A 55,815-nucleotide genomic window follows, 5' to 3' on the forward strand; every position below is an offset into this window, starting at 1 on the left:
CTGCTGGCCCGGTCGAACGCGGGGGTGGTGTTCCTGCCGGGCGCGGCCGGTACCGTGCAGGAGATCTTCGACAACGCGACGCCCAACTACTACGAGTCGCGCGGCGAGCCGACGCCGATGGTGCTCGTGGACCGGGCGCACTGGACGGAACGGCTGCCCGCATGGCCGCTGCTGAAGTCGCTGGCCGGGGGACGGCCGATGGAGAGGCGGATCGCGCTGGTCGACCGGATCGAGGAGGCTCCCGGGGCGTTGAAACGTCTCGGCGGTTAATAAGACGGCAAAGCTAGTGCTTACGAGCCGTCCATACGTTGACACTACTTATGCGGCGCTTATAGACCTGTGAGCCTCCGGAAGTGCTGATGTTCCGTCAACGCTTCCTCCAACCCCCCGCATTACGCAATCCCGTAAAGGACAAACGTGGCAGTTCTGTCCGTATCCCGTCGTACGGCCCCGCGCCGTACGGTCGCTCGTTCCGTGCGGATCCTCGGCGTCGTCTCCGCCTCGGCCGCGCTCGCGCTCGGTGCCGCGGGCGACGCGCTCGCCTGCGACATCAACGACTTCTCGGCCGAGGCCAAGTGCGACGGCGGCAAGGGCGTCATCACCGTCACCGACGTGGACCCCGCCGGTGTCCCGGCCACGGTCTCCGTGTACCTGCAGAACAACGGCGCCGACGCCAAGAAGGTCGGCGAGCAGGTGGTCCGGGGCTCCCGCGAGGGCACCACCGTCACCTTCGCCGAGAAGTGGAAGCCGAACGCCGAGTACCGCATCCACGTCAAGGCCACCTCGTACGTCGACGAAGACATCACGCCCAACCTCGTCACCCCGGCCACGGCCTGCAAGAAGGAGAAGGACGAGAAGCCCCCGGCCTCGACCCCGCCCGCCAAGCCCGCCCCGTCGGCCCCGTCGGCCACCCCGTCGAAGCCGGCCGAGGAGATCGGCACCCCTGCTCCCGAGCCGTCGCGGAGCGAGGGCACCACGCCGGCCGGCAACGTGCCCGGCCCGGCCGGTGACTCGAACCTCGCCGAGACCGGCGCCGACTCCAACACCGGTGTCATCGCCGGCATCGCGGCGGCCCTGGTCGCCGTCGGCGGCGGCGCGGTGTTCTACGGCATGCGCCGCCGCGGGGCGAAGAGCGACAGCTGACGCCCCCGCGCACCGTGATGTGGCCCGCCCCTGATCTACGGGCGGGCCACGTCCGTCTCAGCCGAAGCTCGCCCGCCGCAGCCAGAACTCCAGCAGCTCCCGGTCGCCGAACACCTCCAGCTCACCGGCGTCCAGGGGCAGCCGGCGGTAGAACGCGAGCAGCACCGAGGTGAGGGGTCCGCGCAGCGCGACGGTGGCCTTCTCGTGGCCCCGGCGCCAGCGGACACCGTCCTCGGCGAGTTCGACGAGCCACTCGGCGTTCAGCCCGGGTCCGGTGTCGGTGGCGTGCAGATGGATGCTGCGGCCCTCGCCGCGCAGTTCCCGCACCGACTCGAGCGGAAGCGTCCGCTGCATGAACTCCACGATCTGCAGCCACTCGTCGATCGCGTCGGCGGCCACCTCGGGCGCGACCTCGTAGGGCAGTCCGGCGGCCAGGGTGGCGTCCGCGCGGTGCACGGTGATCTCGTGCGTCATCCGGCGGGCCCAGAATCCGCTGTCGTGTGTCCCCGCCCAGCTCCACACCTTCGTGTCCGGCCCGGCCTCCCGCAGCGACGCGACGACCTGCTCACCGCTCCGTGCCAGCCAGGCGTCGAGCGCGGCGGCGTCGCCCCGGGGTGCGGGACCGGCGACGTCCGGCACCCGCTCCTCGGGCACCTCCTCCCGGGCCCGGGTCCGCACGATGAAGTCCACCCAGCGCAGGGCACCGCCCATGTGCCGGACGAGATCCTCCAGCGACCAGTCCGGGCAGGTCGGCACGGTGCCGGACAGATCGGCGCCGGACGTCACCACGGTTCTCAGCCGTGTCACCTGGTCGGCGATTTCGTCGCAGTATCGGTCATGCGCGAGCGCGGTCATGCACCGCACCCTAGGCGGCGGACGGTCCGTCGAGCACCACGATTTCCGCCGCGTCGAACTCCACCCCGACCTCGTCCCCCACCTCGGGCGCCGCCCGCAGCGCGCACGCCGCCTCCAGGCGCGGGGCGTCCTCCGGCTGGAGGCGGACGGCGACATGGGTGCCCCTGAAGGTCCGCGCCGCCACCGTGCAGCGCAGCCCTTCGCCGGCGGCCACCAGGCGCACACCGCCGGGCCGGACGAGCAGGGAGCGCGTGCCCTGCGGCGCGCCCTCCGGCACCGGCACCTTGCCCCACGGCGTGTCCGCGGCCTCCGCCCCGACCGCGGCCTCGACGACGTTCTCGAAGCCGAGGAACCGCGCGACGAACGCGTCGGCCGGCCGCTGCCACACCTCCAGCGGCGTCCCGGACTGGGCGATCCGCCCGTCCCGCATCACCACGACCCGGTCGGCCAACGCGAAGGCCTCCCCCTGGTCGTGCGTCACGGCCAGCACCGTGGTGCCCAGCCGGCCGAACAGCTCCTTCAACTCGACGACCAGCCGCTCCCTGAGCGACCGGTCGAGCTGGCCCAGCGGCTCGTCCAGCATCAGCAGCCGGGGGCTCGGCGCCAGGGCCCGGGCCAGCGCCACCCGCTGCTGCTCCCCGCCGGACAGCGCGGCGACGGCCCGCCGCCCCGCACCGGGCAGCCCCACCAGGTCCAGCAACTCCGTCACGCGCTCGGCCTGTTGCCGCTTGGACGCCCCGTGCATCCGCAGCCCGAAGGCGACGTTGCCGCCCACGTCCCGCTGCGGGAACAGCTGGTGGTCCTGGAACATCAGCCCCACACCGCGCCGGTGCGCGGGCACGCCCGCCTGATCACGCCCGTCGAGCGTCACCTGCCCCGAGTCGAGGGGCTGCAGTCCGGCCACCACCCGCAGCAGGGTCGACTTGCCGCTGCCGCTCGGCCCGAGCACGCACACGATCTCGTGCTCGGCGACCGCCAGATCGACGGCGTCCAGCACGGCCCGCCCGCCGAAGCGGACCGTCGCTCCCCGCACGCCCAGCAGCATCTAGAACTCCCCGCTCCGGTCCGTGCGCAGCCGCTCCAGCACCAGCAGGGCCACGGCGCACACCACCATCAGAATCGTCGACAGGGCCATCGCCTGGCCGTAGTTCAGCTCCCCGGGCCGCCCCAGCAGCCGTGCCACGGCCACCGGCAGCGTCGGGTTGTCGGGACGCGCGATGAACACCGTCGCCCCGAACTCCCCCAGCGACACGGCGAAGGCGAACCCGGCCGCGACGAGCAGCGCCCGCCGCACCATCGGCAGGTCCACCTCGCGCCACACCCGCCACGGCGAGGCCCCCAGCACCGACGCCGCCTCCCGCAGCCGCGTGTCCACCGCCCGCAGCACGGGCAGCATGGTCCGCACCACGAACGGCACCCCGACCAGCGCCTGCGCGAGCGGGACGAGGATCCACGAGGCCCGCAGATCCAGCGGCGGCTCGTCGAGGGAGATCAGGAAGCCGAAGCCGACGGTCACCGCCGACACCCCGAGCGGCAGCATCAGCAGCGCGTCGAAACCGCGCACGAACCGCCCGGCGTCCCGGCGGGTCAGCGCGACGGCGGCGAGCCCGCCGATCACCACGGCGATGGCCGTCGCGGCGACGGCGTACGACAGGGAGTTGCCGATCGCCTCGATCGGCGGCACCAGGAACACTCCCCCGTCGTCCTCGGTGAGCGCCCGGTAGTAGCCGAGGCCGGGCGCGTCCAGGGAGCGCCGCACCAGCACGGCGAGCGGCAGCACCAGCAGCACGACGGCGGTGACGAGCACCCCGCCGAGCAGCGCCCACTGCCCGGGGCCGCGCGGCCGGCGCGCGGTCGTGGACGCGTCCACCAGGCGCAGCGCGGTCTCCCGCCGCCGTACGGTCCAGGCGTGCAGGGCGAGGATCGCGCCGACCGCGGCGAACTGGATCAGCGTCAGCACGGCCGCCGTGGACAGGTCGAAGATCTCCGACGTCTGCCGGTAGATCTCCACCTCCAGGGTCGAGAAGGTGGGTCCGCCGAGGATCTGGACGACGCCGAAGGAGGTGAAGGTGAACAGGAAGACCATGAGCGCGGCGGCGGCCACGGCAGGGGCGAGGGCCGGCAGGGTCACCTGCCGCCACGCCCTCAGCGGTGAGGCGCCGAGCATCCGCGCGGCCTCCTCCTGCCGCGGGTCGAGCTGCGCCCACAGGCCGCCGACCGTCCGGACGACGACCGCGTAGTTGAAGAAGACGTGCGCGAGCAGGATCGCCCAGACGGTGGTGTCCAGCCGTACGCCCCACAGCTCGTCGAGCAGCCCGCCGCGCCCGACCAGCGCCAGGAACGCCGTACCGACGACGACCGTCGGCAGCACGAACGGCACGGTCACCACCGCCCGCAGCACCTGCTTGCCCCGGAAGTCGAAGCGCGCGAACACGTACGCGCCGGGGAGCGCGATCAGCAGCGTGAGCGCGGTGGAGACGAGCGCCTGCCAGGTGGTGAACCACAGGACGTGCCGGACGCCGGACTGCGCCAGCACCTCCCCCAGCCGCCCGAGCTGCCACGCCCCGTCGGTCTTCAGCCCGCGCGCGACGATCGCGGCGACGGGGTAGGCGAAGAAGACCGCGAAGAACGCGACGGGCACGGCCAGCAGGCCGAACCGCGCCGCCGCGCCCCGCGCCCGGCCGGTCACTTGAGTACGAGCGACGTCCACGACTTGACCCACTCGTCCCGGTGCTCGGCGATCCTCGCCGGGGCCATGGTCTCGGGATCCTTCGCCTGCGGCCCGTACGTCACGAACTCCGGCGGCACCTGTGCGCCCTCGCGCACGGGGTAGACGAACATGTTGAGCGGCATGTCGTTCTGGAACTTCTCGCTGATCAGGAAGTCGAGGAGCGCCTTGCCGCCCTCGCTGTTCTTCGCGTTGCTCAGCAGCCCGGCGTACTCGACCTGCCGGAAGCAGGTGCCCTCGGCGACCCCGGTCGGGGCCGCGCTCGGCTTCGGGTCGGCGAAGACGACCTCGGCGGGCGGTGAGGAGGCGTACGACACGACGAGCGGCCGGTCGCCCTTGGCCTTCTTCCCGGCGGCCGAACCGGAGAACTCCTCGTTGTAGGCCTGCTCCCAGCCGTCGACGACCTTCACGCCGTTGGCCTTGAGCTTCTTCCAGTAGCCCTGCCAGCCGTCGTCGCCGTACCGCGCGGCGGTGCCGAGCAGGAAGCCGAGGCCGGGCGAGGACGAGGAGGCGTTCTCCGTGACGAGCAGGTTCCTGTACGCGGGCTTGACGAGGTCGTCGAAGCTCTTCGGCGGCTCGAGATCCCGGTCGGCGAAGTACTTCTTGTCGTAGTTGACGCAGATGTCGCCGGTGTCGACGGGCGTGACCCGGTGCTTGTCCTGGTCGGCCCGGTACTCGGCCTTGATCCGCTCCGAGCCCTTCGCCTCGTACGGCTGGAACAGGCCGTTGTCGAGGGCGCGGGAGAGCAGGGTGTTGTCGACGCCGAAGAGGACGTCGCCCTGCGGGTTGTCCTTGGTGAGGATGGCCTTGTTCACGGCCTGCCCGGCGTCGCCGTCCTTGAGGACGTCGACCTGGTAGCCGGACTGCTTCTCGAAGGCCGCGATGACGTCCTCGGACGCGGCCCACGAGTCGTGGCTGACGAGCGTGACGGTCTTGGAGCCGCCGGATTCCTGGCCGCTGCCGGACGAGCCGCACGCGGCGAGCGTGCCGGCCAGACCGAGCCCGGCGACCGCCGCCGTCAGCCGCGTTCTGTTGATGCTCACTTCATTCCTCCTGGGGTGACCAGGAGAAGACGCGGCCCCGCCCGGGACTTTCCGTGGTCCCGGGCAGGGCGCAACAGCTCGAGTGGTGACCGATCTCCCTACCCAGAATGACCTGGGCCAGGTTCGGAGGGTCTGCGGCCGTGTGCCGCACTCTCAGCGCTGTGGCGCTCCCCTGTCGGAATATGCAGATGTTCTTACGCCGGTCAGACTACCGTTCGGTGGCCGCGAGCTGACCACACGCCCCGTCGATCTCCTGACCACGGGTGTCCCGGATCGTCACCGGCACACCATGGGCGGCGATGGCCTCGACGAACGCCTTCTCGTCCTCGGGCCGGGAGGCGGTCCACTTCGAGCCGGGCGTCGGGTTCAGCGGGATGAGGTTGACGTGCACGGGCCTGCCCTTGAGCAGCCGCCCGAGCCGGTCACCGCGCCACGCCTGGTCGTTGATGTCGCGGATCAGCGCGTACTCGATCGACAGCCGCCGTCCGGACCTGGCGCTGTACTCGAAGCCGGCGTCGAGCACCTCGCGCACCTTCCACCGCGTGTTCACCGGGACGAGGGTGTCGCGCAGCTCGTCGTCGGGGGCGTGCAGCGAGATGGCGAGACGGCACTTGAAGCCCTCGTCTGAGAACCGGTGGATGGCCGGGACGAGCCCGACCGTCGAGACGGTGATCCCGCGCTGCGAGAGCCCCAGCCCGTCGGGCTCGGGGTCGGTGAGCCGCCGGATGGCGCCGACGACCCGGTTGTAGTTCGCCAGCGGCTCGCCCATGCCCATGAACACGATGTTGCTGAGCCGCGCGGGACCGCCGGGGACCTCCCCGTCCCTGAGGGCCCGCATCCCGTCCACGATCTGGTGCACGATCTCGGCGGTGGACAGGTTCCGGTCCAGTCCCGCCTGCCCGGTCGCGCAGAACGGGCAGTTCATCCCGCACCCGGCCTGCGAGCTGATGCACATGGTCACCCGGTCCGGGTAGCGCATCAGCACGGACTCCACGAGCGTCCCGTCGAACAGGCGCCACAGCGTCTTGCGCGTGGTGCCCTGGTCGGTCGACAGATGCCGCACGACGGTCATCAGCTCGGGCAGCAGCGCCTCCTGCAGCCGGCCGCGCGACTGGGCGGGGATGTCCGTCCACTGCTCCGGATCGTGCGCGTACCGCGCGAAGTAGTGCTGCGACAGCTGCTTGGCGCGAAACGGCTTCTCCCCGACCGCGGCAACGGCCTCCTTGCGCTCGGCAGGAGTGAGATCGGCGAGATGCCGCGGCGGCTTCTTGGCTCCGCGGGGGGCGACGAATGTGAGTTCTCCGGGCTTAGGCATGGCCGTACCAGTGTCGCAGATCGATTCAGGTGACCCGCGGCCCCGGCCGGCGGAACCCCTGAGGTACGCCCCGCCTACTTCCCCGCAGCCTCCAGCCGGTCCTTGAGGAGCCGCTCGTTGCGCGGGAGTTCCTTGCGGATCTGCGGGCGTACGACGAGGGGGACGAGGACCTTGCCCATGCCGTGGCCCTCGAAGTCGATGTCGATCGTGACGTGGGAGCGGCGGCCCTCGTCGAAGGGCTCGACCTCGCCGTGCACCAGTGCCCGGACCGGGCCGTCCACGCCGCGCATGCCCCAGCTGTGCGGCGGGTCGTACTCGGTGATCTCCATGGTCTGCGGCATGACCCGGCGTCCCATGTGCCGGGTGACGCGGACCCGGGTGCCGACGCCGACGGGCCCTTCGTCGAGGCGCTCCGCGGACACGGCGCTCAGCTGCCACTCCGGCATGCGCGAGGTGTCCGTGACGTACTCGTAGACGTCCTCGGGGCGGCAGTCGACATCGATGGTCTCTCTGATGCTGGACATGTTGACCCCCATGTGCCGGTTACACCAGAATCGTCCCACTTCGCACTCCGGGCGTCCTCCCGAGACGGCAACGAGCTCCCGTCCGGTCCGGACGGGAGCTCGCCGAGGGTGCCGGGCCGGCTCAGCCGGATCCGACGAAGAGCACGAACAGCAGCCACACCACCGGCGCGGTGGGCAGCAGCGAGTCGAGACGGTCCATGATGCCGCCGTGGCCGGGCAGCAGCGTGCCCATGTCCTTGATGCCGAGGTCCCGCTTGATCATGGACTCGCCGAGGTCGCCGAGCGTGGCGGTGACCGCGACCGCGAGACCCAGCAGCAGACCCTGCCACCAGGCACCGTCGTCGATCAGGAACTGCGTGCACAGCGCCCCCGCCGCCATCGCGAAGGCCACCGCGCCCAGCAGGCCCTCGCGGGTCTTGCCGGGGCTGATGCGCGGGGCGAGCTTGTGGCTGCCGAACCGCCAGCCGACCGCGTAGGCCCCCGTGTCGCTGACCACGGTGAGCAGCAGGAAGGTGAGCACCCGCTGCGGCCCGTCGTCCGCGGTGAGCATCATCGCGACGAACGTCGCGAGGAACGGCACGTAGAACACCGCGAAGACGCCCGCGGTGACGTCCCTGAGGTAGTTCTCGGGCGGTTCGGTCATGCGCCAGACGAGCACGGCCAGGGTCGTGAGCGCCATCGCCACCCAGGCGCCCTCGGGGCCCCTGACGTACCCGGCGACGACCATCGCGGCACCGCCGATCGCGAGCGGGACGAGCGGTGCCCTGATGCCCTTGCGCTCCTCCAGCCGCTTGGTCAGCTCCCACAGGCCCACGACGACGGCGACCGCGACGACACCGACGAACACGGCCTTGACGACGAACAGCGAGGCGACGATCACCGCTCCGAGACCGACGCCGACCCCTATCGCGGCACCGAGGTCGCGACCCGCGCTCTTTTTCTGCGGCGTGGGCGCCGGCTCTGAGGAGTCGGGCATGGGCTCCGGATTCGTCTCGCTTCGGACCGGGGGGCCGCTGCGCTGAGCGGCCCCCCGGTCGTCATCCTGGTTGCCGCCGTACGCGGCTGCGTCGGGCACGATGGGCATGGGCCGAGTCTGAGGCGCTTCATGCGCATCGTATGCGGGACCCGCCGGGGCGGCCCCCTGGACGTACCCGTGGCCTTGGCTCCGGATGTGCCCGTGGCCGTGGCTCTGGCCGTATGCCTGGCCATGCCCTTGGTCGGTGGGCCCCCAGTACCCGGCCTGTGGCGGCGCCCCCCAGGAAGAGTCGTTCATCAGACCTCGAGCAGCTCCGCTTCCTTGTGCTTCAGGAGCTCGTCCACCTGCGCGACGTACTTCGCGGTGGTGTCGTCGAGCTCCTTCTCCGCACGGCGGCCCTCGTCCTCGCCGACCTCGCCGTCCTTGATCAGCTTGTCGATGGCCTCCTTGGCCTTGCGGCGCACGGAGCGGATCGAGATCTTCGCGTCCTCGCCCTTGCCCTTGGCGACCTTGATGTACTCGCGGCGGCGCTCCTCGGTCAGTTCGGGGAACACCACACGGATGATGTTGCCGTCGTTGCTCGGGTTGACGCCCAGGTCGGAGTCGCGGATCGCCTGCTCGATGTTGCGCAGCGCGCTCTTGTCGAACGGGGTCACCACGGCCATACGCGGCTCGGGCACCGAGAACGAGGCCAGCTGGTTGATCGGGGTCGGCGCACCGTAGTAGTCGGCCACGATCTTGTTGAACATCGCCGGGTGCGCACGGCCGGTGCGGATCGCGGCGAAGTCCTCCTTGGCGACCACGACGGCCTTCTCCATCTTCTCCTCGGCCTCGAGGAGGGTCTCTTCGATCACCACTTGCTCCTGCGTGTCTTGAGTAGGCCCGGCTGCGGTTCCATGTGGGGCGGCGGCCGGCTGCGTCGCGTCTTCTTCCTGCACGGTTCCCGACCGGCGGGACATTGTCCATCCCCCGGCCCGGCTCCGACCCGTCCGTCCCCCGGACGGGGTGGTACTCGGGGTCTCAGTCCCGGCTGCCGGGGTCCCCCACCAGCGTGCCGATCTTCTCACCCTTGACGGCCCGTCCGATGTTGCCCTCCGCCAGCAGCTCGAAGACCACGATCGGGAGCTTGTTGTCGCGGCACAGGGTCACGGCCGTGGCGTCGGCGACCTTGAGGTCGCGGGTGATGACCTCGCCGTAGCCGAGGTGGTCGAACTTCACGGCGTCCGGGTTGGTCTTGGGGTCGGAGTCGTAGACCCCGTCCACTCCGTTCTTGCCCATCAGCAGCGCCTCGGCGTCGATCTCCAGGGCGCGCTGGGCGGCGGTGGTGTCGGTGGAGAAGTACGGCATGCCCATACCGGCACCGAAGATCACCACGCGGCCCTTCTCCAGGTGCCGTACGGCGCGCAGCGGGATGTACGGCTCGGCCACCTGGCCCATGGTGATGGCGGTCTGCACGCGGCAGTCCACGCCCACCTTCTCCAGGAAGTCCTGGAGGGCCAGGCAGTTCATGACCGTGCCGAGCATGCCCATGTAGTCGGAGCGCGCCCGGTCCATGCCGCGCTGCTGGAGTTCGGCGCCGCGGAAGAAGTTGCCGCCGCCGATGACGACCGCGATCTGCGCTCCGTCGCGCACGACGGCCGCGATCTCGCGGGCGATCTTGTGCACCACGTCGGGGTCGACGCCCAGGCCCCCACCGCCGGAGAAGGCCTCTCCGGACAGCTTCAGCAGAAACCGGCCGCGTACTTTGCCGTCGTCGCTCTTCTGGGCCTTGGTGGTCATGGGGTTCCCGCCTCTTTCACGTGTTGCACATACCAAGAAGGCCATTGCCGGTGGGGCGTGTTTCGCATCCCATACGGCAATGGCCTCCTCGTCAGATCTGCTGTCGTCCGTCACCGCTGTGACGGCGTACGCGGACGACTGCTGTCGACCCTATCGGGGTCGCGCGTCGATCGCGGTACGGACTCAGATGCCGACCTTGATGCGCGTGAAGCGCTTCAGGGTGACACCGGCCTCGTCCAGGACCTTCTGGACCGACTTCTTGTTGTCCAGCGCGTACGGCTGGCCGAGCAGCGTGGCGTCCTTGAAGAAGCCGTTGAGGCGACCCTCGACGATCTTCGGCAGGGCGGCCTCGGGCTTGCCCTCGGCGCGGGTGGTCTCCTCGGCGACGCGGCGCTCGGACTCGACGACCTCGGCCGGCACGTCCTCCTTGGAGAGGTACTTCGGCGCGAAGGCGGCGATGTGCTGGGCGACGCCCTTGGCGATCTCCGCGTTCGGCTTGTCCAGCTCGACGAGGACACCGATCTGCGGGGGCAGGTCGGGCATCGTGCGGTGCATGTACGCCGTCACGTAGCCGTCGGCGAACTGGGCGAAGCGGTCCAGGACGATCTTCTCGCCCAGGTTGGCGTTGGCCTCGTCCACGTACGCCTGGACGGTCTTGCCGGGCTCGATCTCGGAGGCGAGCAGGGCCTCGATGCCGGCCGGGGAGGTCTTGGCGACGTGCTCGGCGATGGTCTTGGCGACGCCCTGGAACTTGTCACCCTTGGCGACGAAGTCCGTCTCGCACTTCAGCTCGACGAGGACACCGGAGGAGTTGTCGTCGGCGATGATCGAGACCACGGCGCCGTTCTCGGCGGAGCGGCCCTCGCGCTTGGCGACGCCCTTCTGGCCCTTGATGCGGAGCGCCTCGACGGCCTTCTCGACGTTGCCCTCGGCCTCGTCCAGCGCCTTCTTGCAGTCCATCATGCCGGCGCCCGTGAGCTCACGAAGCTTCTTGACGTCGGCGGCGGTGTAGTTCGCCATGAGTCTGTGAATCTTTCTCGAAGTCTGGAAGATCGAAGATCTGCGGATGCGCCCCAGCAAGCCAGGGGGCGTGGTCCGTCCGCTGACCTACGGGTGAACGGCGGGAGCGGACTGGATGTCCCCGCTCCCGCCGTCACCTCGGACTGACGGGTCAGGCCTGCTCGGCCTCGGCCGGCTTCTCGTCCTCGGCCGGCTTCTCGGCCTCGGCCTCGGCGGGCTTCTCGGCCTCGGCGGCCGGGGCGGCCTCGTCGGCCTTCTTCTCGCCCTCGAGCAGGTCGCGCTCCCACTCGGCGAGCGGCTCGCCCGCGGCCTTCTCGCCCTTGTCACCGGTGGCGACGCCGGAACGGGCGATGAGGCCCTCGGCGACGGCGTCGGCGATCACACGGGTGAGCAGGGTGACGGAGCGGATCGCGTCGTCGTTGCCCGGGATCTTGTAGTCGACCTCGTCGGGGTCGCAGTTGGTGTCGAGGATGGCGACGACCGGGATGTTGAGCTTCCGGGCCTCACCGACCGCGATGTGCTCCTTCTTGGTGTCCACGATCCAGACGGCGCTGGGCACCTTCTGCATCTCGCGGATACCGCCGAGGGTCTTCTCCAGCTTGGCCTTCTCGCGGGAGAGGACCAGGAGCTCCTTCTTGGTCAGACCGGAGGACGCGACGTCCTCGAAGTCGATCTGCTCGAGCTCCTTCAGGCGCTGCAGGCGCTTGTAGACGGTCGAGAAGTTGGTGAGCATGCCGCCCAGCCAGCGCTGGTTGACGTAGGGCATGCCGACGCGGGTGGCCTGCTCGGCGATGGCCTCCTGCGCCTGCTTCTTCGTGCCGACGAACATGACCGTGCCGCCGTGGGCGACGGTCTCCTTGACGAACTCGTAGGCGCGGTCGATGTACGACAGCGACTGGAGCAGGTCGATGATGTAGATGCCGTTGCGCTCCGTGAAGATGAAGCGCTTCATCTTCGGGTTCCAACGACGGGTCTGGTGACCGAAGTGGACGCCGCTCTCCAGCAGCTCCCGCATCGTGACGACGGCCATGGCCGTATCTCCTTGAATGTTCTCGGTTGTGCCGCGGATGCCGGACGGCTTCCGCGCCTGACGCCCGCTGCGCGCCGTGCCACGAGGGACCGAGGGGCGCTGATACGACCCGTTGCCGGGGTTCGTATCGGGGCGTGCGAAGTCGACCCGGTGGCCCGGGTCGCCACCAGAAGTGTACGGGACCCACGGGGCCCCGGGTGACGCCGTTGTCCACAACCGGGCACCGGTCCACAGCCGCGGCCGGTGCCGGCCGGTGATCGGGGACGCTTCCGGCATGCGAGCGAACCGATGTGTGCGCGTGATCACGCGCCTGGCCCTGCTGCTGGTGCTGACGGCCGCGGTCCTGCTGGCCCCGCCGCCGCCCTTGTTCGCGGCGGACGGGGCGGACGGTGCGGGCGGGGCGGACGCCTCCGACGCCTCCGATGCGGCCGACGCGGCCGACGTGCCCGTCCCGGACGGCTCCGTGCCGGCCGTCGGGCGGGCGTGGCCGGTCGGCTCACGTCCTGTGGTCCTGCGCGGATGGGAGCCGCCCGCGACGGTCTACGGCCCGGGCCACCGCGGCGTGGACCTGGCCGCGGCAGCGGGGGCTCCGGTGCGGGCGGTGGCGGCGGGGACGGTGTCCTTCGCCGGCCGGGTGGCGGGCAAGGGGGTGGTCTCGGTGGAGCTGACGGGGACGGGCACCCCTGCCCTGCGTACGACGTACGAGCCGGTCACGCCGTCCGTCGAGGAGGGCGAGGCGGTGGAAGCCGGCCAGGTGGTCGGCACGGTGGACGCGAAGGGCTCGCACTGCGCGGCGACCTGTGTCCACTGGGGCCTCAGGAGGGCCGGGGCCTATCTGAACCCGCTGTCGCTGCTGCCGCCCTGGCTCCTGTCCAGAGGCCCGTCGCGCCTGCTGCCGCTCGGGTGAACGGCGGGCGGCGCCTCCTCGTGCGCTCCCGGGCGGCGGACTCAGCCGCGCACGCCCCGCAGAGCCATGGAGACGGCCGCGTCCGTGATCGCCCCGGGTTCCTCCGCCGCCCCCAGCTCCAGCCGCCGCACGGCCGCGTCCACGACGCCCTGCACCAGCATCGCCGCGAGCCGGGGCTGCTCGTGCCCGAGCTGCTCCAGCGCGTCGACGATCAGCGCGACCAGCCCGCCGTGGGCCGCGCGGATCTTCTCCCGCGCCCCCGCGTCCAGTTCACTCGCCGAGATCGCCACCACGGCCCGGTGCCGCCGGTCCCCGACCAGCTCCAGCTGCCGGCGCACATACGCCTCGACCTTGCCCTCGGCCGTCTCCGCGCGCTCCATCACCGCCGACACCTCGGCGGCCCAGACCGGGAAGTCGGCCTCGCACAGCTCCTCGACCACTGCGGCCCGGGACCGGAAGTACTCGTAGACGGACGAGCGCGCGAGGCCCGTCCGCTCGGCGAGGGCGGGGAAGGTCAGCGCCTCCGTACCGCCCTCGGACAACAAGGAACGAGCCGCGTCCAGCAGGGCGGCTCGCTGCATCGACCGGTGCTCGGCCACGGAGGCCGCTCGAATCCTTGGCACGTCGACCACTGTACGGACGCGCCGGGCCCGGTGGGAGTGGCTCCTTCGGACCCGGTGCCCTGCGGACGGCTCAGCGGCCGAAGCTCGCCAGCTTCGCCCTCAGCTGGAGCACCGACTTGGTGTGGATCTGGCTGACCCGGCTCTCCGTCACGCCCAGGACGTTCCCGATCTCGGCCAGGGTGAGGCCCTCGTAGTAGTACAGCGTGACCACGGTCTTCTCCCGCTCGGGCAGCGTGTTGATCGCCCGCGCCAGGAACCTCCGCAGCTCCCGGTCCTCGGCGACCTCCACGGGGTTGTCCGCGGCGGTGTCCTCCAGCGTGTCCATGACGCTGAGCCCGTCGCCGCCCTCGGCCCCGACGTGCAGCAGCTCCTCCAGGGCCACCACGTTGGCCAGCGACAACTGGCTGAACACGGCGTGGAGTTCCTCCACCGCGATGCCCATCTCGGCGGCCACCTCGCCCTCCGTCGGCGTCCGCCGCAGCCGCGCCTCCAGCGTGGCGTAGGCCCGCTCCACGTTGCGCGCCTTCTGCCGCACCGAGCGGGGGATCCAGTCCAGCGCCCGCAGTTCGTCGATCATGGCGCCCCGGATCCGGGTGATCGCGTACGTCTCGAACTTGATCTCCCGGTCGAGGTCGAACTTCTCGATCGCGTCGATCAGCCCGAACACCCCGGACGAGACGAAGTCCGCCTGCTCCACGTTGGACGGCAGCCCCACGCTGACGCGTCCGGCCACGTACTTCACGAGCGGCGAGTAGTGCAGGATGAGCTGCTCCCGCAGCCGCTCGTCCCCCGTCGCCTTGTACGACCGCCACAACTCGTCGAGCGTCGAGGGAGCGGGCGGCCGCACGCTGCCGCCGTCACGGGCGGCTGGGGGAATCGCCGCCCGGTCGGAGCCGGAGGTGTGCTGGGGCATTCGTCGCCTTGTGCCGTTCTGCTGCGGAGTGGTGTCGCCGGGGAGGGCTGTCTGTCTGATGTCGCGTTGCCTGTCCGTGTCGGGATCCTCGTGAGCGTAGCGTGACTGCAGTGTCGCGGTGTGCGAAGGACGGGGGGCGAAACGGGCGCAGATACGTTCCGCGAGGTGCTCCGCCGAGTCGAACGGATGGCTCGGTGTGATCACCGGAGAACCCCAACTGGGCGCGATATCAAGGGGCGTAGGGGTTCCCCCGGACGGCCGAACAGACGCGGTCAACCCGACTCGCGATCACCGCGGACCGATATCACCGCCTGGCGTGTCAACTTCCAGCCCTCGCCCTGTCGTTCGACGTAACCGAGTGCTCGGAGTTCGTACAGTCTCGCGATCGCGTCGTCGGGTGCCGTCTGTGCGCGGCGCGCGATCTCTTCCGGCCGGGCCGCCCTGCTCGCCGGCAGTGCGGCGAGCACCTGGCGGGCGGCCGGTTCCAGCAGGTCCCGGGGCAGGACGGGGCCGCGCCGGTCGGGGGCGAGCTGCCCGATGTCGCCCACCAGTTCGACGACGTCGGCGGCGTCGGTGACCAGGACCGCCTCGCCGCGCAGCAGGCCGTGCACGCCGGCGGACAGCCCGCTGGTGGCGGGACCCGGCACGCCCATGGTGTAGCGGCCGAGGCGCTGTGCCGCCCGTGCCGTGCCGAGGGAGCCGCTGCGGTGGGCGGCCTCGACGACGACGGTGCCGCGGGTGAGGGCCGCGATCACCCGGTTCCGCAGCAGGAAGCGGCTCGGCGTCGGATGGTCGCCGGGCGGCAGCTCGCCCACGACGAGTCCCTGTTCGGCGATCCTGCCGATCAGCCGGGTGTGTCCGCGCGGGTAGGGCCGGTCGAGTCCGCAGGCGAGGACGGCGACGGTGGCACCGCCCGCGCCGAGCGCTCCGCGGTGTGCCGCTCCGTCGACGCCGTAGGCTCCGCCGGACACCACGACCCAGCCCTGTTCGGTGAGGCCGGCGGCGAGGGTGGCCGCCATGTGGGCCCCGTACTCGGTGCAGGCGCGGGCTCCGACGACGGCGACGGACTTCAGCGCCCACATCCGCAGACTGGCCCGCCCCCGCACCCACAGCCCGAGGGGCCGGCCGTCCCCGAGATCGTCGAGTTGCCCCGGCCACTCGGCGTCCCCGGGGCACACGAAGCGCACCCCGGCGTCGCGGGCGACGGCGAGATCCCGCCGCGGTCGTGCGACCGAGGCCCGGGCGACCAGCCCGGCCCACCGCTTCCCGCTCGCCCCGGGCAGCGCCGCCCCGCCCTGCCGCAACCGCCGCACCACTTCCCCGGCTCCGTACTCCCGCACCCACCGCCCGCCCGTTTCGTCGCCGGGCTCGATGACCCGGGTGAGGAAGACGCGGTCGAGCAGCTCGCCGTCCGGTGCGCCGGCGCCGCTCACGTCAGCGCACCGATGGCCATGGGCACGCCCCGCGGCACACCGGTGCGCAGCTGGAGGGCGAGGGCGACGTCCGTCGCGTCGGGCCGGTCGTGGCCGGCGAGGTCGGCGACGGTCCAGGCGACGCGCAGGACCCGGTCGAGTCCGCGGGCGGTCAGGACGCCCCGCTCCAGGCTCCGCTCGGCCTCGTCCATCGCGCCGGGCTCGGCGTGCCAGCGGCTGCGCAGCTCTCGGCCGGGCACCTCGCTGTTGGTGCGCCAGTGTGTGCCGGCGAGGCGTTGTGCTGCCCGTTCCCGGGCCGCTCGCACCCGGTCGGCGACCGTCGCGGTGGATTCGCCCCGGGCGCCGCGGGCGGTCAGCTCGGTTCGGGTGACGCGGTCCACCTCGACACGGAGGTCGACACGGTCGAGGAGGGGGCCGGAGAGCCTGGCCTGGTAGCGGCGGATCGCCGAGGGCGGGCACTCGCACAGGGTGTCCCGCTGGGAGAACCGGCCGCACGGGCACGGGTTCGCCGCCAGCACCATCAGGAACTTCGCCGGGAAGCGCACGACACCGGCACTGCGCGCGATGACGACGTGCCCGGCCTCCAGCGGCTGGCGCAGGGCGTCCAGGGCCCGGCTGCTGAACTCCGGCGTCTCGTCCAGAAAGAGCACGCCCCGGTGCGAGAGCGAGACCGCGCCGGGCCGGGCGATGCCGGGACCGCCGCCGACCAGTGCCTGCATGGTGGCCGAGTGGTGCGGGGCGCAGTAGGGGGCGAGGTCGATCAAGGGCTTGCCCGGGGGCAGCAGGCCCGCCACCGAGTGCACCGCCGTGACCTCCAGCGACTCCTGCCGGCCGAGCCGGGGCAGGATCGAGGGCAGCCGCTCCGCGAGCATCGTCTTGCCCGCTCCGGGAGGCCCTTCGAGGAAGAGGTGGTGCCCGCCCGCGGCCGCCACCTCCACGGCCGTGCGCGCCGAGGTCTGTCCGACGACGTCCGCCAGGTCGTGCCCGTGGTCGTGCGGGGCGGCTCCGGCGCTGTGCATGCCGGTGGCCGCGCCCGTGCCCGGCACGCGCAAACCGGCGAGGAGGGGGTCGGGGCGCCCCAGCTCGTCCTGCTCCTCGTCGGGGACGGGCTCGTCGGCCAGGACGGCGATCAGCTGCCGCAGACTGCGCACGCCCAGCACGGACACCCCGGGCACGAGGGACGCCTCGGCCGCCGCGCACTCCGGAACGACCACCTGCTCGTAGCCCGCGTCGGCCGCCGCCAGCACCGCGGGCAACACCCCTCGCACGGGCCGCACCCGCCCGTCCAGCCCCAGCTCCCCGATCATCACGATGTCGGCGAGGACGCGCGGGTCGATGCGCTCCGCCGCGCCGAGGACCGCTGCCGCGACCGCCAGGTCGAATGTTCCGCTAGGACGGTTTTAACGGGACGATGGACGCATGACCAAGGAAGCGCCCGTGCGGGCCGTCATATATACGAGGATCAGCAGCGACCCCACCGGCCGCGCCGCTGGCGTCGAGCGCCAGGAGAAGGACTGCCGGGCCCTTGCCCGGGACCTCGGCTGGAAGGTCGTGGAGATCCGCCGGGACAACGACATCAGCGCGTACTCGGGCAAGACCCGCCCCGGCTTCCGCGCACTGCTGGCCGACATCCGCGAGGGCCGCGCGGACGCGGTCCTGGCCTGGCACTCGGACCGCCTGTATCGCCGCTTGCCCGACCTGGAAGACCTCATCAAGGCCGTGCAGGCACGTCACGTACCGATCCGCACGGTACGTGCTGGCACCATCGACCTGAGCACCGCGTCCGGCGTGATGCAGGCTGAGATCCTGGCCAGCGTGAGCAAGCACGAAGTGGCCCACGCCGTGGAGCGCATCACGGCCGCCAAGGAGCAGGCCGCCGTCCAGGGCCGGTACCGGGGCGGCCCCCGGCCGTTCGGGTACGAGGGCGACGGCGTGACCGTCCGCGAAGACGAGGCCCGGCACCTGCGCCGCGCCACTCAGGCGATCATCGACGGCGAGTCCCTGCGCGCGGTCTGCGCCGAGTGGGAGGCTGCCGGGGTCCGCACCGTGCCGCGCCGCAAGCGCGCCGCCGACGGGAGCCCCGGGGAGCTGGAGTCCCGGGCCTGGAAGCCGACCGAGCTGCGCCGGCTGCTGCTGCGGCCTCGTAACGCCGGTCTCATGGAGCACCGGGGCGAGGTCATCGGCAGGGCGCAGTGGGCGCCGGTCGTCAGCGAGGATCAGTGGCGAGCCTGCAAGGCCGTCCTGGAGAACCCCGAGCGGCGGACGACGACGTCCAGCGCCCGCAAGTGGCTCGGCTCGGGCCTGTATCGCTGTGGTGAGCCGGGGTGCACCTTGACCGTGCGCTGCACCACGTCCGGGCGGGGCTCCCGGCGGACTCACCAGCCCGCCTACCGCTGCTGGTCCGGCAAGCACGTCACCCGCAACGCCGCCGCAGTGGACGACTTCGTGGAGCGGGTGGTCGTCGAGCGGCTGGCCCGGCCGGACGCCGTCGGACTCCTGCGCCCCTCGGCCGACGACCCGCAGCGCGGGGACCTCGCGGCCCGCGCAGCCGTCCTCCGAGCCAAGTTGAAGCAGTACGGAGACGACTACGCGGACGACCTGATCACCCGGCAGCAGATGATCGACGGGACCGCGCGCACCCGCGAGAAGCTGGCCGCCGTGGAGGAGCAGATGGCGGAGCTGTCCACGGGCTCCGTCCTGGCGGGCGTCCCGCTCGGCACCCCCGACGTGGAGGCGGCCTGGAAGGGATTCCACCTGGACCGGAAGCGCGCCATCCTGACGGCCCTCATGACGGTGACGATCCTCCCCGCCCGGCGCGGCCGGCCCAAGGGCTACGTCCCCGGCCGCGACACGGGGTATTTCGACCCGGAGTCCGTCCGCATCGACTGGACTCCGTCCGCCTGAGCCAGACACGAGAAAGCCCCTGCGGGACGTCCCGCAGGGGCTTTCTGCTGCGCTCGCTGCCTGCCGGGTCAGTCGGCCCGCAGCTCCGCCGCAAGGCGCTCCACGGCCCGGTTCAGGCGGTCGACGGTGGCGGCGATGACCGGTCCGCGCGCCCGCACGGCCTCCAGTTCCGCCTCGACCTCACGCAGGGCCGACTCGGCGTCGGACGGCTGCGGGTCGGGGACCAGGTGGAGCCGGCGGCCCCAGCGCGGTCGGGCCAGGGGCGTGCCGATCTCCTCGCGGAAGTCCGGTCGAGGGTCGGCCTGTTCGTACGTCATGCTGGCATTGCTCCTCTACTGGTCGGCGGACAGCGCCGGTTGACGGGGCACGACCGCCGGGGCGTGTCAGACGCCCCGGCGGTCGCAGTTCCAACTACGCGGGCAGGACCGGCCCCTCGAAGCCCGGCATCCCCGTGCGGGTCATCTCCTCCTCCAGCCACAGCAGCGCGTGGCTGCGGAGCATCGGCAGCGTGTGAGCGGCGGCCATGCGGTCGTCCCCGAACAGGTTGATGCCGGCGAGGAACGAGGCCCACGCCATCGCGGTCACGGTGTGGAGCGTGGTCTGTGCGGTGTTCCAGGGCAGTGCGGTGCGGGCTGCGGTGCTGTGTGCCATGACGGGTCCCCCTCCAGGGCGCGTAGATGGGTTGGGCGCGGACGGCGGTCAGGACAGACGGGCGGCCGTCTCACGACCCTTGTCCAGCAGCGCGGCGTGCAGCTCGGCGGCGGCGGAGCTGCGGGGCTGCGGGATGTCCGCCTGCGCGCCGAGGCTGGCGAGCAGGTCGGCCAGGGCGTCGTCCTCGCCGGCGAACGCCGTGGAGAGCACGGCGGCGGCGGAGGCGCCGGACATGGGGCGCGGGGTGTAGAGCGCGGAGAGGGTGGGGAAGTGCTGCATGATGGTTCTGCCTTTCAGGTCTCGTGACAGGGGCTTACGGAGGCGTCGGGTCGTCGGGGGTGCCACCCCGGCGGCCCTCTTTCAGTTGTCCGGGTCGATGGGCTTCGCGGAGGCGAGCACTTCGGCCCGGGACACCTTGATGAGCCGGCCGACCCGGTAGCCGTTCAGCTTCCCGTCGGCCACCCACTGGCGGATGGTCTGCGGAGTCAGGCCCAGCAGTCGGGCCGCCTCCCTCGTTCGGATCAGGTCCGCCGGTGTCTCGTCTGACATCTCGGTTCCTCCGTATACGCAAATGGCCGGGGGCGTTCACCGGAGTCGGTGAACGCCCCCGGCCAAGTTCCTTGGTCGTTGGGGGCCTTCCTAGTGGACTGTCGCCAGCCCGCCCGCCTGTCTTGCTACCAACAGAGTCGCACTGTTTCGCAAGATTGGCAAGAGTTGCGCTGTATCGCTATAAAGTCCCAGGTGGAGAGGCTTTCGGCCCGTCGGGTGTCCGCTCAGCTCGCGGCGGACGCGGTGCGCAGCCGGGCGGCGTCCTGGCCCCGGTAGACCTTCTGGACCGTGGACGGGTACCACTTGGCCCCGCCCTGCGCGGTCGGCACGCCGTCGACGGTGAGGCCGTTCGCAATCGCCGTCCAGCCCCGGCCGTCCTCGTCGTGCTCACGGATGATCCGGGCCACGACGTCGTCAGGGAGAGCAGCCGGCCGACCGAGGCGCACCCCGGCGGCCCGCTTCGCGGCCAGGCCCTCGCGGGTCCGGGAACGGATCAGGTCCCGCTCGAACTCCGCGAAGCCCGCGAGCTGCGTGAACATCAGGCGCCCGTGCGGCGTGGAGTTGTCCACGGAGCCATCCGCCGCCGCGAGCTGCCAGCCCTCACCCTCCGCCCGGTCCCGCAGCGCGAGCAGGTCCGACGCCTTCCGGCCCACGCGGTCCGAGCGACGGAACAGCAGCATGGACGCCGGGCCGGTGCGCAGCGCCTCCAGCGCCTTGGACAACTCCGGGCGCTTCAGCGGCGACGTGCCGCCGGATACGCCCTCGTCCACGAACCACTCGCCGATGGTGAAGCCGCGTGCAGCGGCGAACGCCTCGATCTCCGCGCGCTGCGCGTCGAGGCCAGCCCCGGACTTCACCTGCTCGTCGGTGCTCACCCGCAGGTACCCGATGGCCAGGTTCGGCGTGCGGGTCGTCTTGGTCCGGCGGGTGTTCCTCGGCGTCGTCATACCCACACCATACACCAAAGGGTCGTTTGGTGTATGCGAGTTTCCTAGGAAACGCCGCCAGGATCGGGCGAAGCGGACACAACGGGCGAACGCTCCGGGTGGTCGCGCCCCGCGTCGTCCACGGCCACGGACAGCAGCCGCTCCCGGTCGCCGCCCTCCAGGCAGAGCACGTCCGCGAGCGCGCGAGCGACGCTGACCGAGGGCAGGCGGCGGCCCGCCTCCATGTTGGCGAGGTGCGAGCGGCTGACCCCGGCGAGGAACGCGGCCTCCACCTGGCGCAGCTCCATCTGCTCACGGGCCACGCGCAGCAGCGCCCCGAGGTCCGCCGGCGGGACGCGCCGGATGCGGTGTGACACGGTCAGCTCCTCCACGGCAGCACCACCCGGGTCAGGGCCGCGTCCCGCACCCGGGCGCGCAGCTCGGGCGGCCACGTCTTCATCGCTGCCGCCTCCTGCTCGGCCACGGTCGGCGGGGTCGCCGGCCGCGAGGGCTCGGGCGCACGGCGGGCCGCCGTGGTCAGCCGGCGGTACTCCCCGCGCAGCGCGGCCACCCTGGCCGCCGCTCCCGGCTCGTTGGGCCGCCGGGCGATGTCGCGCAGCTCCCGGCGGATCTCACGGCGCCGCGCCTCGGGGTCTCGGACCATCACACATCACCCGTCCCGGTACCGGCGGTACCGCCTTCGTAGGGGTCGTCCGGGCCGGTACCGCCGGTACCGTCCGCGTCGTCGTCCTCGTCGAGCGGGCCGAACTCCTGCTCAAACTCGGCGACGGCGTCCAGCACCGCATCCGCGTCGTCCCGTTGCTGCGCCGTTGGCCGTGACGGTCCCGGGGGCAAGGCGAGCTGCGCGACCACGGGCGAGGGAATCCGTTCCTCGGCTACCACGCGGTACCGCAGGCCGCCGGGGCCGTCGATGTAGAGGCCGCCGTCTGCGACGTACGGCGTGCACGTCGCAGGTGCCGGGGGTAGCGGCTCGGGCTCGGGCTGGCCGCCCAGCACGGCGGCGGCGGCCTCCAGGGCGGCCGTGCGCCGTTCGCCCTCCACGCGCAGCACCTTGAGGGCCGCCAGGACGGCCGCCGTCACCGCCTCGGTCTCCTGGTCCAGGCGCCGGTCCAGTTGAACGCTCAGCGCCTCGGGGGCATCCGCGCCCCGCAGTCGTCTGCGGGATTCGTTGATCTTCACCAGGCGGTCCACGGCCCTCAGACGGCCGTCGGCGTCCCCGGCCGCCGTCATGGTGGCGAACACGCGCCGCCACAGCTCGGTCAGCTCGGCGTCCCGCATGGCCACGAACTCGTCGGCCACGGGGCCGACCCTGCGCGCGGCCTCCTGAGCCACGATCTTGTTCACCTGCGACTGGGACAGGCCGATGGCATCGGCGATGCGCCGTTCGGGCAGGCCCGACAGCTTCAGCCGAAACACCTTCTCCGCGCGCTCGGCGCGCTGCGCGGCGTTGAGCCTGCGCTGGGGCGGGGCACCCATGCTGACCGCCTCTCTGTGATTCGCCGGCGGACTGGTGGGGGCATGGTCCCCGCGATCCCGCTTCCGACCAAACGGACATCTGCCACGGCGTCGGTCACGCCCGTCACGGATGGCTGTCGCGGCTGTCACGGACGTCCGTCACGCCCGTCATGGGTGGCTGTCGCGGTGTCCGTCACGGGGCGTGCGGGCCGCTGGCCTTGGTTCTCTCCCGTCCGGTCGGCCCGGTGGGCGCGGGGGTGTCGGCAGCCTCGTGTCAGCCGCCGGGCCGACGGACAGGCCCGGCAGGGGGGTACGGGCCGGGGTCACAGAGGAGATGGCGTGGCTGATACCGGGACGGGGCTGAGCGAGACACACGCGCGCCTGGTCGTCCGGCGCACCCGCCGCCGTGGCGGGCTTTCGGTGGCCGGGGTCCACGGGGTGAGGACGGCTCCGACCTGCGGTGTCATGGGTTGTACATGGGTGGAAAGGGTCATCCGGTTAACCCTTACGCGTGGGAGATTTCTACGGTTAACGGGAGCACCCTTTCCACCCATGTACAACCCGTGCCAGGGGTGCGCCCCGGGGGCCCTACCTGCGGAAACGCGAGAACGCCCGGAGTGCACTAACTGCGCCCCGGGCGTCCTGTATCTGTGCTTTGAGGTGCTATGCCACGGTTGCGGCGCTTTCCCGTGCCGGGATGACCTGCGCGGGTGCGTCAGGCTCCCTGAACCGCACCCCGAGCCACGCCGCGTACCGGTCTCCCAGCTCCTTGCGCTGCATGTCCTGGAACGGGTCGCCCGAGGTCGGCCGGGACAGCCGTGCATTGCGCCGCTGGACCTTCTTCACGATGTCGTGCTGGGCGGCCCAGTCGTGGCCGCCGAGCCGCGCCGCCAGGGTCTTGTCCGACCATTCGCGCATCCCGTGGCTGGCCAGCCAGGCGTTCATCTCGCTCAGCAGGTCCGCAGCAGAGACGTGGGCATTCGGCTCGGGGACCAGGCGCTCATGGGCGAAGCGCAGCACCACGTCCGTCTCCATGCGCCACTCCCGCGTGTCCTCCTCGACCCGCTCGGGAAGCGGCGGCATGACCTTGTCGGCTTCATACCAGCGCCGTGCGCCCTCCACCATCCACGCGAGGGCGGCCATGCGCGGGCCGTCGTTGAGCTTGCACCGATCGCGCAGGTTCGGGTCTCCCTGGCGGTCGTTGGGACCCTTCAGCGGCTCCCCCGGCTTGCGGAAGGTGTACGGGAACCGGAGCAGGGCCAGGCGCCGCCACGTCCCGTGGTCGGTAGCCGTCACGCTCGGGCGGTGGTTCGTGTTGATGAACAGGGAGTGCGTGGCGTCGAACGTCACCGGGTCCTGCCGCATCCGGCGGGCCGTGATCTGCGCCGTACCGGCGAGGCGCTTGACCCGGGTGGTGTCCAACTGGCCCTCTTCCGGGGTCTCCTCCAGGACGGCCAGCCGCGCCCCGAGGAAGTCCATCAACTCCGTCGGGTGGTTGTCGTTCGCGTTGCCCATCAGCGCCCGGTCCGAGACGTTGACGTAGTACCCGCCACGCTTCCCGGCTGCGGTGGCCAGGGTGTCCGCACAGGTCGTCTTGCCGTTGCTCCCCGAACCCTGGCAGATCACCACGACGTCATCGGGGACCAGGTGGCCGGTGATGCCCTGGCCGGTGCGTACCTGGTACCAGCTCCGGACGCTCTCCGGGACGGCCTCCAGCGCCTTGTCCCAGTCGGGGTGCGTGTAGCCGCGCCGGTACTCCGCCCCGGCGATCTTCGTCATGAGCCTGTCCGGGTCGTGGGGGCGCAGCTCGCCCGTCCGCAGGTCCACCACGCCGTTCGGGCAGTTGAGCAGGTCGGGGTCCGCGTCCAGGTCGTTGGCGTCGGTGAGGACGCCGGGTCGTGCGGACGCCTGCTTGATGATGCTCGCCTGCTTGCTGGCCCCGAGCGCGGTACGCCATCCGTCGATCTCCGCCCGGTGGCGGCCCGGCTGCGTCTTCTCCGCGTCCAGGGCGGCGTGGAACTTGGCCGTGGCCCACTGCTGTACGAGCTGCGAGACGTGGCGCTCGGACGCCTCCTCCCACACCGTGCCGGTCCAGCGCAGCCACCCGATGCCGTCCACGAACCGGAAACGGCCGTCCAGCTCGTCGGCCACCAGGTCGGCCGCCAGGAACGTGTCAGAGAACGCGGCATCGCGCGGGCCGTCGTCCGGGGCCTTGTCGGTGGCGACGGCCGCCAGGCCGGCGGCGTCTCCCCCGGCGGCGAAGTAGTCGTCCACGCCTTTCACGGCCGTGCCGTTGACCTCCGACGGGACGACGACGTACTTCACCGCCTGCACGCCCTTGGAGCGCAGCCACGCCCCGAAGCGCCGCATGGCGGCCCGTACGTCGGGGTTGGTCGCCGCGTCAGCGTCGAAGCACACGACGGCCACCGCACGGCCCCTCAGCGGCACGTCCTCCCAGTCGCCGAGGGTGCCGAGGGTGGAGCGCCAGCACCACACACCGGTCAGGCCGATGGCGGCCAGTCCCCGGCTCGCGAGGCTGTCCACCTTCTTGACGCCCTCGGTGAACCACAGCGGGACGGCCAGGTCTGCCAGGCGCTCGCGGGTGTACTGCGGGACGTCCAGGTGAAGGCTCCCGCCCTTGGGAGTCTCGTACTTCACCGGCCGCGACTTGCCGTTCTTCGCCACCATGCGCGGCGTGAAGGGCTTGATCTGGTGCGTGATGACCTCACCGGTCGCCCGGCGCACCGGGATGAGCAGCAACGGCCACGCGTCTTCGCGGTCCCACGCGCCCTGTGTGAACCCGAGCGCCTTGAGCCGGTCGCAGTCCTCCGGAGTGCCCTCCAGCGTCTCGTACCCGCGTGCGGCGGCCACGTCCTCGCTGACGGCCGACTCGGTCAGGATCTCGTGCCGGTGCGGTTCCATGATCCGGTTAATTCCGGCGTCCGCTGCGGTAGCCTTAACACCAGTCGTTGTCGTGTTAGCGCCCGACATGACTTTCTGAGAGCCCCGGTTGCCGCCGGGGCTTTCTACGTATGCGCTCATTCCGCCGCGCCCCCCGTCGGCCGCAGCAGGGCCCGCAGCTTGTCGAGCTGTTCGGGGGTGAGTTCCGGGGCGCTGTCCACGATCCGCTGGACGTAGCGGTCCAGCGAATTCGTGGCGGCGGCACCCTTGCGATTCCGTTCGATGACGGCCTGAGAGACCGTGTACTTCCTGGGCACGTAGCACTCCGTGAAAATCGAGTCCTACGGCTGGAGGGCTCTCCCCTCCTCCGGCCTACGTGCACAGCCGGCGTTCCTGGCGGGCGCCGTACCCGCATGGGGCCCATCGGGGGCCGCTACGTCAATTATGCGCGCTAAATGACTGATTGAAACGGCGGCTGGGGCGTGCCGAACATTACGGTTCGATTGATTTAACTAAGTCATCACTGACTGCCCGGAAGGGTGATGAATTAGTTAAATCAAAGTGGCGCACGCCTCCCTGACTTGACCCGACCACACGGCGAGCGGAAAGCGTGCGCCGAATGTGAGCGTATCTTTCATTCCGGATGTTGCTTTCCGGAACCTAACGGGACAGGTCAGGCCATGGATCAGATACCGGTCTCTACTGCGGCCCGGGTCCTCGGGCTCACGGAACGAGGGCTTCGCCAGATGATGCGCACCGGTCGAGTGCGCGATGCCTCGCGCGCCGGCGAACCGGCGGCCGTCCGAGCGGACGACGTCGAGCGCCTGGTGCACGAACGGCAGTTGGAGGCGTCCCTGCGGCAGCCGGACGCCGTGGCGTTCGCCCGGCAGGTGCGCCGCACCATCTGGCCCGACGAGGAGCTGGACAAGGTGGTGCTGGCCGACGGCCGCGAGGACATCGCCAACCCCGACCAGGCCCGGCGGGTCAGCTCCTCCCCGCGCGGCCGGGACGCGCTGCGCACTCTGAACCCGGACGCGGTGGCCCTGTTCGGCCGGGCCGCCGTCGAGACGGCCGCGATACCGCGCGAGGCGTGGCGGGGCAACTGCCGGTGGTGCTTCGCGGATGCCTCGGCCCGTGCGCTGGGCGGGATGCGCCCGGCCGACTCGCCGGCTTACCGGGCCCTGCTCGGCGCCGAGCCGTGCCCGCGTGACCGCACCCGATGGCAGCAGGAGGCGACGGCCCGCCGGAAGGCCCGCACACGCCTGGATGCGGCCGTCGGGGACCGCCAGCGGGCCGAGGAACGGGCGAAGGCGCAACGGGAGTTCCGCGCGGCCCGTGACGGCCTCTCAGCGGCTTCCCAGCGTCATGCGGCGGCCCTGCGCAGCCTGGCGACCGTGGACCCCGCCACAGCGGCTGTGACGGCCGCTGGAGCCCCTGCGAGGCGGGGCGGGGGCAACCTGCCCTGCGGCTGCACCCACGCCACGTACTGCCCCGCCCACGCCGCCGTGTTCGGCACCTCCGACCGTTCCGTGTCCCGCCGGTGAAGCGCGGCACGACGAACCGGTGCGTCTGCGCCGGCGAGGGTTCCAACTGGCGGCCGTGCCTGGCCCACTTCAACGAGCTGTCCGCCCCGGATCGTCGTCGGGTCAAGGCGGCCTGCGGCGTGGAGGGCGGAGGAGCCCTGTTCGACCTGCGCGAGAGGAGCGAGCGGTGACGGCACGGCAGGAACTCATCGACAACGGCCGCGAAGCTATCGAGGCGCTGACCCAGGACTACCGGGCGGCCGTGGGAACGGTCGTGGAACTGGTCCTCCTGAGCACGGGCGTGGACCTCACCCCGACGCCCCAGCCGCCCATCATGGACGCCACCCGCGCGCAGCTCCAGGACGCGGCGGGCCGAGCGCGGCAGGCCCTCGCGGCCATGGAAACGATCCTCGGCGTGACCTGGGGCGAGGCAACCACACTCGGGGAGCTGATCCGGGACCCGTTCTGGTCCGAGGGTGAGCGGGCCAAGGTTGTGGACCATCTGATCCGGGCGGGGTTGTCGTGATGCGGGCCGACGGCGACCCCTACCGGTCCCCCTGATCCCCGGCCCCCACTCCTTCCGGGGCCGGACACGGCAGAACCCCCGCCTTGCCCATGAGGGCTGGTCACCCTCGGCGGGGGTTCTGTCATGTCCCCTTGGGACACGGGCCGGGACACGTCAGGGGACATGTCCGGGGACACGTCGTGTCCCCCTTGTCCCGCGCTCTCCGGGGAGGGCGTCTTGTCCCCGCATCAGGGCAGGTGGCGGCATGTCCCCTCGGGCTTGTCCCCCTCCACAGCCCGTGTCTCCAGGGACAACGGATGCGGGACAAGACGGGGCGGGGGCTGAAGGAGGGAGGGACAAAGGGGCGCGGCTTGTCCCCGGACATGTCCCCGGGGATGTCCCGGCCCTTGTCCCGCCGGGGGACAAGGGGACAAGGGGACAGCACGGCGCCTCAGTCCCCCGGCGGGGATGGCAGCGGGTCGGCCACGAACGACCCCTTGCCGACCACGGTCACGACCAAGCCGCGCTCGCGCAGTTCCCGGACGGCGCGACTGACCGTCATCCGGGCCACGCCGTAGGTCGCGGCCAAGGTCAGCTCACCGGGCAGACGGTGGCCGGGGCGCAGGTCTCCCCGCCGGATCTGCTTCTCGACGTGGTCCGCAATGACCACGTACACGAGCTGCGGGCCGGCGGGGTCAATCACGGGGAGGTCGTCGTCTTCCTTGGTCACACCGGCACCGTAGACACCCCTTGACCTGCGAAGACACACAGAGGGGTCTACACCTGCCTACAGCGCCCTATATGGTCCAACTAAATAGGCCCCGGCGCCGCTGTCACGGCCCGGGGTGTGGCCGACCGGAGAGGACCGGACGACACATGCAACGTACCTCCCGACCTCGAACACCAGAAGCGCGCGATGCGCGCCCGCTCGACATCGAGACAATGCGGTCCACGGCCCTGCGCTTGCTCGCCGAGGACGCCGAACCCCCGTCCCCCGAGGAACTGGAGACCCTGACGCTCACCCTGCGCGGGCACATGATGCTGCTCGTCCCGGCCGTGGAGGACGCCGCACAGGGCCTCCCGGAGGACGACGTACCCCGGGCCTGCGCGCTGGCGTGCATCGGGTCGGCCCGGCTGCGGCTCGGCCAGGAGCCCGGCCGGAACCTGCCCGCAGGCATCGCCCACGCTCAAGGGCTCGCCCGCTCGGTCAACGCCCTGTGCGACCACGTGGAGAATCTGACGGAGGCGCACCGGTGAGCCGGCAGCGGGTATGCCGCCACTGCGACGAGGTGATCGGGAACCCGGATGATGCGGTGTATCTCGGGCACCAGGAAGCCAACAGCGGCCCCGGCTGGGAGGTGTGGGCGCACCGCGCGCACGCCGACCTCGTAGGGCCGGACCCGGTAGCCCTGGGCATCCTGGCCAGGGTGCTGATCCATCGGGCCCTGAACGGGAACTAGGGCCCCGCAGCGCGAAGCCCCGCCGGTGTGGTGGCCGGCGGGGCTTCGTCGTGCCCCTGGCCAGGGCGAACCCGCCAGGGCTAAGTAAGTCTTTGCGAAACATTTGACAGGTCGAAGCCGCTGCCGGACTTGGGGACGGAGGCGGGGCTCAGGCCCACCGTGAGCTTCTTCTGCGGCCAGGCCGCGCCCGAGTTCTCCACTTCCCTGATGATGTCATCTGTTCAAGCGCGCAGGGAGGAGCTCGGATTGAGAGAGTGGCACGTGGTGTGGGTTCCAGATCCGGGGCAGTGGGGAACGCCGCCCACGGACGGCAGCTTCGGGGTGCATGACCTGCCGGGAGCGGTGGCCCGTATCGGCCTCAAGCCCGGCGATCCCGTGTACGTCAGGCCGGACGGCATAGTGGACCGGGATTTCTTGGATCTCGTACGATCCACGGTTTTCCGAAACCTGGAACGGGAGACGAAGAGGAACTATGGGACGGACTACCGGCTACTGCTGAATTATCTGTCCTCGCGCGGGCTGTCATGGAGGGAAGCGACGCCGCGGGTTTTGGAGGATTACCGGGACTGGCGGTGCGATGCCCCGGAGAACCCCACCTTGATCAGCGGCACAAAGTGGGACCGCGAGGCTGCGGCGTTCACGAAACTGTTCAAGTGGGGCAAGGTCTACCCCTTGCCGGTGGATGTCTCGCGAAGCGAAGACCGGGCGGCAGACTCCGTCAGCTCGCGAGTGTCGTGGGGGACCCCGCGGACCTGGGGCTTGTGGTCAGACATCGGGTTGCGCGGTCACACCCGCTCCGGTCTCGCAGCACCGATGTGGGAATCACGGACTGAGCTGCGGAACACGAGCTTCGTGCAGCTACTGCTGAGCTCGGGCCTGCGGCGACAAGAAGGCGGTTCGCTGCTCCTTTTCGAGCTGCCGACTCAGCGCCTGCGCCATGGCCGCTACATGCATGGCCAGATCGCTGGAGCGGTGACCAGGTCCAAGAACAGTCGGACGTTCTACGCGTCAGTGGATTCCGTCGGCCAGGTCGAGGCGTACGTCGAATCGGAGCGGGCGTGGGCCGTGCAACGCGCTCAAGAGGCGGGCCGCTATCAGCGTCTGCCGATGATGCGGCTTGTCACACGGGTGACGCATGGTCTGAGACCGAAGGTCGAGTGGGTGGATTCGGACGGCGTTGTCGGTGGCAAGGAGCTCAGCCGTCTGGGCTGGCGTGAGCGGCAGTGGTTGTTCATCGAGGGACCGGAAGGGCCGGAGCCAGCGTGGTTGTGGCTGACGGAACAGGGTTTGCCGATGACCCCTGACCGGTGGAACGGTGTATTCCGGATGGCCAATTTGCGCTGCGAGATGACCCTCCTGACAGAGGAAGAGCGGGAGATCCGGCGGCAGTTCAGGCTGGCAGAGGTACAGGCCAAGACCCCGTACATGACGCCGCACTCCTGCCGGCACTCGATGGCGCTCTACATGCTGATCTTGCTGAACGAGCTGTTCGAGAAGCGCTACGGGCTCACCAAGAAGGACCGGCGGGACTTCGCCCTGCTATTCGGCGACCCGTGGTGGCTGGTCAAGACGTTGCTGGGACATGCGGATGTGGAGACGACGAAGCGGCACTACCTCGCGCCGGTCGCGCATCTGCAACTCGAGTCGATCCTCTCTGCTGCAGAAACCGCTGATGAGGGCGACGATGTCGAGGATCTAGATGGCGTGTTCGCCCGGCTGGCCCGGGAGACGGCGGGCATCCAGGACATCGACCTGCTCCTCGGGGCAGTGTCGTGAGCGGGCGGGGACACAGGGCCCAGCCCCCGCCTCCCGACCATCGTGCCGAGCCGGCGCTGGTCCCAGGATCTGTCGTCGTGACGGTCATCAACAAGGCCGGCCGCAAGGCAGAGTACGACTTCGGCGGCCTTGAGGTGGCTGGACCGATGCAGCGGTCGCTGGCCTCAGCGTTTGCCGCCCAGTCGCGCAACTGGACCAGTCACCGAACGGCAAACACCTGCTGGAGCAAGATCGGGCTGTTCGCTCAGTTCGTCGGCTCGTTGGAGTGCCCGCCCGATGACCTTGACGGTCTGACGGTCGCCATGCTGCAGAGCTGGCGGGATAAGCACATTGACACAAACAGCGGTCGAGGCCTGCTTAGCGCAGTGCGCACTCTGCTGCGGCAGGATCCACGGCTGACTGCCGGGCCGGTGGCGGAAGAACTGGCCCGCCGGATTCCATCGCCGACACCCAGTAAGCAGTCCTATGAGCAGGCCGAGCGGGAGCGGGTGGTGCTGACCGCTCGACGCCAGTTCCGCGCGGCCCTTCTCCGGATCAGTGAGAACACGCAACTGCTAGAGGAGTGGCGGGCGGGCCATCTTGTTACAGGCAGCCGTGAGTGGAAGATCGGGAAAATCCTCGATCACACCGCCCGCACGGGGGACGTGCCGCGCACGACCTATCCGGGCGGGCAGGTCCACGTTACGCATCGCAAGCTGCTGGGGGGCAACCGTTCGGAGAAGACCTGGGGCCGGTTGTTCCTCGACCGCTCGGAGCTCACGGCGCTAGCAGTGCTGCTGACCGACCAGTTCGGATGGAATCTGTCCCAATACGACTGCATGCCAGTGCCGACTGCGGCGCCGTCGGCCGGTGAGACAACCTCGGTGACCTACCAGATTCAGGTCGAAAAGCACCGCGCCGGTAAGGGGCGGTGGTTCTCCACCGAGAACGTGACCGATTCAGGGGCCGACTCCCCCGGAAGGCTGGTTACCCAAGCTCTGACGGCCACAGCTCACGGTCGTGCCCTCGCCAACACGCTGGTGCCGGGAACTGACCTACTGATGGTCGCTCGAAGCCACCGACCCGAGAAGAAGCATAGGGACTTGGACCGGCCCGCCTCGCTAGGCCTCCTGGATTTCGGGATCCCGGACGATCTGGCGTCGCGGTGGGCGCGCGGCCAGGGGTTGGGCGGGTCGCCGTTCCAGCGGGCTCGCCGGACCACGGTGACCCATGTGGGCCGCCCTTTGCAGCACACGCAGGGCACCCACGAGAGCATCTACGTTCTGCCCGACCTGCAGGTTCAAAAGGCCTCGCGTGGTGTCTTCGAAGCTGGTGCTCTTGAGGCTCTGGATCAGGCACGCGCCACCGCCTTCGGCGGGAAGATCGCGAACTCGCCGAACCCAAGCCATCAAGAGACGGCAACAGCGGACTGCGAGGACGAAGACTCCAGTCCTTGGCCAGCTCCCGAGGGCGGTTGCGGGGCAGACTTTCTGCTCTGTCTGGCCTGTCCCAACGCCCATGTGCACCCTGGCCATCACCCGCGGCTCGCGTACTTGTACCAGCAGATCCTGAGTCTGCGGTCCGTTACGGACGATCGCAGGTTCCGTGAGCGCTGGGGCGATCACGTGCTGCGGCTTGAGCACCTGCGCGACAAGATCGGTCTGACCGCCTGGACGGCGGACCCAGGCCGGGTCAGCGACAACGACCGCACGATTGTCCGGCTTCTCCTTAAGGAAGACCTCCCGCCATGACCAGCCTTGCCGAAGCCGACCCCTACGTCCTGTCCCTGCCCGGACCGGACAGCCCAGCGATCTTGCCGCAGTGGATCAAGCCCGGCAATGTGCACGCCAATGCCCGCTATGGCGCAGCCATCTGGCCCTTGGCCCCGCTCATCGACAATCCCGGCACCAGGCTGTTCACGATCTACTGGAGGGGCTGCCCGGCCCCCTTCCTCGATCAGGTCAAACTTGCCACCTGGACGATGATCAACGGTCGGCTCCGGCCGACCTACCTTCAAGACCGAGGGGCCCGTGCCCGAGGCAGGACATCCGCCGCGGATATGCGAGACACCTGCTACGAGTGGCTGAGGCTGGCGCGCTGGCTGCACGTACGCCGCATCACGAGCCTCGACGCCTGCACCGAGGATGTGTGGCGCGCCTATATATCCGAGCGCTTGGCCGACGGCGTGAACCGTGGCAGCGCGGAAAAAATCTGCGCGCGCTTGACGGATCTCTGGGCATTCGATCAGCTCAGTGCCAGCCCTGCGGGCATCACCCGGCCTCCCTGGGAGGAGGAGGGGATTGACGACTACCTCCCCTCGGCTGATGGCTCGCGCGCAGAAAACAGCATGGAACCGCTCGACCCGAAGGTCCTCGGTCCCCTGTTGGTCTGGGCGATCCGGTTTGTTGACGACTTCGCCGACGACATCCTCGCGTCCTGGCAGGCGCGTGAACGCCTGCTCGCCACAGCCGCGAACAACGAGGCCGGCCCAGAGGGTCTGGCAGCCCTCGCCCAGCTTCTGCTTCCTGCGGCCCGGTCAGGTGAGCCGCTCCCCTCTGTGCAGATGCACGGCCGACGCAGTCTGGCGCGCACATACGTGGCCGCCCTCACCGGTGCGAGCCTGAGCCAGGTCGACCGGTTCAACGAGCGGCATCGCCTCTCCGAGTTGGCCAACGCACGGCCGGGTCCCTGTCCTTTGCCGGTGCCTGTCATCGGGCAGATCAACGGGAATCCCTGGCGCGAGCACATGGACTTCGACGAGGCCGGCGAGCTCATGCGGCACCTCGGCACCGCAGCGGTGATCATCTGCCTCTACCTGACAGGTATGCGTCCGCAGGAAGTGCAGGGTCTGCGGTCCGGCTGCTGCCCTGACCCGGACCCTGCCGCCGACGGCACGCCCAGTCGTCACCTGATCCGCAGCCATCATTACAAGAACGTCACCGACGATGACGGCAACCACATCTCAGCAGGCGAGGAACGGGAAGTTCCATGGGTTGCCATCACGCCCGTCGTCCACGCCATCCGTGTCCTCGAACGCATGGTGCCCCCGGAGGAAATGCTGCTGAGCTCCTCCCACCACGACTACATCTACCGGCGCAGCCTTCACGGAGTGCTGAAAGGTTCATCATTGAGGGACCGGATTGAAGACTTCGTGGCGTGGGCGAACCACGAGGCGCACGTCCATCACCTACCCGACCAGGTCATCCCCGAAGATCCGCACGGAGCCATCGGGATGGCGCGGTTCAGAAGGACTCTGGCCTGGCACATCGCCCGCCGCCCGGGCGGGTTGATCGCGCTGGCGATTCAGTACGGGCACATGCGCACCGTGCTGAACGCCCGCACGTCCAGTGCCTACGGTTCCCGTAGCCGGGGCGGCGTCCACAGCGTCCTCGACGTCGAAACTGCGCTGGCTGCCGCAGACACCGCCGCTCACCTACGCGACCGTCTCGCCGACGGAGAGAAGATCTCCGGCCCTGCCGCCCGCCGGGCCATCACCGCTGCTGCGTCGACCCCCCGGTTCGAAGGGCGGATCGTCCCTCGCACGTTCGCGAAGAAAGCGGCCAAATTCCTGGCCCGTGACGGTGTCGTGCTCTACGACAACCCGGACGCGTTCCTGATCTGCGCATTCAAGCATGACAACGCGCTCTGCGAGCCCGAACCGGACGCCACTGCACCGAGGCAATACGCCTGTCAGACAGGCTGCGGAAACACCGTCCGCACCGATGACCACGCCCGTGACATGCGGGAACGGGCCGATGAAATCGACCAGTTGACCTCCGCTGCACCCGAGAAGATCGCTAGGCGCCTTCGACGCAACGCCGACAATCTCCGCATCGCCGCCGACGCCCACGACGCCACCGCCCAGAGCGCCAAGGACCTCACATGAACCCATCGCACCACGACGAACGCACCCGCATTCGCGAGGCAATGAACCGGCTCCTTGCCGGACAGGCCACCGTTTCCAACGGCGGCCTCACCGCCACCGCGCTCGCAGTAGAGGCCGGCGTCCACCGCATGGCACTGCTCAAGCGCCACGTCGACCTGAAGAATGAGTTCTACCAGCGTGTCCGCGCCGAGACCCAGCAGGTGCCGGAGCCAGAACAGCAGCTGCGGGAGACGGTCGCCAAGCTCAAGAAGACCCTCGACAACAAGGAGAAAGAACTCAAAGAACTCCGTCAACTGGTCACCAATCTGACGCTGGCCAACGCCGTCCTCACCCATCAACAACACACAACAGCGCCCTCGCCGGACCTCCTAGCTGCGGACAACGTCATCCCGTTCCGCACACTCGACTCCTGACGCGATCCGGGCATCGGGATCGGCACGCCGACCCAGTGCAAACACTCCCTCCCCCGCGGTGCACGACTACGTCGCACTCGCCGGGGGGAGTCCTGTGGTTCGGTACAGAGCCTAGACGGCGCGGAGTCAGGCTCCCGGTCTACCCCGGGCCGCCTGGTTCTGCTTCTGACCGCCCACGGCGATCGGCACTGCCTTCGAATTTACGTCGCAGGTCACGGCGGCGCATCAGGCTGCAGCGCCGAGCTCCTTGCGGGGGCGGTGGATGAACTCGCGGACATAGTCCTTGGCGCGGGCGGACTGGACGCGGGCGAGGGCGTCGACGGACCGGTTGCCGAGCTCGAGACCGTGATCCAGGTCGCGGGCCTGGAGGTGGGCGGTCCCGACGATGGCGAGACGCATGCCGACTGAGCGCGTGAAGACCCCTGTCGGCATCGCGGCTGGTTCCAGGTCAGGGCGGCCTTCGGGTTCTTCAGGTCGCGGTGCGCGGCAGCGGCTGGAGATATCTGCCGATTCTGATCTGATCACACTCCAGCGGGCCGACGAACGTGTGCCTGTGCCCCACAGCGCAGCCATCAGTCCCGCCCGGGCCGGATCCAGCACCGCGACGGGGTGTCTGCAGATCCACTGGGCGAACACGGTCTCCGTCTCACAGCGCCTCCACCCACTCGACAGGCTCACACGTGAGGTCCGAAACCGCCTCGCCCACGGGCGCCCGCACATGGCGGCCGGCCGCGTCCTGCGGGGGTTCGGGGACGGTGGCGGCGCAAGGGATCGCGGCAGCGCACGCGACGCAGGCATCCGCAAGGTGCCAGGTGAGGCCGCGGCCCGCCCGGATCAGCAGGAGCCGCAGCGGACCGGAACAGGGCCCCTGGCGCCCGTGCCATACACAACCCTTTTCCCGACACTGACAGGTACGCAGGTAGGCAGGCAGCCGAGACTCGACGAAGTGGCCCGCAAGATGCCGACGGACCTGCACGACCCCATCAGCGCCCACGGCCACGAATGACTGGGGGCAGGCACTGCACGTCAGCACGGGCCGCCCCGCCGGACTGCTGATCGTGACGGTCCAGGCGCGTGCGGACAGTGCCATGGACATCGGTCCCTCCAAGCCGTGAGCAGTCAGCCGCCCACCCTGCGTCCGGGCGGCTCCGGACGCGGAACACCGTAGTGCAGACCCCTGCCCTACCGGAGCCAACCCTTACCAACACAAAATAGGGCAGAGGTCTGCACTGTCAGGGCAGGGGTCTGCACCGTCGGATGGATGCGTGACGATCATCCCGCCGCCGGAGCCCGACCCGACGGCACTCAGGCTCTCCCTCGCTCGCCTGCGTGCGCAGCTCGGATGGAGCTATGACGAACTCGCCTCGCGCAGCGGTCTGTCACGCCGGACTCTGATCGAGATCGAGCAGGGCCGCACGATCGGCACGCTGGCCACTTGGCACGCTCTCGCCCACGCCTTCTCCATCCCGCTGGGCGAGCTCCTGGATCCACTATGCGCGGGGCACGAGCCTCCGAAGTCCGACGCCTGAGCACAGCCACCCGTCGGCCACCCGAACGTGGTGGCGCTCTCGCACGTGCGTCTTGGATTCGGATTCTTGTCGCCTTCTTGTCACCGCATCGGGCGGACCGGGCGGCGCGTACATAAGACACGGGCGGATGCGTTGGCACTTTTTAACTCCGGCACCTGACCAGGGTGCGGCCCTTTCCCTGCGCCCACGTGTCTGTGGCGCGGGCTTCGAGCTTCCGGAGAGATCTGTTCCATGCCCTTTTCCCCGACCGACGAACAGACCGCCGCCTTGGAGGCGTTCCGCAGCGGCGGCCACCTCGCCATCCAGGCTGGCGCAGGCACAGGCAAGACATCCACGCTCGTCTTCCTCACGGAACAGATGCCACTGCGGCGTGGGCGATACCTCGCTTTCAACCGGGCCATCGCCCTGGACGCCGCCGCCCGCTTTCCCTCGGCGGTCCAGTGCAAGACGGCCCATTCACTGGCCTACGCCGCGCTCGGCCACCGCTTCCGCGGCCGCCTAAATGCTCCTAGGCGGCCTGGCTGGCGGATCGGGCAGGACCTGGGCCTTAACGCCCCGGCCGACATCGGCCGGGCGGGACTGATGCCGGCCACGCTGTCCAACGCCACGCTGCGGACGGTCGCCCGGTTTTGCCAGTCGGCCGACATGCAACTGGCCCACCACCACGTTCCGCGCCTGCGGGGTCTGGACGACGAGGACCATGCCGAACTGGCCGACCTGATCCTGCCGTACGCGGCGAAGGCGTGGGCCGATCTGCAGGACCCCTACGGCGGCGCGGTCCGCTTCGAGCACGACCATTACCTGAAGATGTGGGCCCTGACTGAGCCCGTCCTGCACGGCGACTTCCTCCTGCTGGACGAGGCCCAGGACACCAACCCCGTTCTCGAGCAGATTGTCCTGGCCCAGCAAGACCACACTCAGATCGTCATGGTTGGCGACTCGGCACAGGCCATCTACGGCTGGCGTGGTGCCCGGGATGTGATGACGCGGTTCACCGGCCAGCACCTCACGCTCACCCGCTCCTTCCGCTTCGGCCCCACGCTTGCCACGGAGGCCAACCGCTGGCTCACCCTCAGCAACGCTCCCATCCGGCTGACCGGGACACCCGACATTCCCACCACGATCGGATCCCGTGCCGGGCACCCGGATGCGGTCCTGTGCCGTACCAACATCGGCGCGATGACCGAGGTCCTCACACTCATCGCCGCTGGCATCGCAACGGCGCTGGTCGGCGGCGGTGACTCCCTGCGCGCCCTGGCATGGGCCGCCCGCGACCTCATCCAGGGACACCGCGCCCACCACCCCGAACTCGTGCTGTTCACCACCTGGACGGCGCTGCGCGACTACGCCGAGCACGACCCTGCCGGCCGCGACCTGCAGCCCTTCGCCAACCTCGTCGACGAGCACGGACCCGAGGCCATCCTGCAGGCCGTCGACCGACTCGTTCCCGAAGACGCGGCCGAGGTCACCGTCTCCACCGCCCACAAGGCCAAAGGCCGGGAATGGGCCCGGGTACGTATCGCACCCGACTTCACGCCGCCCGCCGACACCGATGAGGTCGACGCCCAGGGCCACCCCGTTCCCCAGCCCGTCGATGAGGCAGAAGCCCGCCTTGCGTACGTCGCCGTTACCCGGGCCCGCCACCACCTGGACCCCATCGGCCTGGCCTGGATCAGCCAGCATCCCGACAACCCAGCCTGAACCCGAACACCCGGTACTCGCCGCAGCGAGTTCTGGCATAACGTCCAAAGGACCAAGCCAGCGTCAGCTCCAAGGCACTTTGGTGACCTCGCTTACCCAGCCCCGCATTCGTGTGAGGTCCCGGCAACTGCCGTCGTGGGCAGCTAACGGAGATCATCGCCTCGGCGCTCGGCCCCGCCGCCGAAGCTGCACGGACCCAATGGCCGGACGACACCGATGAGATCCAGGCAATCACCGATGCGATGGTCCGGCTGCTGACCGGAGTGCCCCTGCGGTCCGACGGCCAATTGACGATCAAGTCGCTCGCCGAGGAGGCGGGCTTGAGGCGCAACAGCTCACGCATAAGCACACCGGTCTCAAGGAACTGTTCTATGCCCTGGTGCGGGCCCAGAACATCCGCCCGAAGGACACCACGCGGCTCCAGAAGGAGCGCGACGAACTCGCGGAAGCACTGAAGAAGGTCCGCCGAGAGCGCAACGAACTACGTGAGGAGGTCAAGCGACTCGTCCGCATCATCCACGTCCTGGAGGTGGAGAACGACAACCTCAAGACCACTTCCGGCGCGAGAGGCGGCACAGTCCGGGTGCTGCCCCAGCTCTCGGCGCCACCGCCCTCACAGCGCTGAGATCGCAGGCGCGTGCTGCGCGCGCCAGAGTTTTCATCCTCACGCCGCTGCCGGGGTACGGGGGCCCGCCAGCCACCGGGCCCAAACGCACGGTGACAGAGACGCCCTCTAGCCAGCGGGCGGGATGGTTCCGCCGGGAGGGATGCAGGGATCAGTGCTCGGTGAGGTCCCGGACGTCCCAGCCCGCGTCGATCATCACCTCCGCGTACCGCTTGCCGCGGTCGCGGTGGGCGGCGAGCACCAGCAGGTGGGTGGGGCGCGTCGCCCCGACGAAGACGAGCTGCACAGCGGCCTGGACACTCTTCAGCTCCCGCTGGGGGTCGCCCTCCTCCGCGACAATGCGGAGCGCCTCGGTCACGTCGAACTTTTTGCCATTCTTCTCAAGGCACTCCAGAATCAGCGTTGCTGCATGGGTCTCGCCCTTCGCGCTCTGAATAGTCCCGGGTACGGACCGCATCGCCGGCACTGCGGCGGAGCTCCTGGGGAAGCCGCCCGTTGCTGCGGCCGCCTCGGCTGCGGGGGTGAACTCCAGGCCGACGGTCTTCAGCGGCCGGTCGGCGAGCAGCTTCATCTGGACGGTCAGCTGCTCGGTGATCATGCCCCAGCCCGCCTCGTCGAATGCAGCTCCGTGGACGAGGAGTTCGCGCAGCAGGATCCGCACCCTGCCGCCGGGGGTCACCGCAGACCTCTCAAGGCGGCCCAGCGCCGGTAGCGCTTCGCCGGTCAGGGGCGCGAAGGACGCGCGCAAGGCGTTCCACAACTCGGTGGACACTTCGTGGCTGTCCGCGCCGGACCTCCACTGGGTCCCTGCCGCGCGGGCCGCGTCGATCAGGGCGCGATGGGCCGTCGGGCGGCCGGGCGGAGTGTAGCCGGGCACATAACAGGAGATCGACTGCGGGTAAGCCTGGGAGCCTCCCCGGCCCTGCCGCGCGCCCAGCACACGCGGGGGACGCCTGAGGAGGATGTCCTCGGGGACGATCACGGCGGCCATGCGTTCGAAGGTGGGCACGACGTCGGTCGCTGTGGTCTCGTCGAACAGCAATACCGCCACCTGGCCGTGGGGACCGGCTCCGTGGATTTGCTGAGGACGCCGGACGGCCAGGCGGCTGGCCACGGCCGCGATCTGCGGTCCGAAGCGGCGGCTGACTGGCAACTCCGCGGCGCCGGACAGTGGGAACAAGGCGGATCCACTCACGGCATCTGCGTCGCTGTAGATGCCCTGATTGGTGTCGCCTACTCGCTGCACCACGGTGGGCGAGGAGGCGAAGACGAGGTCTAGCAGTTCGTGCTGGGTGGCGCTGGTGTCCTGCATCTCGTCGAGGAGAACGAACGGGAAGCGCGCGGAGACGGCCGGGACGATGCCGGGGTGCTCAGCGAGGTACTGCTTGGCGATGGCGTACATGTCCTGATAGCGGAAGACGCCTCGACGGGCCAGCGTCCACTTGAGACTGGACAACTGCTTGCCGCTGGTTGTCTCAGCGCGGAAGGGGGGTTCCCTGGTCGCGCCGGTGACCACGAGTTCGCCGTCCTTGTAGGTGAACGTCGCCCCGCTGACGATACCGGTGCCGTCGCGCTGACGTTCCACGTAGTTGCGCAAGGTGGAGTAGTTAGGGTGCTGCAGGAGCCGGATTGCTGCGGTCTCGAAGGCCGCGTCGTCGACGGACCGGACCTCGACGCCCTTGGCCCGCACGGCCGGCAGCGCTAGGAAGGTGTGCACGAAGGACTGAATGGTGCCGATGAAGTGCGGGTAGCGCAGCAGGCTCCGCCCCGCGGCGAGGGAGGCCACCCGGTCAGCGATCTCGTTCTTGGCTGTGTTGGTGTGGGACAGCACGCACACACCGCACGTCGCGGAGGTCCATGCGTCGGCCATGAGCGCGAGCTTGAGCCCGATCAAGGTGGTCTTGCCCGACCCCGGGGCGGCCTGGAGGTCCTGTGTGGTCTCGCTCTGCAGGAAGTCCCACTGCTCGGCGTCGAGCGGGTCGAGCCCGAGGAGCTTAACCATGGCCTCCACTTTGTGGGTGGCGAAGGCATCGGGCAGGGACGTGCCGGTCACGCGGCCACCTCGCCGCACAGGTGCTTGAACGCTTCAACTAGATAGGGTGGGACGTCGCTCTCCGTGAGCGAGGTGGAGGCGAGGAGCTGCGCGGCGAACTGCGCGGTGATCGACTTGCTGGCGCTGTTGAGCTTGAGCGGTCTGTAGATCTGCAGGGCCACCTGTTTCAGAGTGAGGTGCCGGTCTGCCCACTCGTCTACGTCCTTGTCGGCCCGTGCAATGACCTGGTCGGTCTTGGCGGCGTCCGGCCAGGACCGTTCTGCAACGGATGCGAGCTTGACCGCGCGGTGCACCAGCCTGGCCATGGTCCAGGAGGTGACGGCGAGGTCGTACTCCAGCGTCCACCAGTTCGACACGAAGGTCTTCACTGGCCCGTCGTCGTCGCTGGCGAGGTCCGCGACGTGCGCGGTGATCTCCGGCTCCGTCATCTCGTCCCAGCACTTCAGGCCGCCGCGCATCTCCGCCGAGGTGCCGGCGGGGACGAGGTCGCGGTCGCGGATGCAGGCGACGGGGACGGGGATCTGCTCGCCGGAGCGCTGGAAGACGCGGCTGTACCGGAACAGGCCGACGTGGCCAACGTTGACCACGCTGACGCCGTGCTCGTTGAAGGGCATGCCCAGGGCAGCGGCGAGAGCGGGCAGGAAGATCGCCTCGGCGTCGCCCTCGACCATCGCCAGGCCTCGAGCGAAGAACATGTTGGCCTTGGTGACGTCCAGAAACCGGGTCAGGAACGCGTAGTCCTCGCCCGTCAGGCGCGTGATACCGCGCCGCAGCGGAAAGGTGCGGCCCCCAACGACGAGGGTCAGGCACTCGACGGACGTCGACGAGGCGAGGTTGGGGCTGTGGGTGGTGAGGATGACCTGGACCGGGGCTCTGCCACCTTCCTGCGGACCCTGGGCCTTGTCGCGGAGCAGGTCCATGATCCGGGTCTGGAGCTGGGGGTGGAGGTGCGCCTCGGGTTCCTCGATCAGCAGCAGGGGTGCCAGTTCGCTCTTGCCCAGCAGGAGGAGCTCCGCTGCCATGAACAAGGCATTGTTGTAGCCGAGCCCGCGGCGTGTCCACTCGTCGGACTCGGCGAAGAGGTTCAGTTCGAGCCTTTCCAGCGCGCGGGCCAGCGTCGCGTCGGTGGCGACGCTGATCTTGGCGCGCAGGACGTCGTCGCCGATGGCGAACCGCTGCAGGTAAGCCGAGTTGATGTCTTGGCTCACATCAGAGACGGCATCGTTGCATCGGATGTCGTGCTCGGCGCGGCGCAGGATCCCCACCAGAGTGGACGGAGGGTCGTCGCCTTCGGGGTCGTAGTCATCAATGCCCTGGTCCTTCATCGCCGGGTAGCCAGCGAGGATCTGGGACAGCCGTGATCCGCGGCCCGAGCGCAGTTCCGCCTCCGCGTCGCGAAGGGGGCGCAGGTAGGTGGCGCGCAGGAGTTCGCGTGCGGCGCCGTCTAGGGCGGGGCCGTTGCCGTCCGGTCCGGTCCGGGTGGTGACCGAGACCCGGTTTCGTACCGGATCCATCCGCTGGGCCTTGAACGTCACGCAAAGCCAGGCAGCGCCGCCGCGGTCGTGGGTGAGCAACTCCAGGAAGACCGCCTGCTCCTCGGTCGACAGGGCGGTGAACCCGCACACGATGGTGAAGGTCTCCGCCCGCCCGTCCTTCCCGAGGTGGAAGTCGTCCTGGGAGACCCGGTAGTAGTCCGTCGCTGCGGTCTGCAGGCACAACCGAATCGCGTCAATGATCGCCGTCTTCCCGCTGTCGTTCTCGCCGACTAGCACGTTCGTCCCGGCCGTGAACGACAGGTCCAACGACGCGTCCGTCTCGCCCTCGCTCTGGGCCGCAGCTCCGAAGACCCGGAAGTTCTCGACCCGAAGATGCGCCAAGTACACAGATTCCCCCGCAGACGGGGCCGCGGCGCCCTCTTCTCCGGGAAGGAGTCCCCCGGGCTGCGCGGCCCGTGATCGATAATTTCGAGATCCTATGCTCTTCGGGGTCGCCGCCTGGGGGAATTCGGCAGATTGCGGGAGACAAGGGTCTCGCGTGCCTTGTTGACCCGGACGGCCGTGCTCCTGCGGGCCGCCGTGATGGCCTTGCTTAACCCGGCCGACCAGCGTGGGAAGGAGGGCCGCCGCTCCCCGCAGACCTCGCCCTGATCGCCGACGTCGAGTCCAAGGAGTGACGGCGTGCTGCTCACCGGGGAATCGGCGGGCAGGTGGGCGAGTTCCGAGACTGTTGAGGCGGCGACTGATGCTGGCACGGCAATGAACGCCGAGGCGGCCGGCCTGCTCCAGAACATGCAGAAGCCACATGAAGATGCGGAGAATGCCGCCAGGCTCTTCGACGGCATGCCGCAGCTCCTACCGGCTCTCGACCTGGCCACCCGCGTCGCTTGCGGTGTGCCGACCGGTTCATCGCTGGTGGTCGCCAGAGTCTCCCGTACTCGACTCCGGCGAAGCGGCATCCGCGTAGGATCACCGGTGCTGTAACACGGTTTATGGGGGAGGCGCACTCACATGGCACTGGTCGCGGGCGAGTACGAGTTCACGTGCAGCGACTGCCGGGGGGACGGATCCGTGCAAGTCGCCGGAGCCGATGGCGAACTCCACTGGGATCGATGCGACGACTGCCGCGGGATCGGTTCCGTGCGCGTGGACGAGGAGGACGCGGCCGAACGGATCGACCTCGGCCAGACACCGCTGCGTACGCCCCCAACGAGCGAACTGCACAGTGGCCCCTTGAAGGATGAACTCGACCAGTGGTTCGACTTCCTGTGCGCCCGTAAGGAGGAATCCTCAGCCCCGGCCAACATCATGATCGGCTACGCCTACGGGTTCGCCGAGGCAATGCTCCTGACTGACCGCGAAGAACCGGCTCGGGAGAAGTTGGACTTTTTGATCCGGGCTGCCGAGAAATTCAAGGGTCGCTCGGATTTTCCCGGACGTCGGTGAGCTGTTCGGACAGTCACTCGTTGTTCAGCATTGGAGCAGATCGGGAGAGTAGAACCTGGAACGAGGCGGCCCCACCCATCTGTCATCACTCTCCAGACAGCCGATGGCCCCGGTCAGCCTTCAAGTCCACCTACGGGAGATCGGCGTCCCGCCACACAACGCGGCAGGACCTCCGTGATCCGTCAACTCGTACTGCCCATCAGTCCCCAGGCCGGTATCCGCGCTCGTATACAGACTAGCCGCCGCTGAACTTGTCCCCTTCGTCCTCCCGGCGGACAGGCCCGGCCAGTGCTTCGGTCTCCTGCAAGAGCCGGTCCGCGGGCGTGAAGTCCCCCAGCTCGACCGCAAGCGCGGCGCGCACGAACGCGGCGAGCGCGATGCTCCCGTTTCGCACCTCGAAGATGCGCAGCACCCCGTCCGCGTACGCGGCACGGTGTCGACACCCACCTTGCACGCAGTACCCCTCGGCGGCCAGGGCGAGCCGCTTAAAGGCGGCGTTCTTCTCGTCGGTGAGCTGGGCCGGACAGCCCAGGTGATCCAGCGTGATCCGGATGTGGGTGCCCATGTCGGCCGGACGGATGGTGAGCCTTCCGCCGCCGGACGTGATGTAGCGGCCGGGCGCCACTGGGGCGTACGGATGGATCAGCGGCAGATCCTTATCCACTGCGTGCAGGGCGGGCAGTCCGTCGTACTCGAAGTAGGGGCCTGCAATGCCGTTGTGCTCGATTGTCATGCGGTCCTCGTTTCGATCGCGGGGCGAGCGCCAGGCCGCCCCGTCACGCGCTGGTGACGGGCACGTTCCGCAGCAGTGCGGAGGTCATCGCCAGGAGCGTCTCCGCCTCGGCCCGGTCGTACTGAAAGGCCTTGGTGACCGCATCGTTGTGCAGGGCGCCGCAGGTCTGGCTGTACAGGGCGTCCTGAATCCGCCACCACCGCTCGGTCTGGTTGCACTGGCTGGCTTGCTTCCTCGATCCGGGGTTGTCCCAGGTGACGTTCTCCCGGACCCACTCCAGCGCCCGCCTGACCTCCAGGATCGACGCCCGCACCTCGCCCACGGTCAGCAGCCGCTGCGCCTCCCGCAGCGTCCGGCCGACCCCGTCCCGCTCCGGATCGCCGATCGGGTACGGCACCGCCATCTCGAACGCCGCAGACGGCCCAAGCTGCGCGAGCTGCTGTTCCCATCGACTCTTGGCGATGGTGATGTGCGCCGTGTCCTGGGCGCTCCCCGGGTACCCGGGCGCCTGCGGCAGGGTCGCGTTGAGGTCGATCTCGAACCGGATGTCGCCGGCGCGGCCCTCCTCAATCGCGTGGACCTGCAACGAGGTCAGTAGGAACGACAGGTTCACACGGTGGACGGTCACCGTCGGGGTGTACGCCAGGTTCGCCGTGGTCCGGGCGAGCCGGGAGCGCTGCCCCGTCGCCTCGAAGCCGAACAGGTCCGCCTCCAGGGCGAGGATCTTCCCGGCCTCGGTGAAGGGCGACACCCCGACGGCGAGCTGGACGCTCAGCTCGTAGGCTCCCAGCGCACGGTGCAGCCACATCTGGTCGCTGTAGACCGCCGCGGTGAACCGAATATCGTCGTCGAAGCGGAGTTCCTGCATAGCTCCCCCAAAGGGCGTGTCGATCACCCGATTCTGCCGGACGGGATGCCGTATCACCGCCAATTTCCCTCGCCCGGGCAGCACCGTAGGAGACTCGCACTCCGTGTACCACCCCAACCAGCACCTATCGGGGGTCAGTAGCGCTGATATCGATACTCGAAGCAGTCGCTGCACATGTGCGTTTCCGGGATGGCGAAGCTGGCAACCGCAAGCTCGCAGTAGCCACAGAGTCCCACACCCCAGCTTGTTTCAGCAGTGAGCGTGTCCCGCGCTGGCCATGTCTCTTTCACCAGGCTCGGGGCGGAGAGTCGTGTTGCGTAGTTCCGGGGATCAGTGTCTCGATGACGAAACCGTCGAATGTCACCATTTGCGGTAATTGATCACCTCCGGGATCGCGCCCTGAGACTCAACGTGAGCCGCTCTCGACGCAACCACTCGACGTCAGGTCACCCACCCATCTCATGAGCAGGGGGTTCCGTGTCAGATCCTCCCGACGCACGAATCTGATCATGCACTTGAGCCGCCCGGTACCACGCTTCATCGCTTTGATACTCCGGCACTCCGCCATGAAATAGACGCGCCCATTCTGCAGCCTGCGAGTGAATCGCTTTCGTCCCGTCGCCAGGAATTAGACATTTGAGGCCCGGATCATTGCGATAAAACGCCCTGAAGATTACAGCTAGCGGACTGTCATTTACTGGATAACCGTACTGTCGGGCGTAAAGTGGCCTCAGAGGACCTTCGCCGCGCACGATTCCCACAACTGCTCGCCACTCGGCGCTGTCGCGATTGAAGTCGTCCTTTCTGTAACTCACAGGGACATGGTCACAGTGAACCTCTCCAACGATCCTCCCCCGATTCCCGGGAACTTCCAACGGGTACTCTAGGTGACTGCTAAGCGTATCCGGATTCTCCCAGCTGAAAAGGCTCTTGTCGCGCCTGAGAATCTTTCGACCGTTGCGTATGAAATCGATCCCGTAATCGCTTGAGTCCAGATACCGCTGGACACCAATCCAACCCCACACTTTCCGCCGCTGCACCACGAGGCCGGAATTCCCGCACCACGAACACGCTTCCGACTTCGCCGGGTTGGAGTGTTGGCAATCGAGACAAAGCACTGCATCGCTAAGCGGCACGTCGATTTTCACCATCGCGCCGACGGGCCCTCCACGCCTAGAGACCGAGCGAGTTTCTCCCCAGATGCAGGGCTGGCGAGGTCCCACTTGACGCCCGTTCACCTCGATCGCCAACATGCCCGATCTGATCGGATAGCTATAAAGATCCCCCAAATGTCTCCGTAGCGTGCCCCCCTTGGATTCCCGCCAAGGTTCCCGCAGGCCTCTGATCGTGATTTCGGTGCCATGGTCGTCCGACTCGATTTTCTCCTGGGTCATCACCGGCAAATCCCATTTACCGCTTTGACTCATGCCTAAGAGATCGATCGTAAGTACCGTCCACGCAGGGCTGTCGATCTTGGCGCTTCGGACTGTGATGTACCTCCCTAGCCGGGCGGTGGCTATGTTGAAGCCCAGGCCCAATCCTGCCTGCCTGGCGCGCCCCGCCCACGATAGGGCCACGGCGCTCGCCAGAGTTTCGCGATCCATTCCTGGGCCGTTGTCCCGGATGACAACTATGTCCTGTCGGCGCCGCGCGACATCCCTCTCGAAATGGATCGATATCCTAGGTATTGCGTCCACCAACTCGCTGTCAGCCGCCCAGGCATCAATGGCGTTATCCACTAGCTCGGCAAAGCAGTTCACCTCGCTCATATCGATGTCGCCCAGAGCGCTCAGAACTCGGGCTGAGGGTGTGACGAGCACCGGCTCGTGCGATCGTGTCCAGCCGCTACTGCGGCTGGCGTGGACCCTCTGCCAAGCCGCCCCCCACGTGGATAATTCACCTTCTCCATCCAGTGTTCGGACGAAATCGATCAGCATTTCCTCACGAGGCCGACGATGACCTCGCAGAACCTCGTTCACTGTGGTTCTCGGTAACCTTCCCGAACCTGCCCGATGTTCAAGTTGCCGCAGGCTTAACCCACTTTTGGCCAGCAGCACTTGCATTGCCGAGTAGAGATCACTCCACGTATTGATTGCTTCAGGGTTAGGCTGAGCCGACGCCGGCGAAAGAGGAGTCTGTGCCGCAACCCATTCCCTCTCTATCTCGTCTACCTTCGCTCCGCACGCTTTCGCGATGGCTTCGGCGACTTCCCACGGACAGCGTTTACCGGTCAAAGCCCGGTGCAAAGTAGACTTGCCATATCCGGTCATCGCGGACAGCTGTCCATAAGAAAGCGCAGCTTGCTGGCGCGACAGCTCTAGCTGTCGCGCCACATCGTGCAAACTGGGCCTTGGAGCCGCCGATTTCTCAACGTGATGCCCCATCGATCAACTCGTCAGGCGACCTGGGACTTCGACCGAGGTGCCAGCACCACGAGAAGTCCAATCAGGGCAGAAATCATGCTGATCACAGCTGTGATCAGCTCAATCTCAACCATGGAAGGGATTTCCCAAGTCGTGGAGCAGAAAGCAGAAATCACGACGATGACCACGGCGGCAATAATGCCGAATTTTCGGACACGGGGGATCATCGGACCGATACAAGGGAAAACTCGACTCACGACAGAGCCTTTCTAAGACGGACGGCTTCCTCGGACGCCACCGCATACCACGCAGACAGGGTTAGGAGCCCTCAATGGTGCGGCGTATGCAGTAGATACTGCCCCACTGTGCATGCTGTGGACCAACCGGAATCCGGCGTTCAAAAGGTCGTTCCAAGCTGTCCCAAAGGCCGCTTGGTAGCCGTTTGCGCTGGTCACAGTCATTGCCACGCAGAGCGGAGCGATCTAGGCGCCAAACGCGTTCCAGGGTGTCCCAAGTTGAACTTGCCTTTTTAGAGCCCGTCCGGGGAAGCTGCTTGCGGGATCGCTAGCCTCGGACGCCACCGCGCGACGCATCCTCGGCAGGTGCATTAGGAGTGCGCCGGCCACCTGCGTGCCTGCCTTGACCTGCGTCAAGGCAGGCACGGGCTGCAACCGGACCTGACGCGTCAGCTACTGGACCCGATGGGTGTGGAGCCGCGGGGAACGAAGACAAGGCGGGCGTTAGGCAGAATGCCGCGCAACTGCCAGCACCGTCTAGCCGAGGTGATCTGCGAATGGGGTCTCGCCGCTGACAGGCGCCACCTCAACGTGGCCTGACTCCGCCATGTCGTACCCCGCGAAGGGGGCCGATGCCTCCACAATCAGGCACCAGTCCGGACCGGTCGTGATGCGCGTGGAGACTGCTTCGCTGTCGATCAGCCACACGTCCAGTGGGCCGGACGGAGGTGGTTACTTACTCAAGACGGCGTCCGACCAGGTAGCCAGGACGCACACCGGCACCGCGCAACGGGCACTCGCTCACTATCTTCGACTCCACGCGTCGACGGGTCTGACGCAGGTTCGGGTGACAGGTTCAGTCACGCGGCCTGAAGGGCCAGCGCGGTCATGACGGTCTCGAATTCAATGGGGGTCAACCGGCCGAATGAGGCTTGTCTGCGGCACCGGTGGTAGGTCCGCTCGCTCCAGGTCACGATCGCGATCCGGAGTTCTTCGCGGGTGGCCTAGACGCGGCGGTCGGCGTGATCACCCACCCAAGCTGCCGACCAGTCCACCCTTGAGACCAGCCGAGCCTTCAAGCAACCGGCACGACGACGGCGACGCAAAACGAACAAGTGTGAGGACTACTACGCTCGCAGCTGGCACCTGCTGCCACCCGGGGCGAAAACGTTGCGGCGGGGCCAGACCAGAGGACTCCCCATCGCCATGCTGCGATGACCGTGGCGATGGGGAGAATCCGCAGAGCCCACCTCAACCTGTCTTCCAGTATCAGCAGAGCCAGCGCTTCCGCCGTGAACGGTGCCTGATGCGGGACGACCACCAACCTACGCAATGCGTTGTAACTACTCTTCTGGCGTACGCCAGAGAGGGTGCTGGCGGAGAGTGGGAAGCCACTGGGAAGGTAGTGCCTGGTGCGCCCGAAAGACCGCAGCGAGCGCCGTGACGGTCATCGTTCGAAGATCGCGGGCTCGCGCGTCCTGCCATGCGCGTGTGAGCGTGTCGAAGAGCTCAAGCACCCGGGGCGGCTGTACCCAGTAGACGTTCTCCTCGGCAACGTTGTACGCACTCTCGTGCACCTTCGGCTTTGGAGACGCAAGGACACAGATGGAGTCGGCGGGCGCAACTGCACCCTCGGCCTTCTCTGTGGTTCGCCGGTGGCCGCCGGCTTGCCGCGCCTGGTCCGCGCCAATCTCGCCTGTGTTCTTGGCCTGGTTCTTTGCTTCCCACACGACCCACCGGGCACTGTCGAAGATCCACACGGCGTCTGGCTTGGCAGCCTTGCCGTCACGGGGATCTCCATAGCTCTTACTCGCTCCTGCGAGGCGCCCGAGGTGAACCAGGCCGTCCTCGTAAGGATCGGGCTCTGACTGTTGAAGACCCGCCCTGGTCGCTAGGGCGGCTTGAAAGGCTTCTGGTTCCCAGAGGTCCTTGGCGGCCAGGATGGAGTTCATAGCCACCTCGTCAGTTGGGTCGAGTTCTTCGACCGCAGCTGCGCTAGGGGCTGCAACAGGGGCGACACGATCGAACCACGTCGTTCCAAGGCTGTTCCGCCGTGCCTCCTTGAAGTAGCTTTCTGCGGCCTGCTGGAATTGCGCCTCCCCGGTGGCCTCACCCAGGCGGTGGGCCACGCAAAATCCGAGATAGCTCCACAGCGAGCTGTATCGCTTGGGCGTTTGAGCGTTGCGAAGCTGATCGGTGACGCTCTTGATCGAGGTGAGTGCGAAGCGGTGGTCCTTGGACCAGAGGGCGTTCGCAGCAGCGACCTCGCTGCGAACGGCTCGCTGAAGTGCTGCGGCGCCGGGTCCGTCCTGCCGGTCGTAAGTTTCCCGATTTCGAACGATGTCCTCGTCAACCTCGCTCCAGTCGGAGCCCTGACGGTTAAAGATTTCGAGGTTCTCCCACACGCCGTCCGAGGTCTGGTCGAGGGAAGCGTCGACGCCGACCTCCAGCTCAGCATGGATCTCGGGGTGCATGGATGCCTGGATGTCGCGGCGGGCCAAATAGGACGTCAGGCTGCGGCCGAGTACGACAACCGCAGCATGGTCCCGGATGTTACGCGTCGCCCGGCCAGCACCCTGCTGGATACGTGCACGGATGCGTTCCCGCAGCACTTCTTCGGCGCCAACGGAGTCATGGAGAAACTTCTCTTGAAGGTCCCCCTTTGCCGGCAGGCCATCCAAAACGACCAACCGGCAGTCCTCATCAGGAAGGTCAACGCCGTCGTAGCGGTTCGTCAGAACCAGCGCGGCAGCAGGTTGTGAGGTGAAAACAGTGAGGTCGTCCTCGACCTCCTTCGCGGCGAAGGTGTGGTAGTTCTCTGGGAGGTATCGCTCACGGAACTGGTCGGCCACCCGGGTTTCGGGGGTGAGTACTACCACCCGTCCGGCTTGCTCAATGACTCGCCGGACAAAGGGTGCGACTGCGTCTCTGTCGGAGGCCAGGTCCCTGGTCATTTCCGGGAAGACGAAGAACCTCCGTCCTGTACCTTCCTTGTCCCAGCCAGAAGGGACGGGGATGCGGTGGATTCTGGGCCGTCCGAAGGCTCGCTCTAGCTCTCCGCCGGCACCCAATGTGGCGCTCATGTAGATCCGCTGCTTAGGGCTACTGAAGGCGTTGTGCTGGAAGGTCGGGGCGATCAGAGGGCGGATGAGAATCTCGCGGTGTGACACGTACGCCAGGCAGTCCGCCACGTGAGTCTCGAGGAACTTCCATGCGTGCACGGCGTCGTCGCTGACCTTGTTCTGGGCAACAGCTTCCCGGACGACCGATTCCACATGGCTGGCGTGGGCGGCGACGGCCACGGGCGAGGCCAGGTAGATCCCTGTCAGGTACTGGGTCCCAGGGTTCTCAGAGCACAGATGCGGCAGTAGGAGGGGATCCAAAGCCGGGCTCAGAGCGGCAAGCAAATCCTTGTAGGCACCCTCGTGCGAGCGACGGTTGACCTTCAGGCTCCAGGGCTTGGACACGTACCCGTCGGCCGCATGCGCATCGTCAAGAATCAGTACGTCGGCAGTGTCGATCTTCGGCCGCGAGTTGAACACGTGGCTGTACGTGCTGACGGCAACGGACCCGGCGGCCTGATAGCGCGCCAGGTCGGCCTGGTCCCACTCCCTCCACGAGCCGATGAGGAGCGAAGGTGGGATTCCGTAGTCCTCCAGCTTCCGCGCTGTCTGCACAGCCAACTGCCGCGTGGGACACAGATAGGCAACGCGGGACCCTTCAGCCCGGCGCAGGTACTCGGCGATCAGCCCACCGACGAGGGTCTTGCCCGCACCGGTCGGCAACTCGAGCGCAACATCCTCCTTGTCATGGAACTGGGTGTGCCAGTGTTCCATGACCTTGGACTGGTGCCCCCAGACGGAGTCAGGCCCTCGATTCCCCCGAGCCAGCAACCGGTACAACTGGTCCGGATCACTCGGAACTCCGACCGAGTCCGTCTGCCGTCGATTGAATCCCATGGACCTCTCCCACTCCGCGCTCCTTGCGGGAGGCTGAACTCCCGCTTCACCGCGCCCAATTCATAGCACTTCGCACGGCTTGCGCACTGAGGCTTGCAAATCTCTCTCACCAGGGACGCAACGGCCCGCCGGAGGCCGACCCACGGAGAACTGGGGCGGCACGCGTCCGCAGGGCACGCTCCTCCACGCACCACACCCACCATCCCTACCCCAACGCAGGATTGAACGCGGAATATTTTGGGGTGCTACAGCGAGGGATGGATCTGTGTATACTCTGCGGAGAGCCTGAGGATGGAAGGGGTGGACGATGAAGACTGGCGAGGGCCAGATCGCGGTGCCCGCCATGCTCGCGCTGGCTCGAGAGTCCCGCGGGATGACGCAAGCGGACCTGGCAGTCACGATGTCGCGACTCGACGGCGCCAACCGGGTCTCCCAGGGGTACGTGAGCCGCGCCGAAGCCGGCCGTTTGCAGGTGAGGGACGATCGCCTTGAGCTGTACGCGGAAGCTCTCGGGTACACGCCTGAGATGCTATGCCGCACCACTGACACTCACGGTGTCGGCGTTGGCCTGGTCCACCACCGGAAGCGTGCCTCGATGGGGGCCACGAGCCTCCGCCGCATCCATGCCACTCTGACCTTGACTCGGCTACAGGTTGAGGCACTCACCGCACCGTTGACCGACCTAGAGAACCACGACTTCCGTCACATCGAGGTTGACGACCTGGACACACCCGAGGATGCGGCTGCTACGTTGCGGGAAGAGTGGGGCGTCAACCAAGGACCGATCGACGACCTGGTCTCAGTCATAGAGGGCGCTGGCGCCTCAGTGGTCGTCCGGGACCTTGGAACAGCGGAATTGGACGCCGTCAGCCAGTGGCCGGACGGCAGCCCACCACTCTTCCTGCTCAACTCGACCGCGCCCGGCGACCGTTTCCGCTTCAGCCTGGCGCACGAGCTTGGGCACGTCACGATGCACAGGGAACCCGGAGAGGGGCGCCTCCAGGAAGAGCAGGCCGACCGCTTTGCGGCCGAGTTCCTCATGCCGCATGACGCGATCCTCCCCGAGCTGAAGCCGGGCGTTGACTTGCAGAGACTGATGGAGCTGAAGGCCAGGTGGGGCGTTTCCATGGCCGCGCTCATCAGGCGGGCACTCTCTCTCGGAGTCGTCAGCGAGTGGCAGTACCGCAACCTTATGGTCGAAATGTCGGCGCTCGGCTACCGCACCGTCGAACCCGTCACTGTTCAGCGCGAGACCCCGCACTACATCGCTCAGGTCGTAACCCGGCTTGAGCAACAGCACCACCTCGATCCCACCCATGCAGCTCAACTGGCAGGCCTGGGTCACGAGGAGTTCCACGAGATCTACTTGTGCGCTTCCTCTTCGTCCGGGGCCGTTGCGACTCCGGCCCACCTGTGAGGTGAACTCTTGAGCAACCCCGCACCCTTCGGACAGCGCCCGCCTGCTCTGCGGGTACTCGATGCCAGCGTCCCTGCAACTCCGATCCTGGCTGGGCGCGTGTTGCTGCACGAGCACTCACGCTTCATCCCGCGCCAGCGCAACGCAATCGACAACGCCCTCGGTGGCGTAGTGATGACTGGAGACAATGCCGAGACCCGTGCCTTCAAGCTTCGGACCGAGGCGGGTTTCACCGGCACCATGCTGATCGACAGCGCCCCGTACACGACCCACACGGCGACCGAGGACGAGCCGTTCCTCCTGCCGCAAGACCAGATGTTCGCGACCCTCGATGACGCACTCGGCTTCCAGAAGGCAGCAGGGGCAAGCGCCGCACTGACGCCCACGGGCTACATCGCGCCCGGAGCCTCCAAGCCGCTGAAAGCGGTGATCCGCGCCGCACAACGCATCGAGCGCCTCGACACGGTCGTGACTGTGCCTGTCGACGTCACGTGGCTCAGCAATGAGCGCGTCGGCCAGCTCATCGCCGCGTGCCAGCGCATCAACCAGTCAAAGGCCCTCGTGCTGGTCGGCCAGTTCGATCCGCTGCAGCACGCCAAGGTCATCCCCGCAAACCTCCGCCGCGTGATCTCCGAGGTCGAGGGCATGATGCTGCTGCGGACAGACCTGGCAGCCATCGATGCGATGGTCCACGGTGCCCTCTGCGCCGGCATCGGCGTCACAAGCTCTGTGCGACACAGCGTGGCACCCGGCGAGCGAGCCAAGGTCAGCAAGCCGAACGGCCCTGTGTACCCGAATATCTTGATGCCGGAGCTCATGTGCTTCAAGGGTGCCGAGTCGCTCGCCCACCGCTACGCAAACGCGGAGCCTGCGACGTGCCCCTGCGAGATCTGCAACGGACGTGGGCTCGACCGCTTCTACAAGACTGATCGCGAGACACGTGTCGAAGCCGAGGACCACAACATCCTCACCTGGAGCACATGGGTCAGCGAAATGGCCGGCTACGAAGTCGGTCCAAAGCGAAAGACCTGGTGGCAGGAAAAGTGTGCAGCTGCCATCAACCGCTACCCGCTCGAGAACCAGCGCATCGGGCTCTCAGCAAAGAGGGGCTTCCAGCCTCCGCCACCCCTGTCGGCATGGGCGACGCTGCCTGCTTCCTAGCGTGGCCGCTCCGGCCACCTACCAGAGGCTGTTCACACGGCCGCCACGCTTCACTACGCCAGCTGGGTGTACATGTCTTCGAGGAATTTCCAGCCAGCAACAGTGTGGCGGCGCTTCACGAAGGGCCGCGGTGGAACCAGCACGTCCAGCTCATTGCCAACCAGAGCCAAGAGGCCGATGCCATAAAAGTCAGCCTGCAGCATTGCGTCATCCTTGCGACGCAATGGGCGCTCGATAAGTACCGCTCGCGCACAGAACGGGGTGAAGAGCTCAGCCTTCTCCATTGCCGACTCCCACCCTCTACCAGGCACGATGGCAAGATCAACACGCAAGGGCTGGACAGCTTGCCTGGTTACGGTTCGGCTGCTTTGGATGACCGCACCCTTTGGCGTCGCTTTGAGGGCTCGCCGTTCGGGTCCGCTCAAGGCGCTAACGGGCACCGCTTCGCCCTCAGGCAGGCCCATGAGTAGATCCAGCACGTCCGGCCGGGTCAACGGCGCCATACCTGCATCTGCGCGCCTCTTGCACTCGACCGCATCGCATCGATAGGCAACGATGGCCTGCACGCCGAAGGCGTTCACCGCCTGCAACTTCGACTCTTGCGGAATCAGCGTGCCCGACGGGACCGACTTCGAGAGCACATCGACTGGTCCTCGCGCCGCAACCGCCATGACTCAATCCCGTCCTCACCCGTAGACCTGCCCCACGAGGGGCCCTAACTCGCGCCAGAGGCACATCACCACCATCAGGCGCGACTGCACCTTCCCGCCCTCCGAGAAGCCCCGTCTAGGTCGTTCGGCAACATAGGCCTTAACCGAGCCACCCTGTCCGAAGACACGGAAAATCACGCGGCAGCCCTCACGATTGGGCTAGCACCGAGGGGCTCTCACCAGACCAAGATCGCCGCAACGACCCTAGTGCGGTTGGGAGCAGCACCGCAATGCTCCGGCTTGATGGGTTGCCGACCCGATGGCGCCGTATCCGATCGTA

General features: G+C 68.6%; 54 protein-coding genes, 4 pseudogenes and 1 riboswitch (1 of these 59 cut by a window edge). Of the genes and pseudogenes, 20 read left to right on the plus strand and 38 right to left on the minus strand.

The window, feature by feature from the left end; all coding sequences use genetic code 11:
- On the plus strand, positions 1-270 hold the end of the coding sequence (locus ABZY20_RS18760) for a Rossmann fold nucleotide-binding protein (RefSeq protein ID WP_356442639.1). Its footprint begins 852 nt before the window's first position; only the last 270 of its 1,122 coding nucleotides appear in the window; its start codon lies off the left edge, out of view; it ends in the stop codon at positions 268-270.
- Positions 271-417: 147 nt separating this feature from the next.
- Positions 418-1,143, plus strand: coding sequence for an LAETG motif-containing sortase-dependent surface protein (locus tag ABZY20_RS18765; protein ID WP_356442640.1), 726 nt, complete (start codon positions 418-420; stop codon positions 1,141-1,143).
- Between the two features lie 57 nt (positions 1,144-1,200).
- Here the strand turns inward: ABZY20_RS18765 and ABZY20_RS18770 are convergent, their stop codons facing one another.
- From ABZY20_RS18770 to rpsB, 11 genes are all read right to left on the minus strand, one after another.
- Positions 1,201-1,998, minus strand: coding sequence for a maleylpyruvate isomerase family mycothiol-dependent enzyme (locus ABZY20_RS18770; protein WP_356442641.1), 798 nt, complete (start codon positions 1,996-1,998; stop codon positions 1,201-1,203).
- A gap of 10 nt (positions 1,999-2,008) precedes the next feature.
- Positions 2,009-3,043 (minus strand): ABC transporter ATP-binding protein, encoded by a 1,035-nt coding sequence (locus ABZY20_RS18775; protein ID WP_356442642.1) that lies wholly within the window; start codon positions 3,041-3,043, stop codon positions 2,009-2,011.
- Positions 3,044-4,708, minus strand: coding sequence for an iron ABC transporter permease (locus ABZY20_RS18780; RefSeq protein ID WP_356442643.1), 1,665 nt, complete (start codon positions 4,706-4,708; stop codon positions 3,044-3,046).
- Positions 4,684-5,769 (minus strand): thiamine ABC transporter substrate-binding protein, encoded by a 1,086-nt coding sequence (locus ABZY20_RS18785; protein ID WP_356442644.1) that lies wholly within the window; start codon positions 5,767-5,769, stop codon positions 4,684-4,686. Before ABZY20_RS18785 ends, ABZY20_RS18780 begins: the two co-directional genes overlap by 25 nt.
- A gap of 77 nt (positions 5,770-5,846) precedes the next feature.
- A riboswitch (TPP riboswitch) is annotated at positions 5,847-5,953 on the minus strand.
- Between the two features lie 24 nt (positions 5,954-5,977).
- Entirely contained in the window at positions 5,978-7,084 is a 1,107-nt protein-coding gene (gene rlmN, locus ABZY20_RS18790; RefSeq protein ID WP_356442645.1) for a 23S rRNA (adenine(2503)-C(2))-methyltransferase RlmN, read from the minus strand.
- Positions 7,085-7,158: 74 nt separating this feature from the next.
- Positions 7,159-7,608: an SRPBCC family protein gene (locus ABZY20_RS18795; protein WP_356442646.1), complete on the minus strand. Its 450-nt coding sequence runs from the start codon at positions 7,606-7,608 to the stop codon at positions 7,159-7,161.
- 121 nt (positions 7,609-7,729) lie between these two features.
- Positions 7,730-8,881: a phosphatidate cytidylyltransferase gene (locus ABZY20_RS18800; RefSeq protein WP_356442647.1), complete on the minus strand. Its 1,152-nt coding sequence runs from the start codon at positions 8,879-8,881 to the stop codon at positions 7,730-7,732.
- Positions 8,881-9,438, minus strand: coding sequence for a ribosome recycling factor (frr, locus tag ABZY20_RS18805; protein ID WP_006136598.1), 558 nt, complete (start codon positions 9,436-9,438; stop codon positions 8,881-8,883). Before frr ends, ABZY20_RS18800 begins: the two co-directional genes overlap by 1 nt.
- Positions 9,439-9,604: 166 nt before the next feature.
- Positions 9,605-10,363, minus strand: coding sequence for a UMP kinase (pyrH, locus tag ABZY20_RS18810; RefSeq protein WP_010044452.1), 759 nt, complete (start codon positions 10,361-10,363; stop codon positions 9,605-9,607).
- 183 nt (positions 10,364-10,546) lie between these two features.
- The gene (gene tsf, locus ABZY20_RS18815; protein WP_356442648.1) at positions 10,547-11,383 is read right to left on the minus strand and encodes a translation elongation factor Ts; all 837 of its coding nucleotides are present in this window, start codon (positions 11,381-11,383) and stop codon (positions 10,547-10,549) included.
- A 151-nt stretch (positions 11,384-11,534) separates the two neighbouring features.
- On the minus strand, positions 11,535-12,413 hold the full coding sequence (gene rpsB, locus ABZY20_RS18820; protein ID WP_356442649.1) for a 30S ribosomal protein S2: 879 nt from the start codon (positions 12,411-12,413) through the stop codon (positions 11,535-11,537).
- Positions 12,414-12,687: 274 nt separating this feature from the next.
- On the opposite strand from rpsB, the gene ABZY20_RS18825 reads away from it, so the two are divergent.
- Positions 12,688-13,320, plus strand: coding sequence for a peptidoglycan DD-metalloendopeptidase family protein (locus ABZY20_RS18825; protein ID WP_356442650.1), 633 nt, complete (start codon positions 12,688-12,690; stop codon positions 13,318-13,320).
- 41 nt (positions 13,321-13,361) lie between these two features.
- Here ABZY20_RS18825 and ABZY20_RS18830 read toward each other — a convergent pair whose 3' ends face one another.
- The 4 genes and pseudogenes from ABZY20_RS18830 to ABZY20_RS18845 all read right to left on the minus strand — a co-directional run.
- Complete coding sequence (locus tag ABZY20_RS18830; protein WP_356442783.1) at positions 13,362-13,919, minus strand: helix-turn-helix domain-containing protein; 558 nt, start codon at positions 13,917-13,919, stop codon at positions 13,362-13,364.
- Positions 13,920-14,013: 94 nt separating this feature from the next.
- Positions 14,014-14,856 carry an RNA polymerase sigma factor WhiG gene (whiG, locus tag ABZY20_RS18835; protein ID WP_356442651.1) on the minus strand — a complete coding sequence of 281 codons (843 nt, stop codon included), beginning with the start codon at positions 14,854-14,856 and terminating at the stop codon, positions 14,014-14,016.
- A gap of 272 nt (positions 14,857-15,128) precedes the next feature.
- On the minus strand, positions 15,129-16,289 hold the full coding sequence (gene dprA, locus ABZY20_RS18840; protein ID WP_356442652.1) for a DNA-processing protein DprA: 1,161 nt from the start codon (positions 16,287-16,289) through the stop codon (positions 15,129-15,131).
- A pseudogene (locus ABZY20_RS18845) lies at positions 16,286-17,680 on the minus strand (YifB family Mg chelatase-like AAA ATPase); the annotation flags it as partial. The gene dprA and the pseudogene ABZY20_RS18845, both read right to left, overlap by 4 nt.
- A 28-nt stretch (positions 17,681-17,708) precedes the next feature.
- On the opposite strand from ABZY20_RS18845, the gene ABZY20_RS18850 reads away from it, so the two are divergent.
- On the plus strand, positions 17,709-19,193 hold the full coding sequence (locus tag ABZY20_RS18850) for a recombinase family protein (protein WP_356442653.1): 1,485 nt from the start codon (positions 17,709-17,711) through the stop codon (positions 19,191-19,193).
- Between the two features lie 68 nt (positions 19,194-19,261).
- Here the strand turns inward: ABZY20_RS18850 and ABZY20_RS18855 are convergent, their stop codons facing one another.
- The 10 genes from ABZY20_RS18855 to ABZY20_RS18900 form a co-directional block, all read right to left on the minus strand.
- The gene (locus tag ABZY20_RS18855) at positions 19,262-19,510 is read right to left on the minus strand and encodes a hypothetical protein (protein WP_356442654.1); all 249 of its coding nucleotides are present in this window, start codon (positions 19,508-19,510) and stop codon (positions 19,262-19,264) included.
- 94 nt (positions 19,511-19,604) lie between these two features.
- A complete protein-coding gene (locus ABZY20_RS18860) occupies positions 19,605-19,844 on the minus strand; it encodes a hypothetical protein (protein WP_356442655.1) in 240 nt (79 codons plus the stop codon).
- 48 nt (positions 19,845-19,892) lie between these two features.
- On the minus strand, positions 19,893-20,123 hold the full coding sequence (locus ABZY20_RS18865) for a hypothetical protein (RefSeq protein ID WP_356442656.1): 231 nt from the start codon (positions 20,121-20,123) through the stop codon (positions 19,893-19,895).
- 81 nt (positions 20,124-20,204) lie between these two features.
- On the minus strand, positions 20,205-20,393 hold the full coding sequence (locus ABZY20_RS18870) for a helix-turn-helix domain-containing protein (RefSeq protein ID WP_356442657.1): 189 nt from the start codon (positions 20,391-20,393) through the stop codon (positions 20,205-20,207).
- A gap of 224 nt (positions 20,394-20,617) precedes the next feature.
- Positions 20,618-21,340, minus strand: coding sequence for a recombinase family protein (locus ABZY20_RS18875; protein ID WP_356442658.1), 723 nt, complete (start codon positions 21,338-21,340; stop codon positions 20,618-20,620).
- A 44-nt stretch (positions 21,341-21,384) separates the two neighbouring features.
- Positions 21,385-21,696: a helix-turn-helix transcriptional regulator gene (locus ABZY20_RS18880; protein WP_356442659.1), complete on the minus strand. Its 312-nt coding sequence runs from the start codon at positions 21,694-21,696 to the stop codon at positions 21,385-21,387.
- A 2-nt stretch (positions 21,697-21,698) separates the two neighbouring features.
- Entirely contained in the window at positions 21,699-21,983 is a 285-nt protein-coding gene (locus ABZY20_RS18885; RefSeq protein ID WP_356442660.1) for a hypothetical protein, read from the minus strand.
- Entirely contained in the window at positions 21,983-22,816 is an 834-nt protein-coding gene (locus ABZY20_RS18890; RefSeq protein ID WP_356442661.1) for a hypothetical protein, read from the minus strand. Before ABZY20_RS18890 ends, ABZY20_RS18885 begins: the two co-directional genes overlap by 1 nt.
- 642 nt (positions 22,817-23,458) lie before the next feature.
- Positions 23,459-25,717 carry a phage/plasmid primase, P4 family gene (locus tag ABZY20_RS18895; RefSeq protein WP_356442662.1) on the minus strand — a complete coding sequence of 753 codons (2,259 nt, stop codon included), beginning with the start codon at positions 25,715-25,717 and terminating at the stop codon, positions 23,459-23,461.
- A 116-nt stretch (positions 25,718-25,833) separates the two neighbouring features.
- On the minus strand, positions 25,834-26,013 hold the full coding sequence (locus tag ABZY20_RS18900) for a hypothetical protein (protein ID WP_356442663.1): 180 nt from the start codon (positions 26,011-26,013) through the stop codon (positions 25,834-25,836).
- Positions 26,014-26,376: 363 nt separating this feature from the next.
- On the opposite strand from ABZY20_RS18900, the gene ABZY20_RS18905 reads away from it, so the two are divergent.
- Genes ABZY20_RS18905 through ABZY20_RS18915 form a run of 3 tightly spaced genes read left to right on the plus strand, consistent with a single transcriptional unit; the run spans position 26,377 to position 27,745 of the window.
- Positions 26,377-27,240 carry a hypothetical protein gene (locus ABZY20_RS18905; protein WP_356442664.1) on the plus strand — a complete coding sequence of 288 codons (864 nt, stop codon included), beginning with the start codon at positions 26,377-26,379 and terminating at the stop codon, positions 27,238-27,240.
- Positions 27,237-27,410, plus strand: a complete 174-nt coding sequence (locus ABZY20_RS18910; protein ID WP_356442665.1) for a hypothetical protein — start codon at positions 27,237-27,239, stop codon at positions 27,408-27,410. Before ABZY20_RS18905 ends, ABZY20_RS18910 begins: the two co-directional genes overlap by 4 nt.
- On the plus strand, positions 27,407-27,745 hold the full coding sequence (locus tag ABZY20_RS18915) for a hypothetical protein (RefSeq protein WP_356442666.1): 339 nt from the start codon (positions 27,407-27,409) through the stop codon (positions 27,743-27,745). The genes ABZY20_RS18910 and ABZY20_RS18915 overlap by 4 nt, the downstream gene beginning before the upstream one ends.
- 430 nt (positions 27,746-28,175) lie before the next feature.
- On the opposite strand, the gene ABZY20_RS18920 is transcribed toward ABZY20_RS18915, so the two are convergent.
- Positions 28,176-28,454, minus strand: a complete 279-nt coding sequence (locus ABZY20_RS18920; protein WP_356442667.1) for a GntR family transcriptional regulator — start codon at positions 28,452-28,454, stop codon at positions 28,176-28,178.
- Positions 28,455-28,666: 212 nt separating this feature from the next.
- Between ABZY20_RS18920 and ABZY20_RS18925 the strand changes: the two genes are divergently transcribed.
- Entirely contained in the window at positions 28,667-28,981 is a 315-nt protein-coding gene (locus ABZY20_RS18925; protein ID WP_356442668.1) for a DUF6415 family natural product biosynthesis protein, read from the plus strand.
- Positions 28,982-29,037: 56 nt separating this feature from the next.
- A complete protein-coding gene (locus ABZY20_RS18930) occupies positions 29,038-29,184 on the plus strand; it encodes a hypothetical protein (protein WP_356442669.1) in 147 nt (48 codons plus the stop codon).
- A 104-nt stretch (positions 29,185-29,288) separates the two neighbouring features.
- On the opposite strand, the pseudogene ABZY20_RS18935 reads toward ABZY20_RS18930, so the two are convergent.
- Positions 29,289-29,384 (minus strand): annotated as a pseudogene (locus tag ABZY20_RS18935) (magnesium chelatase domain-containing protein); the annotation flags it as partial.
- A 46-nt stretch (positions 29,385-29,430) separates the two neighbouring features.
- On the opposite strand from ABZY20_RS18935, the gene ABZY20_RS18940 reads away from it, so the two are divergent.
- From ABZY20_RS18940 to ABZY20_RS18955, 4 genes are all read left to right on the plus strand, one after another.
- On the plus strand, positions 29,431-30,960 hold the full coding sequence (locus ABZY20_RS18940; RefSeq protein WP_356442670.1) for an integrase: 1,530 nt from the start codon (positions 29,431-29,433) through the stop codon (positions 30,958-30,960).
- A 77-nt stretch (positions 30,961-31,037) separates the two neighbouring features.
- Entirely contained in the window at positions 31,038-32,690 is a 1,653-nt protein-coding gene (locus ABZY20_RS18945; protein ID WP_356442671.1) for a hypothetical protein, read from the plus strand.
- The gene (locus ABZY20_RS18950) at positions 32,687-34,825 is read left to right on the plus strand and encodes an integrase (protein WP_356442672.1); all 2,139 of its coding nucleotides are present in this window, start codon (positions 32,687-32,689) and stop codon (positions 34,823-34,825) included. Before ABZY20_RS18945 ends, ABZY20_RS18950 begins: the two co-directional genes overlap by 4 nt.
- Positions 34,822-35,238 (plus strand): hypothetical protein, encoded by a 417-nt coding sequence (locus ABZY20_RS18955; RefSeq protein WP_356442673.1) that lies wholly within the window; start codon positions 34,822-34,824, stop codon positions 35,236-35,238. Before ABZY20_RS18950 ends, ABZY20_RS18955 begins: the two co-directional genes overlap by 4 nt.
- 225 nt (positions 35,239-35,463) lie before the next feature.
- Here ABZY20_RS18955 and ABZY20_RS18960 read toward each other — a convergent pair whose 3' ends face one another.
- On the minus strand, positions 35,464-35,637 hold the full coding sequence (locus tag ABZY20_RS18960) for a hypothetical protein (protein WP_356442674.1): 174 nt from the start codon (positions 35,635-35,637) through the stop codon (positions 35,464-35,466).
- Positions 35,638-36,503: 866 nt separating this feature from the next.
- Between ABZY20_RS18960 and ABZY20_RS18965 the strand changes: the two genes are divergently transcribed.
- From ABZY20_RS18965 to ABZY20_RS18975, 3 genes are all read left to right on the plus strand, one after another.
- Complete coding sequence (locus tag ABZY20_RS18965) at positions 36,504-36,767, plus strand: helix-turn-helix transcriptional regulator (protein ID WP_031087651.1); 264 nt, start codon at positions 36,504-36,506, stop codon at positions 36,765-36,767.
- 231 nt (positions 36,768-36,998) lie between these two features.
- Complete coding sequence (locus ABZY20_RS18970) at positions 36,999-38,468, plus strand: UvrD-helicase domain-containing protein (protein ID WP_356442675.1); 1,470 nt, start codon at positions 36,999-37,001, stop codon at positions 38,466-38,468.
- Between the two features lie 379 nt (positions 38,469-38,847).
- Positions 38,848-39,093, plus strand: a complete 246-nt coding sequence (locus tag ABZY20_RS18975) for a hypothetical protein (RefSeq protein ID WP_356442676.1) — start codon at positions 38,848-38,850, stop codon at positions 39,091-39,093.
- A 151-nt stretch (positions 39,094-39,244) separates the two neighbouring features.
- Here ABZY20_RS18975 and ABZY20_RS18980 read toward each other — a convergent pair whose 3' ends face one another.
- Both ABZY20_RS18980 and ABZY20_RS18985 read right to left on the minus strand, forming a co-directional pair.
- Positions 39,245-41,146, minus strand: a complete 1,902-nt coding sequence (locus ABZY20_RS18980; protein ID WP_356442677.1) for a UvrD-helicase domain-containing protein — start codon at positions 41,144-41,146, stop codon at positions 39,245-39,247.
- Positions 41,143-43,023 (minus strand): AAA family ATPase, encoded by a 1,881-nt coding sequence (locus ABZY20_RS18985; protein WP_356442678.1) that lies wholly within the window; start codon positions 43,021-43,023, stop codon positions 41,143-41,145. The genes ABZY20_RS18980 and ABZY20_RS18985 overlap by 4 nt, the downstream gene beginning before the upstream one ends.
- 300 nt (positions 43,024-43,323) lie before the next feature.
- Here ABZY20_RS18985 and ABZY20_RS18990 point away from each other — a divergent pair, with 300 nt between their 5' ends.
- On the plus strand, positions 43,324-43,626 hold the full coding sequence (locus ABZY20_RS18990) for a hypothetical protein (protein WP_356442679.1): 303 nt from the start codon (positions 43,324-43,326) through the stop codon (positions 43,624-43,626).
- A gap of 27 nt (positions 43,627-43,653) precedes the next feature.
- Positions 43,654-44,088, plus strand: a complete 435-nt coding sequence (locus ABZY20_RS18995; protein WP_356442680.1) for a hypothetical protein — start codon at positions 43,654-43,656, stop codon at positions 44,086-44,088.
- 235 nt (positions 44,089-44,323) lie between these two features.
- Here ABZY20_RS18995 and ABZY20_RS19000 read toward each other — a convergent pair whose 3' ends face one another.
- The 7 genes and pseudogenes from ABZY20_RS19000 to ABZY20_RS19030 form a co-directional block, all read right to left on the minus strand.
- The gene (locus tag ABZY20_RS19000; RefSeq protein ID WP_356442681.1) at positions 44,324-44,821 is read right to left on the minus strand and encodes a DUF6420 family protein; all 498 of its coding nucleotides are present in this window, start codon (positions 44,819-44,821) and stop codon (positions 44,324-44,326) included.
- Positions 44,822-44,864: 43 nt separating this feature from the next.
- Complete coding sequence (locus ABZY20_RS19005) at positions 44,865-45,689, minus strand: hypothetical protein (protein ID WP_356442682.1); 825 nt, start codon at positions 45,687-45,689, stop codon at positions 44,865-44,867.
- 446 nt (positions 45,690-46,135) lie between these two features.
- Complete coding sequence (locus tag ABZY20_RS19010) at positions 46,136-47,626, minus strand: ATP-binding protein (protein ID WP_356442784.1); 1,491 nt, start codon at positions 47,624-47,626, stop codon at positions 46,136-46,138.
- Positions 47,627-47,857: 231 nt separating this feature from the next.
- Positions 47,858-48,073, minus strand: a pseudogene (locus ABZY20_RS19015) (helix-turn-helix transcriptional regulator); the annotation flags it as partial.
- An 11-nt stretch (positions 48,074-48,084) separates the two neighbouring features.
- On the minus strand, positions 48,085-48,279 hold the full coding sequence (locus ABZY20_RS19020; RefSeq protein WP_356442683.1) for a hypothetical protein: 195 nt from the start codon (positions 48,277-48,279) through the stop codon (positions 48,085-48,087).
- A gap of 869 nt (positions 48,280-49,148) precedes the next feature.
- Positions 49,149-49,307, minus strand: a pseudogene (locus ABZY20_RS19025) (IS3 family transposase); the annotation flags it as partial.
- Between the two features lie 324 nt (positions 49,308-49,631).
- The gene (locus ABZY20_RS19030) at positions 49,632-52,247 is read right to left on the minus strand and encodes a DEAD/DEAH box helicase (RefSeq protein WP_356442684.1); all 2,616 of its coding nucleotides are present in this window, start codon (positions 52,245-52,247) and stop codon (positions 49,632-49,634) included.
- Positions 52,248-52,554: 307 nt separating this feature from the next.
- Here ABZY20_RS19030 and ABZY20_RS19035 point away from each other — a divergent pair, with 307 nt between their 5' ends.
- Both ABZY20_RS19035 and ABZY20_RS19040 read left to right on the plus strand, forming a co-directional pair.
- Entirely contained in the window at positions 52,555-53,664 is a 1,110-nt protein-coding gene (locus ABZY20_RS19035) for an XRE family transcriptional regulator (protein ID WP_356442685.1), read from the plus strand.
- Between the two features lie 99 nt (positions 53,665-53,763).
- The gene (locus tag ABZY20_RS19040; RefSeq protein WP_356442686.1) at positions 53,764-54,825 is read left to right on the plus strand and encodes a hypothetical protein; all 1,062 of its coding nucleotides are present in this window, start codon (positions 53,764-53,766) and stop codon (positions 54,823-54,825) included.
- Positions 54,826-54,878: 53 nt separating this feature from the next.
- Here the strand turns inward: ABZY20_RS19040 and ABZY20_RS19045 are convergent, their stop codons facing one another.
- Positions 54,879-55,466, minus strand: coding sequence for a hypothetical protein (locus ABZY20_RS19045; RefSeq protein WP_356442687.1), 588 nt, complete (start codon positions 55,464-55,466; stop codon positions 54,879-54,881).
- Between the last annotated feature and the right edge of the window lie 349 nt (positions 55,467-55,815).

Source organism: Streptomyces sp. NPDC006624, from assembly GCF_040611555.1.
Taxonomy (GTDB): domain Bacteria; phylum Actinomycetota; class Actinomycetes; order Streptomycetales; family Streptomycetaceae; genus Streptomyces.

Excerpts from the sequence above, each read along its gene's own strand:
- ABZY20_RS18770 (WP_356442641.1), bottom strand. The coding sequence starts at position 1,998 with ATGACCGCGCTCGCGCATGACCGATACTGCGACGAAATCGCCGACCAG.
- ABZY20_RS18775 (WP_356442642.1), bottom strand. The coding sequence starts at position 3,043 with ATGCTGCTGGGCGTGCGGGGAGCGACGGTCCGCTTCGGCGGGCGGGCC.
- rlmN (WP_356442645.1), bottom strand. The coding sequence starts at position 7,084 with ATGCCTAAGCCCGGAGAACTCACATTCGTCGCCCCCCGCGGAGCCAAG.
- ABZY20_RS18795 (WP_356442646.1), bottom strand. The coding sequence starts at position 7,608 with ATGTCCAGCATCAGAGAGACCATCGATGTCGACTGCCGCCCCGAGGAC.
- ABZY20_RS18800 (WP_356442647.1), bottom strand. The coding sequence starts at position 8,881 with ATGAACGACTCTTCCTGGGGGGCGCCGCCACAGGCCGGGTACTGGGGG.
- pyrH (WP_010044452.1), bottom strand. The coding sequence starts at position 10,363 with ATGACCACCAAGGCCCAGAAGAGCGACGACGGCAAAGTACGCGGCCGG.
- tsf (WP_356442648.1), bottom strand. The coding sequence starts at position 11,383 with ATGGCGAACTACACCGCCGCCGACGTCAAGAAGCTTCGTGAGCTCACG.
- rpsB (WP_356442649.1), bottom strand. The coding sequence starts at position 12,413 with ATGGCCGTCGTCACGATGCGGGAGCTGCTGGAGAGCGGCGTCCACTTC.
- ABZY20_RS18825 (WP_356442650.1), top strand. The coding sequence starts at position 12,688 with ATGCGAGCGAACCGATGTGTGCGCGTGATCACGCGCCTGGCCCTGCTG.
- whiG (WP_356442651.1), bottom strand. The coding sequence starts at position 14,856 with ATGCCCCAGCACACCTCCGGCTCCGACCGGGCGGCGATTCCCCCAGCC.
- ABZY20_RS18850 (WP_356442653.1), top strand. The coding sequence starts at position 17,709 with ATGACCAAGGAAGCGCCCGTGCGGGCCGTCATATATACGAGGATCAGC.
- ABZY20_RS18855 (WP_356442654.1), bottom strand. The coding sequence starts at position 19,510 with ATGACGTACGAACAGGCCGACCCTCGACCGGACTTCCGCGAGGAGATC.
- ABZY20_RS18860 (WP_356442655.1), bottom strand. The coding sequence starts at position 19,844 with ATGGCACACAGCACCGCAGCCCGCACCGCACTGCCCTGGAACACCGCA.
- ABZY20_RS18865 (WP_356442656.1), bottom strand. The coding sequence starts at position 20,123 with ATGCAGCACTTCCCCACCCTCTCCGCGCTCTACACCCCGCGCCCCATG.
- ABZY20_RS18870 (WP_356442657.1), bottom strand. The coding sequence starts at position 20,393 with ATGTCAGACGAGACACCGGCGGACCTGATCCGAACGAGGGAGGCGGCC.
- ABZY20_RS18875 (WP_356442658.1), bottom strand. The coding sequence starts at position 21,340 with ATGACGACGCCGAGGAACACCCGCCGGACCAAGACGACCCGCACGCCG.
- ABZY20_RS18885 (WP_356442660.1), bottom strand. The coding sequence starts at position 21,983 with ATGGTCCGAGACCCCGAGGCGCGGCGCCGTGAGATCCGCCGGGAGCTG.
- ABZY20_RS18890 (WP_356442661.1), bottom strand. The coding sequence starts at position 22,816 with ATGGGTGCCCCGCCCCAGCGCAGGCTCAACGCCGCGCAGCGCGCCGAG.
- ABZY20_RS18895 (WP_356442662.1), bottom strand. The coding sequence starts at position 25,717 with ATGGAACCGCACCGGCACGAGATCCTGACCGAGTCGGCCGTCAGCGAG.
- ABZY20_RS18905 (WP_356442664.1), top strand. The coding sequence starts at position 26,377 with ATGGATCAGATACCGGTCTCTACTGCGGCCCGGGTCCTCGGGCTCACG.
- ABZY20_RS18925 (WP_356442668.1), top strand. The coding sequence starts at position 28,667 with ATGCGGTCCACGGCCCTGCGCTTGCTCGCCGAGGACGCCGAACCCCCG.
- ABZY20_RS18950 (WP_356442672.1), top strand. The coding sequence starts at position 32,687 with ATGACCAGCCTTGCCGAAGCCGACCCCTACGTCCTGTCCCTGCCCGGA.
- ABZY20_RS18955 (WP_356442673.1), top strand. The coding sequence starts at position 34,822 with ATGAACCCATCGCACCACGACGAACGCACCCGCATTCGCGAGGCAATG.
- ABZY20_RS18960 (WP_356442674.1), bottom strand. The coding sequence starts at position 35,637 with ATGCGTCTCGCCATCGTCGGGACCGCCCACCTCCAGGCCCGCGACCTG.
- ABZY20_RS18970 (WP_356442675.1), top strand. The coding sequence starts at position 36,999 with ATGCCCTTTTCCCCGACCGACGAACAGACCGCCGCCTTGGAGGCGTTC.
- ABZY20_RS18995 (WP_356442680.1), top strand. The coding sequence starts at position 43,654 with ATGGCACTGGTCGCGGGCGAGTACGAGTTCACGTGCAGCGACTGCCGG.
- ABZY20_RS19000 (WP_356442681.1), bottom strand. The coding sequence starts at position 44,821 with ATGACAATCGAGCACAACGGCATTGCAGGCCCCTACTTCGAGTACGAC.
- ABZY20_RS19005 (WP_356442682.1), bottom strand. The coding sequence starts at position 45,689 with ATGCAGGAACTCCGCTTCGACGACGATATTCGGTTCACCGCGGCGGTC.
- ABZY20_RS19010 (WP_356442784.1), bottom strand. The coding sequence starts at position 47,626 with ATGCTGATCGATTTCGTCCGAACACTGGATGGAGAAGGTGAATTATCC.
- ABZY20_RS19020 (WP_356442683.1), bottom strand. The coding sequence starts at position 48,279 with ATGATCCCCCGTGTCCGAAAATTCGGCATTATTGCCGCCGTGGTCATC.
- ABZY20_RS19030 (WP_356442684.1), bottom strand. The coding sequence starts at position 52,247 with ATGGGATTCAATCGACGGCAGACGGACTCGGTCGGAGTTCCGAGTGAT.
- ABZY20_RS19035 (WP_356442685.1), top strand. The coding sequence starts at position 52,555 with ATGAAGACTGGCGAGGGCCAGATCGCGGTGCCCGCCATGCTCGCGCTG.